45 protein-coding genes and 3 other annotated features (1 of these 48 only partly in view) are annotated in these 49,199 nt (G+C 45.2%); of the genes, 42 read left to right on the top strand and 3 right to left on the bottom strand.

Annotated elements, in window-relative coordinates:
• The first annotated feature begins 367 nt into the window (after positions 1–367).
• From dnaE to pyk, 7 genes are all read left to right on the top strand, one after another.
• Positions 368–3,604: a DNA polymerase III subunit alpha gene (gene dnaE / locus VP98_RS04410; protein ID WP_046174052.1), complete on the top strand. Its 3,237-nt coding sequence runs from the start codon at positions 368–370 to the stop codon at positions 3,602–3,604.
• A 95-nt stretch (positions 3,605–3,699) separates the two neighbouring features.
• Entirely contained in the window at positions 3,700–4,056 is a 357-nt protein-coding gene (locus VP98_RS04405) for a hypothetical protein (protein WP_046174051.1), read from the top strand.
• The gene (locus VP98_RS04400) at positions 4,057–4,590 is read left to right on the top strand and encodes a FadR/GntR family transcriptional regulator (protein WP_046174050.1); all 534 of its coding nucleotides are present in this window, start codon (positions 4,057–4,059) and stop codon (positions 4,588–4,590) included.
• Between the two features lie 27 nt (positions 4,591–4,617).
• Positions 4,618–5,478, top strand: a complete 861-nt coding sequence (accD, locus tag VP98_RS04395; protein ID WP_046174157.1) for an acetyl-CoA carboxylase, carboxyltransferase subunit beta — start codon at positions 4,618–4,620, stop codon at positions 5,476–5,478.
• The gene (accA, locus tag VP98_RS04390; RefSeq protein WP_046174049.1) at positions 5,475–6,446 is read left to right on the top strand and encodes an acetyl-CoA carboxylase carboxyl transferase subunit alpha; all 972 of its coding nucleotides are present in this window, start codon (positions 5,475–5,477) and stop codon (positions 6,444–6,446) included. The genes accD and accA overlap by 4 nt, the downstream gene beginning before the upstream one ends.
• A 159-nt stretch (positions 6,447–6,605) precedes the next feature.
• The gene (gene pfkA / locus VP98_RS04385; RefSeq protein ID WP_046174048.1) at positions 6,606–7,565 is read left to right on the top strand and encodes a 6-phosphofructokinase; all 960 of its coding nucleotides are present in this window, start codon (positions 6,606–6,608) and stop codon (positions 7,563–7,565) included.
• A 23-nt stretch (positions 7,566–7,588) separates the two neighbouring features.
• Positions 7,589–9,352 carry a pyruvate kinase gene (gene pyk, locus VP98_RS04380; RefSeq protein WP_046174047.1) on the top strand — a complete coding sequence of 588 codons (1,764 nt, stop codon included), beginning with the start codon at positions 7,589–7,591 and terminating at the stop codon, positions 9,350–9,352.
• On the opposite strand, the gene ytvI is transcribed toward pyk, so the two are convergent.
• On the bottom strand, positions 9,339–10,358 hold the full coding sequence (gene ytvI, locus VP98_RS04375) for a sporulation integral membrane protein YtvI (RefSeq protein WP_046174046.1): 1,020 nt from the start codon (positions 10,356–10,358) through the stop codon (positions 9,339–9,341). The genes pyk and ytvI overlap by 14 nt on opposite strands.
• An 83-nt stretch (positions 10,359–10,441) precedes the next feature.
• Between ytvI and VP98_RS04370 the strand changes: the two genes are divergently transcribed.
• The 22 genes from VP98_RS04370 (at position 10,442) to VP98_RS04260 (ending at position 32,976) form a co-directional block, all read left to right on the top strand.
• Complete coding sequence (locus VP98_RS04370; RefSeq protein ID WP_046174045.1) at positions 10,442–10,897, top strand: DUF441 domain-containing protein; 456 nt, start codon at positions 10,442–10,444, stop codon at positions 10,895–10,897.
• A 71-nt stretch (positions 10,898–10,968) separates the two neighbouring features.
• Positions 10,969–11,199: a hypothetical protein gene (locus tag VP98_RS04365; RefSeq protein ID WP_082087816.1), complete on the top strand. Its 231-nt coding sequence runs from the start codon at positions 10,969–10,971 to the stop codon at positions 11,197–11,199.
• A 302-nt stretch (positions 11,200–11,501) separates the two neighbouring features.
• Positions 11,502–12,620, top strand: coding sequence for a citrate synthase (gene citZ, locus VP98_RS04360; RefSeq protein WP_046174043.1), 1,119 nt, complete (start codon positions 11,502–11,504; stop codon positions 12,618–12,620).
• Between the two features lie 114 nt (positions 12,621–12,734).
• On the top strand, positions 12,735–14,003 hold the full coding sequence (gene icd / locus VP98_RS04355; protein ID WP_046174042.1) for an NADP-dependent isocitrate dehydrogenase: 1,269 nt from the start codon (positions 12,735–12,737) through the stop codon (positions 14,001–14,003).
• Positions 14,004–14,079: 76 nt separating this feature from the next.
• Positions 14,080–15,021, top strand: coding sequence for a malate dehydrogenase (mdh, locus tag VP98_RS04350; protein ID WP_046174041.1), 942 nt, complete (start codon positions 14,080–14,082; stop codon positions 15,019–15,021).
• Between the two features lie 130 nt (positions 15,022–15,151).
• Positions 15,152–15,865, top strand: coding sequence for a response regulator transcription factor (locus VP98_RS04345; protein WP_046174040.1), 714 nt, complete (start codon positions 15,152–15,154; stop codon positions 15,863–15,865).
• Entirely contained in the window at positions 15,862–17,637 is a 1,776-nt protein-coding gene (gene pnpS / locus VP98_RS04340) for a two-component system histidine kinase PnpS (RefSeq protein WP_046174039.1), read from the top strand. The genes VP98_RS04345 and pnpS overlap by 4 nt, the downstream gene beginning before the upstream one ends.
• Positions 17,638–17,861: 224 nt before the next feature.
• Positions 17,862–20,486, top strand: coding sequence for a DNA polymerase I (gene polA, locus VP98_RS04335; RefSeq protein WP_046174038.1), 2,625 nt, complete (start codon positions 17,862–17,864; stop codon positions 20,484–20,486).
• 12 nt (positions 20,487–20,498) lie between these two features.
• Complete coding sequence (mutM, locus tag VP98_RS04330) at positions 20,499–21,335, top strand: DNA-formamidopyrimidine glycosylase (RefSeq protein ID WP_046174037.1); 837 nt, start codon at positions 20,499–20,501, stop codon at positions 21,333–21,335.
• Entirely contained in the window at positions 21,332–21,928 is a 597-nt protein-coding gene (coaE, locus tag VP98_RS04325) for a dephospho-CoA kinase (RefSeq protein ID WP_046174036.1), read from the top strand. The genes mutM and coaE overlap by 4 nt, the downstream gene beginning before the upstream one ends.
• Before the next feature lie 149 nt (positions 21,929–22,077).
• Positions 22,078–23,106, top strand: a complete 1,029-nt coding sequence (locus VP98_RS04320) for a glyceraldehyde-3-phosphate dehydrogenase (RefSeq protein WP_046174156.1) — start codon at positions 22,078–22,080, stop codon at positions 23,104–23,106.
• 739 nt (positions 23,107–23,845) lie between these two features.
• Complete coding sequence (gene speD, locus VP98_RS04310; RefSeq protein WP_046174034.1) at positions 23,846–24,229, top strand: adenosylmethionine decarboxylase; 384 nt, start codon at positions 23,846–23,848, stop codon at positions 24,227–24,229.
• 175 nt (positions 24,230–24,404) lie between these two features.
• Positions 24,405–24,863, top strand: a complete 459-nt coding sequence (nrdR, locus tag VP98_RS04305; RefSeq protein WP_046174033.1) for a transcriptional regulator NrdR — start codon at positions 24,405–24,407, stop codon at positions 24,861–24,863.
• A gap of 64 nt (positions 24,864–24,927) precedes the next feature.
• Positions 24,928–26,331 carry a replication initiation and membrane attachment family protein gene (locus VP98_RS04300; RefSeq protein ID WP_046174032.1) on the top strand — a complete coding sequence of 468 codons (1,404 nt, stop codon included), beginning with the start codon at positions 24,928–24,930 and terminating at the stop codon, positions 26,329–26,331.
• Positions 26,318–27,253: a primosomal protein DnaI gene (gene dnaI / locus VP98_RS04295; protein ID WP_046174031.1), complete on the top strand. Its 936-nt coding sequence runs from the start codon at positions 26,318–26,320 to the stop codon at positions 27,251–27,253. Before VP98_RS04300 ends, dnaI begins: the two co-directional genes overlap by 14 nt.
• Before the next feature lie 56 nt (positions 27,254–27,309).
• Positions 27,310–27,534, top strand: a binding site (T-box leader).
• Positions 27,535–27,587: 53 nt separating this feature from the next.
• Positions 27,588–29,519 carry a threonine--tRNA ligase gene (gene thrS, locus VP98_RS04290; protein ID WP_407919198.1) on the top strand — a complete coding sequence of 644 codons (1,932 nt, stop codon included), beginning with the start codon at positions 27,588–27,590 and terminating at the stop codon, positions 29,517–29,519.
• A gap of 124 nt (positions 29,520–29,643) precedes the next feature.
• Positions 29,644–29,782: a sequence feature (ribosomal protein L20 leader region), on the top strand.
• Positions 29,783–29,832: 50 nt separating this feature from the next.
• Positions 29,833–30,351, top strand: coding sequence for a translation initiation factor IF-3 (gene infC, locus VP98_RS04285; protein WP_156151310.1), 519 nt, complete (start codon positions 29,833–29,835; stop codon positions 30,349–30,351).
• Between the two features lie 23 nt (positions 30,352–30,374).
• The gene (gene rpmI, locus VP98_RS04280) at positions 30,375–30,572 is read left to right on the top strand and encodes a 50S ribosomal protein L35 (protein ID WP_046174029.1); all 198 of its coding nucleotides are present in this window, start codon (positions 30,375–30,377) and stop codon (positions 30,570–30,572) included.
• Positions 30,573–30,609: 37 nt separating this feature from the next.
• On the top strand, positions 30,610–30,966 hold the full coding sequence (rplT, locus tag VP98_RS04275) for a 50S ribosomal protein L20 (protein WP_046174028.1): 357 nt from the start codon (positions 30,610–30,612) through the stop codon (positions 30,964–30,966).
• Positions 30,967–31,122: 156 nt separating this feature from the next.
• On the top strand, positions 31,123–31,392 hold the full coding sequence (locus VP98_RS04270) for a DUF1294 domain-containing protein (RefSeq protein ID WP_082087814.1): 270 nt from the start codon (positions 31,123–31,125) through the stop codon (positions 31,390–31,392).
• Entirely contained in the window at positions 31,389–31,874 is a 486-nt protein-coding gene (locus VP98_RS04265; protein WP_046174027.1) for a dUTP diphosphatase, read from the top strand. Before VP98_RS04270 ends, VP98_RS04265 begins: the two co-directional genes overlap by 4 nt.
• Positions 31,875–31,890: 16 nt before the next feature.
• Positions 31,891–32,976 (top strand): M42 family metallopeptidase, encoded by a 1,086-nt coding sequence (locus VP98_RS04260; RefSeq protein WP_046174026.1) that lies wholly within the window; start codon positions 31,891–31,893, stop codon positions 32,974–32,976.
• 39 nt (positions 32,977–33,015) lie between these two features.
• On the opposite strand, the gene sspI is transcribed toward VP98_RS04260, so the two are convergent.
• Complete coding sequence (sspI, locus tag VP98_RS04255; RefSeq protein WP_046174025.1) at positions 33,016–33,216, bottom strand: small acid-soluble spore protein SspI; 201 nt, start codon at positions 33,214–33,216, stop codon at positions 33,016–33,018.
• A gap of 92 nt (positions 33,217–33,308) precedes the next feature.
• Here sspI and VP98_RS04250 point away from each other — a divergent pair, with 92 nt between their 5' ends.
• The 5 genes from VP98_RS04250 (at position 33,309) to VP98_RS04225 (ending at position 39,059) form a co-directional block, all read left to right on the top strand.
• Positions 33,309–34,064 (top strand): TrmH family RNA methyltransferase, encoded by a 756-nt coding sequence (locus tag VP98_RS04250; RefSeq protein ID WP_156151298.1) that lies wholly within the window; start codon positions 33,309–33,311, stop codon positions 34,062–34,064.
• Positions 34,065–34,112: 48 nt separating this feature from the next.
• Positions 34,113–34,345: a binding site (T-box leader), on the top strand.
• A 42-nt stretch (positions 34,346–34,387) separates the two neighbouring features.
• Complete coding sequence (pheS, locus tag VP98_RS04240) at positions 34,388–35,422, top strand: phenylalanine--tRNA ligase subunit alpha (RefSeq protein WP_046174022.1); 1,035 nt, start codon at positions 34,388–34,390, stop codon at positions 35,420–35,422.
• A 14-nt stretch (positions 35,423–35,436) separates the two neighbouring features.
• On the top strand, positions 35,437–37,851 hold the full coding sequence (gene pheT / locus VP98_RS04235; protein WP_046174021.1) for a phenylalanine--tRNA ligase subunit beta: 2,415 nt from the start codon (positions 35,437–35,439) through the stop codon (positions 37,849–37,851).
• A 55-nt stretch (positions 37,852–37,906) separates the two neighbouring features.
• A complete protein-coding gene (locus tag VP98_RS04230; RefSeq protein WP_046174020.1) occupies positions 37,907–38,434 on the top strand; it encodes a PD-(D/E)XK nuclease family protein in 528 nt (175 codons plus the stop codon).
• Between the two features lie 31 nt (positions 38,435–38,465).
• Complete coding sequence (locus tag VP98_RS04225) at positions 38,466–39,059, top strand: hypothetical protein (RefSeq protein ID WP_046174019.1); 594 nt, start codon at positions 38,466–38,468, stop codon at positions 39,057–39,059.
• Positions 39,060–39,106: 47 nt separating this feature from the next.
• On the opposite strand, the gene rnhC is transcribed toward VP98_RS04225, so the two are convergent.
• Positions 39,107–40,033, bottom strand: coding sequence for a ribonuclease HIII (gene rnhC, locus VP98_RS04220; RefSeq protein ID WP_046174018.1), 927 nt, complete (start codon positions 40,031–40,033; stop codon positions 39,107–39,109).
• A gap of 91 nt (positions 40,034–40,124) precedes the next feature.
• On the opposite strand from rnhC, the gene zapA reads away from it, so the two are divergent.
• The 8 genes from zapA to VP98_RS04180 form a co-directional block, all read left to right on the top strand.
• Complete coding sequence (zapA, locus tag VP98_RS04215) at positions 40,125–40,403, top strand: cell division protein ZapA (RefSeq protein WP_046174017.1); 279 nt, start codon at positions 40,125–40,127, stop codon at positions 40,401–40,403.
• Positions 40,404–40,470: 67 nt separating this feature from the next.
• Positions 40,471–42,177 (top strand): DNA polymerase/3'-5' exonuclease PolX, encoded by a 1,707-nt coding sequence (gene polX / locus VP98_RS04210; protein ID WP_046174016.1) that lies wholly within the window; start codon positions 40,471–40,473, stop codon positions 42,175–42,177.
• A 24-nt stretch (positions 42,178–42,201) separates the two neighbouring features.
• A complete protein-coding gene (locus VP98_RS04205; protein WP_046174015.1) occupies positions 42,202–44,556 on the top strand; it encodes an endonuclease MutS2 in 2,355 nt (784 codons plus the stop codon).
• Between the two features lie 12 nt (positions 44,557–44,568).
• Positions 44,569–44,976 (top strand): DUF350 domain-containing protein, encoded by a 408-nt coding sequence (locus tag VP98_RS04200; protein ID WP_046174014.1) that lies wholly within the window; start codon positions 44,569–44,571, stop codon positions 44,974–44,976.
• 229 nt (positions 44,977–45,205) lie between these two features.
• Positions 45,206–46,885 carry an AMP-binding protein gene (locus VP98_RS04195; protein WP_046174013.1) on the top strand — a complete coding sequence of 560 codons (1,680 nt, stop codon included), beginning with the start codon at positions 45,206–45,208 and terminating at the stop codon, positions 46,883–46,885.
• Between the two features lie 98 nt (positions 46,886–46,983).
• Positions 46,984–47,568 carry a TetR/AcrR family transcriptional regulator gene (locus VP98_RS04190; protein WP_046174012.1) on the top strand — a complete coding sequence of 195 codons (585 nt, stop codon included), beginning with the start codon at positions 46,984–46,986 and terminating at the stop codon, positions 47,566–47,568.
• 27 nt (positions 47,569–47,595) lie between these two features.
• On the top strand, positions 47,596–48,369 hold the full coding sequence (locus VP98_RS04185; RefSeq protein WP_046174011.1) for an electron transfer flavoprotein subunit beta/FixA family protein: 774 nt from the start codon (positions 47,596–47,598) through the stop codon (positions 48,367–48,369).
• Between the two features lie 20 nt (positions 48,370–48,389).
• Positions 48,390–49,199: the 5' portion of an electron transfer flavoprotein subunit alpha/FixB family protein gene (locus VP98_RS04180; RefSeq protein WP_046174010.1), read on the top strand. The gene runs 171 nt beyond the window's last position; 810 of the gene's 981 nt are visible here — the first part of the coding sequence; its start codon is at positions 48,390–48,392; the stop codon falls past the right edge of the window.

The following is a 49,199-nucleotide window of genomic DNA, read 5'->3' as shown; positions in this document are numbered from 1 at the left end:
GGTAACAGCGGACTTAAGAACACTGGTTGCCGGCAGTAAGCTGGCATAAAAATAACAAGGCGGGCAGGAGCAGCGTATCTAGCATTTAAATATAGAAAGAACACGTTTGCTGGCAGCTTAAAAGGAGAATTTTTTCTTCTTTCAGAGTGCAGACAAAGTTAGAAAGCAGGCTGATTGAAAACGCTTGTCTTTCCAGGAACGCCGCCGGCTGGGAAGCGGAGTGACCTTTCGGGGGTCATGAGCATTCACGGCCGGCAAGTGACGCCGAAAGCGAGCATTTGTCAACAGCCTGAAAGGAGAATTTTTTCTCCTTTCTTTTTATATGAAGAAAAGAACATACATTCATTTGAATGAGAGGAGCGGGAAAATGGTCATTCATTTGGAAACGGAAACAGCATACAGCTTTCGGGGAGCCACGCTTACTCCAGAAAAAATTGCTGAACAAGCGCAGAGAATGGGCAGTACAGCAGTTGGCCTGGCCGACTGGAACAATCTTCATGCAGCCATTCCTTTTTATCTGGCCTGCAAAAAGCGGGCTATCAAGCCCCTGATGGGATTAAAAGCAGAAGTGGAAGCCCGGCAGGCGGAGGGGCAGGCTTTTCCGCTTCTTTTGTATGCAGAAAATAATACAGGCTTTTCCAATCTGATTAAAATTGCAAGTGCACTACAAACCAAAGCGAAAGACGGCCTCCCGCTCCGATGGCTTAACGGGTATGCAGAAGGGCTTATTGCTGTTCTGCCGGGGGCGGAGGGAGACCCTTCTGAAGAAGCAGCTGCTTATTTTAAAAAAGCGTTTCGCCACTTTTATATAGGGATTCGAGGAAGCAGGAAAGAGCGGTTTTTAATTGAAAATGCAAAAAAGCTGGACATTCCGCTTGTGGCGGTAAGCAATGTGCAGTACGCAGAGGCAGCCGGCGCTTTTGCTTCAGCCTGCCTGCAGGCGATCCGGGATAACCGGCTTATTGAACTGGAAGAAGAATTGCCGGAAGCTGTTCATGCATTCAAGTCTGCTGAAGAACTAAGAGATATATACAGGGAGATGCCGGAAGCAATCGAGAATACGAAAATTATTGCTGATCTCTGTCAGGTAGATATTGAATTTGGCAGCCGGCTTATTCCTTCATTTCCGCTTCCTGAAGGGGAAACCGCTGATGACCGTTTAAAAGTGCTTTGCATGGAGGGGCTCGCAGAAAAAAGCAGCATTTACACGGACCGGCTTTCCTATGAATTGTCGGTTATCAGCAAAATGAAGTTCAGCAATTACTTTTTAATCGTTCACGATTTTATGCAATTTGCGAAAAAGGAAGGGATATTAACCGGCCCGGGCCGGGGATCGGCCGCGGGATCACTTGTTGCCTTTGCATTGGGTATTACAGCCGTCGATCCAATTAAATACAATCTTTTATTTGAACGGTTTTTAAACCCCGAAAGAATTACGATGCCGGATATCGATATTGATTTTCCTGACCACCGGCGTGACGAAGTGATTCGTTATATTGTCAAGAAATATGGCGCTGTTCATGCAGCGCAAATTGTTACATTTGGTACGCTATCGGCCAAAGCGGTTATGAGAGATACAGCACGGGTTTTTGGCTTTAGTACGGAGGCATTAGCCCATTTGTCCAGGCTCATTCCGTCTGTGCCCGGAACAAAGCTGTCAAACGTCAACTTGAACAGCTGGCGCTCCGAGTCGCCGGTAAATGAGCGGATTTATCAAACCGCGCTTCATTTAGAAGGACTGCCGCGCCATACCTCAACACATGCCGCAGGGATCGTCATTGCAGAAAAGCCGCTGACAGACTATGTTCCAGTAATGGAAGGACACGACGGGGTATATTTAACACAATATCCGATGGAGCCGCTTGAAAAGCTGGGACTTTTAAAAATGGATCTGCTTGGCTTGCGTAATTTAACGACAATTGAGCGGATCTTGGCATCAATTAAAAGAAAAACTGGCCGGAAAATAGATTTGCTGGATCTTAAACTGGATGATCCGCGTGTTTTTCAATTGCTGGGCCGGGGGAAAACTTCAGGTATTTTTCAGTTTGAGTCGGAAGGAATGAGAAATGTACTCATAAAGCTCCAGCCCAATCGGTTTGAAGATATGGTTGCTGTTAATGCTTTATATCGCCCGGGCCCTATGGAGCAGATCCCGCTTTACATTGAACGCCGGCATGGGCGGAAGACGGCCCAGTACTCCCATCCCATTTTAAAGGACGTACTTGAGCCGACCTATGGCATTATTGTTTACCAGGAGCAAATTATTGAAATTGCCGTTCAATTGGCCGGCTTTTCACCGGGAGAAGCCGATTTGCTTCGCCGTGCTGTAAGCAAAAAAAACAAAGAGCTGCTGGAAGAAAAAAGACAGCACTTTGTAAAGGGTGCCCAAAAAATGAAGATTGACGAAAAAACAGCTGTATCTGTGTATGATTTGATTGTCCGTTTTGCTGATTATGGATTTAACAGGAGTCATGCGGTTGCCTACAGTATGATTGCATACTGGCTGGCCTGGCTTAAAGTACATTATCCAGCACATTTTTTGGCTGCTCTTCTTCAGTCACAGACAGGAAATGAAGAAAAACTAAGGCAATACGCTGCCGAAGCAGCTGAGTATAATCTCCGCTTCCTCGCGCCATCTGTGAATTCAAGCGGATATTCTTTTCAAGCGGAGGCAGACGGTATTCGATTTGGCCTTGTACCGATAAAGGGGGCAGGCCAGTCAGCGGCAAACGCCATTATTGAAGAAAGAAAAAAAGGACCTTTTCGTAATTTATTTGATTTTTGCGAGCGAGTGCCGGCCGCTATTATAAATCGCAAGGTTATTGAAGCATTAGTTTACGCAGGAGCAATGGATGAGTTTGGCCAGGATCGTGCAACACTCCTGGCGAGTATTGATGCCGCTTTAGAAAATGCGGAGCTCGCTCAGCTTGATGAAGGAAGCTCTTATCAGCCAAAATATACACAAGCACCGAAGCTGGAAAGCGATATAAAACTTGAGAAAGAAAGAGAAACACTTGGCATATATATATCAGATCATCCAGTAGCAGCTTATCGCCTGATGCTTAATCAAGCAGGAGCAATTCCGCTGTTGGAGCTGAAAAAAAGCAGAAGTGTTACTGTTGCCGGCATGATCGGAAATATTCGCGAAATTCGGACCAAAAAAGGGGAAAAGATGGCATTTGCAACTCTTATAGATGAAACAGGAGAGAGAGAAGCCGTTTTTTTCCCAGACACGTACCGGAAGTACAGTTCCTTTATCCAAAAAGGAAAAGTTGTGCTGGCTGCTGGATCAGCAGAGGAACGAAACAATACACTGCAAATCATTATTCAAGCGCTGCAGCCGGTTAAAGACGGGCTGCATGAAGTGCTGGAAGAAAAACAAACCCTTTATATTCGCCTCGAAGAAGGAAGAAAAGAAAGCAGGCTGGCGGAATGGGTAGCCGATGAACTGCAGCGCTATCCGGGCCGGGCTCCAGTAGTTCTTTATTATGAACGAACAAAAGAAACAGTAAGGCTGGGGGCTAAATACCGGGTCTCCCCGACAGATAAACTGGTAGAAGCATTAAAGAAAGAATGCGGAGCCAGGAATGTGGTACTTAGATAATTTGCCTGACCTTTACAATTTCTTTAGGATCGTTTAAAGTATTATAGGGAATTGTGTGGTCAGACCACCTAAGAGCAACCAGGGAGGGTGTCAGGATGTCAAAGTGGGTAGAAACTCTCCAGATGCGTAACGAAAATCACCAAAAATTATCTGCTGAAATAAAGATAACTGTGAAGAACAAACGAGATTTATATCCTTCCTGTCCGCCAGACAGAGGATTGCCATATGAAAAAATGGGCCATAGAGGTTCTAAAGCGCCGTCTTCAGCCTCCGGAAGAAGTCCTGTATTCCTGAAAATTCCTGCGGGTGCTTCTCCCGTTTGTTTCAATGCAGTGTATTTTAAAAAAAATACTGGAACAGGAATACGAGTAAAGCCGTATTTTAAAGGTATAAATTCTGAAATTGTGTGCAAAAAAACAATGCAGCGGCCGCTAATGGCTGAAGGTGAATAAATGACAGGCTCTACACGCCCTCCTTCAAAATTTCTGGCCGCTATTGCACAAATTCAGGAAATGATTAAAACAGACCGTCTTCAATCTGGAGATAAAATTCCTTCGGAACGCGAACTATCAGACAGGCTTTCCATCGGGCGTTCGTCTGTACGTGAAGCATTGCGAGCATTAGAACTGCTCGGCCTGATTGAAACACGCCGGGGAGAAGGCACTTATTTGCGTGACTTTAACAATCATCAGCTTGTTCCGCTTATTGGTGCATTTATTTTTGATGGTGATCCAAGCAAGGAGGATGTCCGTGATGTTAAAGCAATATTGGAATTGGGCTGCCTTGCCATTTTATCAAGAAAATCTGGCGCTGATTTTACTCGGCCAGAAAGCTCTTTTGAGCAGCAAATAGAAGCAGCCGATAATAAGCTTCTTCGGAATATATGGAAAATTATCGCGGATTACGCTGGAAGTGAACCGGATAATGAGCGCTTGAAAGAGCTGCTGGCCGCAGCTAAACAAATCCAGTATTTAAAACACCAGTAAAGGGGTGGAACTGTGGCAATTAAAAATATGTTTACAAAACAAAAACCGAAAAAGATAAAGTATGCAACCATTCCATCGGAAGCAGCGAAGCAAGATGTTCCTGAAGGAATTATGCAAAAATGCCCGAAATGTAAAAAAATCATGTATACAAAGGAATTAGAAAAAAATCTTCATGTTTGTTTGGGATGTGGATACCACTATCCACTGAAAGCCCATGAACGTATTAAAATTCTTCTTGATGAAGGGTCCTTCCGTGAATTAGATGCGGGCCTTTCAACAGCTAATCCACTGGAATTCCCGGGTTACGAAGAAAAGATAGAAGCTGACCGCAAGAAAACAGGGTTAAACGAGGCAATTGTGACAGGCGTCGGAACCATTGACGGCTATCCGTCTGCTTTTGCTTTTATGGATTCATCTTTTCGAATGGGCAGTATGGGATCGGTTGTCGGCGAAAAAATTACCCGGGCTGTTGAAGAAGCAATTCGCCTCCAGATTCCGTTTATTATTTTCACGGCTTCTGGGGGTGCACGCATGCAGGAGGGTGTTTTATCTCTTATGCAGATGGCCAAGACGGGTGCTGCATTTAAACGGATGAGTGACCGCGGCGGGCTGATTATTTCCGTCATGACACATCCTACAACAGGCGGGGTATCCGCAAGCTTTGCCTCTTTGGGAGATTTTAATTTTGCGGAACCAGGAGCATTGATTGGGTTTGCCGGGCGGCGGATTATCGAGCAGACAATTCGTGAAAAGCTGCCTGAGGATTTTCAAACGGCCGAGTTTTTGCTTCAGTGCGGCCAGCTTGATGCCGTTTTGCACAGAAGTGAAATGAAAGAAAAACTTTCATTTTTGCTCGATATTCATCAAACGGGCGGTGGAGAAAGATGACAGGATTAGAATTTGAAAAACCGGTTCGGGATTTGCAGGAAAAAATTGCGGAGCTGAAAAGTTTTACTTCTACATCGGATTTGGATTTATCGGATGAAATTGAGAAGCTGGAACTTCGATTGAAAAAATTGGAAGATGATATTTACAATAGCATGACGCCCTGGGACCGTGTGCAGATGGCGCGTCATCCGAACCGGCCGACAACTCTGGATTACATCCCTTGCTTATTTGAGAACTTTTTTGAGCTCCATGGAGACCGTGCATACGGCGACGATGCAGCGATTGTTGCCGGAATAGCAAAGTATCATGGACAGCCGGTGACGGTCATCGGCCACCAGCGTGGACGTGACACAAAAGAAAATATTCAGCGGACATTCGGGATGCCCCATCCGGAAGGGTATCGAAAAGCGTTACGCCTTATGAAGCAGGCGGAAAAGTTTAACCGCCCGATTGTTTGCTTAATTGATACAAAAGGGGCGTATCCTGGAAAAGCAGCCGAAGAACGCGGACAAAGCGAGGCGATCGCCCGCAATATTTTTGAAATGGCCGGCCTGTCCGTCCCGATTATCTGCATTGTAATCGGCGAAGGCGGAAGCGGTGGAGCACTGGCACTTGGTGTCGGTGACCGGTTATTCATGCTTGAAAACTCTACATATTCTGTTATTTCACCGGAAGGGGCAGCGGCCCTTTTATGGAAAGACGCTGGTCTTGCGAAACGAGCAGCCGAAACAATGAAAATCACAGCTCCTGACTTACGCTCGCTCGGAATTGTAGATGAAATCATCCCGGAAGTACGGGGCGGAGCGCACCGTGATGCGAAAAAGCAGGCTGAATTAATTGATGCGGTGCTGCAGCCGGCGATGAAAGAGCTGCAGAAAACAGAGCACGCGGCTCTTGTTGACCAGCGGTATGAAAAATACAAACGCATTGGCGGCTATGCGGAACAAACAACCGGCCTGAAAGATTAACTTTCAGAGCCGGTTGTTTTATTCATTTGCGAGGTTTTTTTAATGTTAACGCTTACTTTTCGGGTAAAGATTGTGAACGGCAAACCGTTCTGTTATCTTAAAAGGAGGCAGGCATATGAGTAATGTGGCTCACAAATTTTTTTTAGAGGTGACAGGATAATGAAACGAATTGGTGTATTAACAAGCGGTGGAGACGCGCCCGGAATGAATGCGGCTGTACGGGCCGTTGTCCGGAAGGCCATTTATCATGATATGGAAGTTTTTGGCGTTTACCAGGGCTACCATGGCTTGATTAATGGACATATAAAGCAGCTGGACCGCGGTTCTGTGGGTGATATTATCCACCGGGGAGGCACGATTCTTCGTTCTGCACGCTGCTTGGAATTTAAAACACTTGAAGGACAAAAGCAGGGCATTGAGCAAATGGAGAAGTTCGGCATCGAAGGACTTGTTGTTATCGGCGGGGATGGTTCGTATATGGGAGCAAAAGCATTGACTGAGCATGGCTTCCCTTGTGTCGGTGTGCCGGGTACAATTGATAATGATATTCCGGGAACTGAATTCACTATTGGCTTTGACACGGCACTCAACACTGTCATTGATGCCATCGACAAAATTCGTGATACAGCCAGCTCACATGAACGTACATTTATTGTTGAAGTGATGGGCCGCCATGCAGGAGATCTTGCGCTGTGGTCAGGGCTTGCAGGTGGTGCGGAAACCATCCTTATTCCAGAAGCACCATACGATATGAACAAAATCGCTTCCAAGCTGAAGCGCAGCCAGGAACGTGGAAAAAAACATAGTATTATTGTTGTAGCAGAAGGTGTCATGACAGGCAGTAAATTTGGTGCTATTATTGAAGAGTTGACAGGCTTCGACACACGCGTTTCCGTTTTGGGCCATATGCAGCGCGGCGGAACACCTAGCGCTTCCGACCGGGTGCTGGCAAGCCGTCTCGGTGCTTACGCAGTTGAATTGCTTCTGCAGGGAAAAGGCGGCCGCGCTGTTGGAATCGAGCAAAACCAAATCGTTGATTATGACATTATCGAAGCGCTGTCAAAACCACATAAAGTCGATCAGCGTATGTACGAATTATCGCAGGAATTGTCGATTTAATTAAGAAATTGGAGGAACTATTGATGCAAAAAACGAAAATTGTCTGTACAATTGGGCCGGCAAGTGAAAACCTTGAAACACTTCAAGCGTTAATGAAAGCCGGAATGAACGTTGCGCGTTTAAACTTTTCTCATGGAAGCCATGAAGAACACGGGGCACGCATTCAAAATATCCGCCAGGCAGCAAAAAACATGGGGAAAACGGTTGCTATCCTGCTCGATACAAAAGGTCCGGAAATTCGCACACATAATATGGAAAACGGAGCAATTGAGCTTGAGAATGGAAAAGACGCTGTTATTTCAATGACAGAAGTGCTTGGAACACCGGAGAAGTTTTCGATCACGTATTCTGGCTTAATTGATGATGTGAAACCAGGTTCAAGCATTTTACTAGATGACGGCTTGATTGGTCTTCTTGTTACGGGCATTGACCGGGAAAAAGGCGAAATTGGAGTTCGTATTTTAAACAGCGGTACACTTAAAAACAAAAAAGGCGTAAACGTCCCGGGCGTTTCTGTCAAGCTGCCGGGAATTACGGAAAAAGATGCTGATGATATCCGTTTTGGCATTGAGCAGGATGTAGACTTTATTGCTGCGTCTTTTGTGCGCCGTACATCTGACGTGCTGGATATTCGCGAGCTTTTAGAAAAACATGATGCAACACATATCCAGATTATTCCGAAAATCGAGAACCAGGAAGGTGTCGATAACATCGATGAAATTCTTGAAGTATCGGATGGATTAATGGTTGCACGCGGTGACCTGGGCGTAGAAATACCAGCGGAAGAAGTACCGATCGTCCAAAAGCAATTGATTAAAAAATGTAATCTGCTGGGCAAGCCGGTTATCACAGCAACACAAATGCTTGATTCTATGCAGCGCAACCCCCGCCCGACTCGTGCAGAAGCAAGCGATGTAGCCAATGCGATCTTTGATGGAACGGACGCTATTATGCTTTCAGGTGAAACAGCCGCTGGTTCTTATCCTTTAGAAGCGGTTCAAACGATGCATAATATTGCTGTTCGTGCTGAATCAGTCCTGCAAATGAAGGATATCCCGCCGCGCCGCCGCAATCACACTGGACGGATGACGATGACTGACGCAATTGGGCAGTCTGTTGCGAAAACAGTAGAGGCTCTGGAAGTAAAAGCGATTATTGCACCTACTTCAAGCGGCCACACAGCCCGGATGATCTCCCGTTACCGTCCAAAGGCATCTATTTATGCAGTAACAGACAGTGAACGTGTAACAAGAAGCCTTTCACTTGTTTGGGGCGTATTCCCGCTTATGGGCCTTAGTGTGTCTTCTACAGACGAAATGCTGGATAATGCGGTTGTCCATTGTTTAGAAGAAGGCGTAATCAGCCATGGCGAACTGGTTGTCATTACAGCAGGTGTACCTGTTGGGGAGTCCGGCACAACAAACTTAATGAAAATCCATGTTGTTGGCGATATCCTGGTAAAAGCACAGGGAATTGGCCGCCACTCTGCGTATGGAAAGGTTGTAAAAGCTAAAACAGCTGACGAAGCACTTGAGAAAGTAAAACCAGGTGATATCCTTGTTACATACGGAACAGATCGTGATATGATGCCTGCCATTGAGAAGTGCAGTGCTGTGATTACAGAAGAAGGCGGATTAACGAGCCATGCAGCAGTTGTCGGTATCAATCTCGGTATTCCGGTCATTGTTGACGTAGAAGGAGCGCTAACCCTGCTGTCAGAAGGCCAGGAAATCACAGTTGATGCAGCGCGCGGCATTATTTACAATGGCCATGCTAATGTTTTGTAAACCATAAACGCGCGCGGTACATGGAAGAACAGGCAAGCAAAAACAGCGGTCCGGTTATCAAACCGAAAACGCCTGCCAGATGATATCCGGCAAATGCAGCAAATAAAACTGCAAGAGGATGCAATCCGGCGGAATCAGAAACGAGCTTTGGCTCCAGCAGCTGCCGCATAATCGTCAGGATAGCGTAAAGCACAGCGGCAAAAACGCCGGTGCTTGTCTGGCCGGTGAGAAAGCAGAACAGGATCCATGGCACAAAAAGCAGGCTGGACCCAACAATAGGAAGAAATTCAAGCACTGCCGTTAAAAAAGCAAGCTCCAGGACGTGTGGAATACGCAGCAGAAAAAAGCCGATGCAGGCGGCAGCAAAAGTTATAATGAAAAGCTGGAGCTGCGCATAACCGTATGCATAAAGAGACGCTGAAAAATCATTTGCTGCGGCAGCTATTTTTTTACGGAGAGGCTCAGGCAGGAACGAAATAAAAAAAGAGCCGTCTTTTGCAATGAAAAATGCGGTAAATAGTACAATGAGAAGTTCAACTGCTGTTCCTGAAACAGCCAGAAAGTAAGAGGTGCCGGTAAGCAGCCATTTTCCTGCATACTGTTCCACCGTATTGCCGGCAGCTGTTTCAAGGGTGTGTATAGTTTGTAATAAAAGTTCTTTTTGGTCCTCTGATAAAAAAGCGGTCACGCTGTGAACAAACTGTTCTAAATGAGCTGTGGCGACTGGAATATAGTGAGGAATCACATAATGGATATGCGATGCTGTACGAGCACTGATCCAGCCGAATAATAGAAGGCCGGCTGAAAATAAGCATAAAACCCAGAAAAGAGAAGCGAGCACGGCAGCGTTTCTTGAGACAGCCGCTTTTTTTTGAAGGAAGTGGGCTGGTTTATGTAAGACAGCGGCAAAAAATGCCCCGGCTAAAAATGGTTTGAAAATCGGCAGCAGCCAATAAATAGAAAGCAAGGCCGCACTAACGAGAACATAATGAACAAACAATCGCATGGTACATGCCTCCGTTTCTCTTCTACTCGTATGAAGGAAGGAGCATGTCCATGCGTATTTTTTTTAGAGGTGGATAGGGATATATGCAGGCATATTTATTTTTACTTTTATTAATCGCCATCAGCTTGATTGCAAAAAATCAATCACTGCTTATTGCATCTGCATTTTTGCTCGCCTTAAAAGCGGTGGGCCTTGATATGAAATGGTTTGATATGATGCAAAAAAACGGAATCAACTGGGGTGTAACCGTAATTACTGTAGCAGTTCTTGTACCGATTGCTACTGGCGCAATCGGCTTTAAAGAACTTGGAGCGGCGTTAAAATCGCCGTATGCCTGGATTGCATTAGCGGCAGGAATTCTTGTAGCGCTAATTGCCAAAAACGGTATTGTACTCCTGGCTGAAGATCCCCATATTACAACAGCACTTGTACTGGGAACTGTATTGGCCGTAGCGCTTTTTAAAGGAGTTCCCGTCGGTCCGCTAATCGGCGCAGGAATAGCTTACTATGCCATGAAGTTATTTTCATCATTTCATTGAGGAAATCCGAAACTTTTCCGCTGGCTCATCCGTAAGTATAGAGCATAAGAAGAAAAAAGGAGATGAACCTGTTGTTTAAAAATCCGGGGATTGCCGCCGTTTTAAGTGTATTTTGGACAGGAGTCGGCCAGATTTACAACGGCCAGATTGTAAAAGGGCTTATTTTAATTGTTGTGCAAATGATCAATGCGGCGTTAATGTGGGTATTGATCGGCTTTGTGACATATCCGCTTGTATGGATCTGGGGGATTTACGATGCATATAAAACGGCAGACAGGATGAATAAAAGGTCTGATTTTTAAAATGAAATATACTATAATACCATAAAATCCAGGCATGTTATGTCTGGATTTTCGATATTTTCTAAAAAAATTTCGAACTATTTGGCACCTTTTGATTCACAAAACCGCCCATATTGTTTATAATAAGCAATGTAAGCGCACACTATTTTGGGCATTTCAGCTTTTTTTAATATTGAAATGTGCTGTGCAATTTTACATAAACTTTTTTATTTTTAAAATGGTACTGAGCAGTTGCTCAGAATGCATGAAGATAAATAAAAAAGTGGGTAATGGGGAAATAAACAGGCGAAGGAGAGATAATTATGACTACTGCACGCGGACTCGAAGGAGTAGTTGCCACGACGTCATCTGTGAGCTCAATTATTGATGACACACTTACATACGCAGGGTATAACATTGACGACTTGACCGAAAATGCGAGTTTTGAAGAAGTGATCTATTTACTTTGGCACCGCAGCCTTCCAACACAGGCACAGCTGGACGAACTGAAATCCCAGCTGTCAGAAAACTATGACATTCCTCAAGAAATTTTGGATCATTTCAAAATGTATCCGATTGACAAAGTTCATCCAATGGCAGCACTTCGTTCCTCTGTTTCATTACTAGGCCTTTATGATGAAGAATCAGACATTATGACAGACGAAGCCAATTATCGTAAAGCCATTCGTATTCAAGCGAAAATCCCAGCACTTGTGACGGCATTTGCCCGTATCCGCAGAGGGCAGGAGCCGATCGCACCGAAAAAGGAATATGGTATTGCTGAAAACTTCTTGTATATGCTTTCCGGAAATGAACCAACGGCAGTGGAAATTGAAGCATTTGATAAAGCGCTTGTTCTTCATGCAGACCATGAGCTGAATGCATCTACGTTTACAGCTCGTGTTTGTGTAGCTACATTATCAGATATTTACTCTGGCGTAACAGCAGCTCTTGGTGCTCTTAAAGGGCCGCTTCATGGCGGCGCAAACGAACAAGTTATGAAAATGCTTACAGAGATCGGCTCAGCTGACAATGTTGAACCGTATATTTTAGAGAAACTCAATAACAAAGAAAAAATTATGGGCTTCGGCCACCGTGTTTACCGTCAAGGCGACCCGCGGGCAAAGCATCTTCGTGAAATGTCTAAGCGCCTGACGGAGCAGAACGGCCAGCCAGAGCTTTACAATATGTCAATCGAAATTGAAGGTCTTGTAACCGGCAGCAAAAACCTGCCGCCAAACGTTGACTTTTATTCAGCGTCTGTTTATCACAGCCTGGGCATTGAGCATGATTTGTTCACTCCTATTTTTGCTGTGAGCCGTGCATCCGGCTGGATTGCGCACATTCTTGAGCAATATGCCAACAACAGACTGATTCGTCCGCGTGCGGAATATACAGGTCCAAATATGCAAAAGTATATACCAATCAGCGAACGAGGCTGATTGAGAAAGCATTTGCAAAAAAATAAATATCTAGTGTAAGATGGAAGATGGCAGAACAGGTTAGGAGATAGCATTCTCCTAACCTTTGAACATGGAATTGGAGGGAATTGCAAGATGACTCAAGGTGAAAAAATTTCAATGCAGGACGGCGTACTAAACGTACCAAACAACCCAATTGTTCCTTTTATCGAGGGCGATGGAATCGGACCGGATATTTGGGCAGCAGCTTCACGTGTATTGGATGCAGCAGTTGAAAAAGCATACAATGGCGAAAAGAAAATCGTCTGGAAGGAAGTTCTTGCCGGCGAAAAAGCCTTCAACCAAACAGGTGAATGGCTTCCAAAGGAAACACTTGAGCAGATTGATGAATATTTAATCGCTATTAAAGGCCCGCTTACAACGCCGGTCGGAGGCGGAATCCGTTCTTTGAACGTGGCACTTCGCCAGGAATTGGACCTTTTCACATGCCTTCGTCCAGTTCGTTACTTTGATGGCGTACCTTCTCCTGTAAAGCGTCCGGAAGATACAGATATGGTTATTTTCCGTGAAAACACAGAAGATATTTACGCAGGTATCGAGTATGCAGAGGGTTCAGATGAAGTGAAAAAAGTCATCGAATTCCTGAAAAATGAAATGGGTGTTAACAAAATCCGTTTCCCTGAAACATCCGGGATCGGGATCAAGCCTGTATCAAAAGAAGGAACGGAGCGTCTTGTGCGTGCGGCAATCAATTATGCTCTTAAAGAAGGCCGTAAATCTTTAACGCTTGTCCATAAAGGCAACATTATGAAATTTACAGAAGGTGCTTTTAAAAACTGGGGCTACGAGCTTGCTGAAAAAGAATTCGGCGATAAAGTCTTCACGTGGGCTCAATACGATAAAATCAAAGAAGCAGAAGGCACAGATGCAGCAAACAAAGCTCAATCTGATGCAGAAGCACAAGGCAAGCTAATTGTTAAAGACTCTATTGCGGACATTTTCCTGCAGCAAATCCTGACTCGCCCAAAAGAATTCGATGTAGTAGCGACTATGAACTTGAATGGTGACTATATTTCTGACGCGCTTGCTGCTCAAGTAGGCGGAATTGGAATCGCTCCAGGTGCCAATATCAACTATGAAACTGGCCATGCGATTTTCGAAGCAACACACGGTACTGCGCCGAAATATGCAGGTCTTGACAAAGTAAATCCTTCGTCTGTTTTATTGTCAGGTGTTTTGCTTCTTGAGCACCTTGGCTGGACAGAAGCAGCAAATTCAATCACAAAATCAGTGGAAAAAACAATTTCTTCGAAAGTCGTTACATATGACTTTGCCCGCTTAATGGATGGCGCTACAGAAGTGAAATGCTCTGAATTTGCAGATGAATTAATTAAAAACCTATAAAAATTGATGCTCCCCATTTTGGGGAGCATTCATTTCATACAGACTGATTCGAAAATAGTGAAGGAGGAGTTTTATTATGACAGCATACAAGCGTAAAAAAGTTTCTGTAATCGGCGGCGGATTTACCGGGGCAACTACTGCCTTCCTTCTTGCTCAAAAAGAATTGGCAGATGTTGTGCTGGTCGATATTCCACAGGCGGAAGGCCCGACCAAAGGCAAAGCGCTGGACATGCTGGAAGCAAGCCCTGTTCAAGGATTCGACGCGAACATTACGGGTACTTCTGATTATGCAGATACAGCGGGCTCTGATATCGTCATCATTACAGCAGGGATTGCCCGCAAACCCGGCATGAGCCGTGATGACCTTGTTCAGACAAACCAAAAAGTAATGAAATCTGTCACTGCTGAAATTGTAAAACATGCTCCGGATTGTACGATCATCGTTTTGACAAATCCAGTTGATGCGATGACATTCACCGTTTTGAAAGAATCAGGATTTCCAAAAAATCGGGTTATTGGCCAATCGGGTGTCCTTGATACAGCCCGTTTCCGCACATTTGTGGCACAGGAATTGGAAATTTCCGTTAAAGATATAACCGGTTTTGTTCTTGGCGGCCATGGAGACGATATGGTACCGCTTGTCCGTTACTCGTATGCTGGAGGAATTCCGCTGGAAACATTAATTCCAAAAGACCGCTTGGAATCCATTGTTGAGCGTACCCGAAAAGGCGGCGGTGAAATTGTTCAACTGCTCGGTAATGGTTCCGCTTACTACGCACCGGCTGCTTCACTTGTTGAAATGACAGAAGCAATTTTAAAAGATCAGCGCCGCATCCTGCCAGCCATTGCCTATCTTGAAGGTGAATATGGCTACAATGATTTATATCTGGGTGTTCCAACCATTCTGGGTGGTAATGGAATTGAAAAAATCATTGAACTTGAGCTGACAGCAGATGAGAAAGCGGGTCTTGATAAATCAGCTGAAGCTGTACGCAATGTCATGTCGGTTCTTGTATAAACATACACACCAAGTTGCCTGCCATTCTTTGGCGGGCTCTTTTTTATTCATGTAATATGCAGAGCGGCTCTTTCTCAAGGATAATGATTCCGTTATAATAGAGATACATATTGAACTCAGGAGGATCTTAATGAAGAAAATTCTAGTCGTTGACGATGAGCCGTCAATCGTCACTTTGATTAAATACAATTTAGAGCAAGCCGGATTTGAAGTGGAAACCGCCTATGATGGGGAAGAGGCACTCCATCAAGCGGAAGAAGTGAACCCAGATTTAATCATTTTAGATTGGATGCTGCCGAAGTTTGACGGAATGGAAGTGTGCAAAGATTTGCGCCAGCGCAGGGTATCCGTTCCCATTTTAATGCTGACAGCAAAGGATGAAGAGTTTGATAAAGTACTAGGGCTTGAGCTTGGTGCGGATGATTACATGACCAAGCCTTTTAGTCCGAGAGAATTGATTGCCCGTGTAAAAGCTATTCTGCGCCGTGTACAGCTTCCGCCAGCCGAACCGGCGGTTGAAGAAGAAGATGGTGAACTGATCAGAGTAGCAGATTTAAAGTTATACCCTGAAAAATATGAAGCATATTATAAAGGAAATCTTCTTGATTTAACACCAAAAGAGTTTGAGCTGCTGCTGTTTTTAGCCGAAAACAAAACAAGAGTGCTCACACGCGACCAGCTGCTTGCAGCCGTTTGGAAATATGATTTCGTGGGTGATACCCGCATAGTTGATGTCCATATCAGCCATCTTCGAGAAAAAATGGAAGAGAATACAAAAAAGCCACAGTATATTAAAACAATTCGCGGACTGGGCTACAAATTAGAAGAACCAAAAGAAGCATGATTAATTTTCGCACAAAGCTGATTTTATCGCTGATTACATCTATTACTGTTGTGCTTGCTGTTCTTGGTATTTGGCTGGGCCAGATGTTTAAGTCTTACTATTTATCAACGGTTAACGACCGCCTTGAAAGAGAAACCTCCCTGCTTGCCAGTGCCATAGAAGACTGGGGAGGAATTAAAGCGTTTGATCCGGTCCTGCTCGGAGAGTGGAGCAGCCAAATGGATACCCGCTTGAGTGTAGCGGATGCCGGAGGAAATATTCTTTATGACAGCGGCGGCTCGGATAAGCACCAGACAGCGATCCACCATGATATTGTACAGCGCATCTCTAGCACATTAAATGAAGAAAATTATAAAGCCTCCTTGCTGCGCAAGATGGATGCCCAGTATCACTGGGCTCCTATTGTAAATGAATCAGGTGAGCAGGAAGGCTACGTTGTAGTCAGCATGCGTATCGATGCACTTGATGAAATATACGGGCAGATCTGGCTTATTCTTTTGGCTTCACTCGGGCTTTCTCTTATCTTAATTGTGTTAATTGGTACGAAAATAACGGGACGTTATGTAAAGCCGATTGAGTCCGCAACTGCTGTTGCTATTGAACTGGCCAAGGGCAATTACCGTGCACGCACTTATGAAACTCCGCCGGACGAAGTGGGTATGCTGAATACGTCGATTAATATTTTAGCGCGGAATTTACAGGAAATGATGCAGGCACAGGAAGTTCATCAGAACCGCCTGACTACATTGATCGAAAATATTGAAAGTGGCTTGCTGCTGATTGATGACCGTGGCTATATTGTAATGGCGAATCGATCGTTTAAAAAAATGTACAATGCCGGCCGTATTATTAAAAAGCGTTACTATGAAGTAATTATGCAGGATGATGTAATTAAAATTGTAGAAGATGTATTTATGACGGAAAAAAATGTCCGGCGCCAGATTAAGATGGTGTTTGATCTGGAAGAAAAAGATATTGAAGTATCCGGTGCTCCTATTATTGGCACGAACGATGAGTGGAAGGGAATTCTTGTTGTTTTTCATGATATAACCGAAATCAAGCATTTAGAGCAAATGCGCAAGGATTTTGTGGCGAATGTCTCCCACGAATTAAAAACACCGATCACATCCATTAAAGGCTTTTCGGAAACTCTTTTGGATGGTGCATTGAACGATCCAGATGCAGCAAAAATGTTTTTAGAGATTATCTGGAAAGAAAGCGGCCGGATGGAGACGCTTGTTGCTGATCTTTTGGATCTTTCAAAAATCGAGCAAAAGGGACTGGCTCTTAATATTACCAGGGTGTCTTTGAATAAACTGGTGAAAGAAATGGCTGCAACGCTTGAAAGCCGGCTTGAAGCGAAACAAATTGCACTGGAGGTTAATCTGCCGGATCATTTAACAATTCAGGGAGATGAATACCGGCTTAAGCAGGTGTTTCTTAATTTAATTACCAATGCTATTTTGTATACCCCGAAGGGCGGCCGGATATTTATAGAAGGAAATGAATCAGGCGGCACGGTGAATGTGAAAGTGTCAGATACAGGAATTGGCATTGAAAAATCAGAGCTGCCGCGTATTTTTGAACGGTTTTACCGGGTGGATAAAGCGCGGAGCCGGGACTCAGGCGGAACGGGTCTTGGGCTTGCCATTGTCAAACATATTATGGAAGCACACCAGGGGAAAATTACCGTTGAAAGCAAAATGAATGAGGGAACTTCCTTTACTGTTTCTTTCCATAAAGACCTGGCAGTTGATTTTACAAAAGATTAATGAATCGTTTACATTGTTTTTATATTTAGCTGTTATAGTATATGTATCAACCCCCTTTATCCAGCTTTTATTTGGCAGAGGTTCTTTGTTGATAAGCCTCTGCCGCTTTTTTGGAACCGGGTTGAGCCAAGCCGTTGTTTTCTTTTTTTCTTCCTTACATGGTAGAATAAAAAAGAAAACAACGGCTTTTTTATGCATTCAATCAGGAGTGCAAAGGAGGATTTATGGATAAAAAACTGGTGTTAATTGACGGAAACAGCATTGCCTACCGCGCTTTTTTTGCGCTGCCGCTTTTAAGCAACTCAAAAGGCATCCATACAAATGCAGTATACGGCTTTGCGATGATGCTGAATAAAATGCTGCAGGACGAACAGCCGACTCATATTCTTGTTGCATTTGATGCGGGAAAAACGACTTTTCGCCATGAAACATTTCAAGAATATAAAGGGACGCGGCAAAAAACGCCGCCTGAGCTGTCAGAGCAGTTTTCATATGTGCGCGAACTGTTAAAAGCGTATGGAATTCCTTATTTTGAACTGGAGAATTATGAAGCGGATGACATTATCGGTACATTGTCGCTTCAAGCAGAAAATGAGGAGTTTGCTGTTAAAGTATATTCAGGTGATAAAGATTTAACACAGCTTGCAACGGGTCAAACAACTGTATGTATCACCCGAAAAGGAATCACAGATATAGAAGAATATACACCGGATCATATTTTGGATAAATACGGACTAACGCCGCTTCAAATTATTGATATGAAAGGCCTGATGGGAGATGCGTCCGACAATATTCCAGGCGTGCCGGGCATCGGCGAGAAAACAGCGATTAAGCTGTTGAAGCAGTATGATTCTGTTGAACACCTTCTCGAATCAGTTGAGCAGGTAAGCGGCGCGAAGCTGAAAGAAAAGTTGATTGAGCATAAAAATAAAGCGCTTATGAGCAAGCAGCTGGCGACCATACTGCGGACTGTGCCGCTTGAGCTTACAATGGACCGACTGGTTTACAATGGGCCAAACGAAGATGAATTATATGATTTGTATCGAGATTTGGAATTTAAAACGTTAATGGAAGGTCTTCAGCGAACGTCGGATCCTGATGAAATAGCGGATATTTTGTTTTCTATTGTTGAAAAGCCGGAGCAGGCTCATTTTGAACAGGCCGATGCGGTGTATGTGGAAATGCTGGATGTAAACTATCATAAAGCACCAATCACCGGAATTGCTGTTTCTGGAGAGGGAAAAACGATTTTTATGCGCGGAGAAACGGCAGCTGCTTCGGAAGAATTTAAAAAATGGGCGGAAAATTCCTCGATACGAAAAACCGTTTTTGATGCCAAGAGGACAATCATTGCTCTGCGGCGTCATGGAATTGAGCTGGCGGGAGTGGATTTTGATGTCTTTCTTGCTTCTTATTTAATTAATCCATCCGAATCACCGGAAGATTTTGCAGCTGTGGCTAAACTGCATGGAGAAACGGGAATTGCCCCTGACGAAACGGTTTACGGAAAAGGAGCAAAAAAAGCACTCCCGCAGGAAGAAGTGTATGCAAAACATATTAGTGCCAAAGCGGAAGCATTAAGCCGCCTGGATGATACATGCCGGCGCGAGCTGACAGAAAACAGCCAGAATGAATTGTTCGATGAACTGGAATTGCCGCTGGCGCTTATATTAGCAGATATGGAGTCCGAGGGAGTCCGGATTGATACAGCCCGCTTACATGAAATGGGCAGCGAATTAAAAAAGCGGCTTGCTGAAATGGAGCAAACCATCCACGGGCTGGCTGGAACAGAATTTAACATTAATTCGCCTAAACAATTAGGAGTTATTTTGTTTGAAAAACTGGGGCTGCCGCCGCTCAAAAAAACAAAAACAGGATATTCAACTTCAGCGGATGTACTTGAAAAGCTGGCTTCCTCTCATGAAATTGTAAGGTATATTTTAGATTACCGGCAGATTGGCAAACTGCAGTCTACGTACATTGAAGGACTGCTGAAAGTCGCAGACCCGGATACCCGCAAAGTTCACACGCGATTTAATCAGGCGCTTACGCAGACGGGGCGGCTCAGCTCGACGGATCCCAATCTGCAAAATATTCCAATCCGGCTTGAAGAGGGACGGAAAATCCGGCAGGCATTCGTTCCTGAGAAATCCGATTCGGTTATGTTTGCGGCAGATTACTCACAAATTGAACTGCGTGTGCTGGCCCATATAAGCCGGGATGAAAAGCTGATTGAAGCCTTTAAGCAGGGGCTCGATATTCACACGGCGACTGCTATGGAAGTATTCCACGTTGATGAGGACGGAGTGACCTCTAACATGCGGCGCCAGGCTAAAGCCGTTAACTTCGGAATTGTTTATGGAATTAGTGATTACGGCTTGTCACAAAGCCTGGGAATTACTCGGAAAGAAGCGGCGGAGTTTATTGACCGTTACTTAAACACATATCCAGGTGTTAAAGAGTACATGGATACGATCGTTCGTGATGCAAAAGAAAAAGGGTATGTGACAACACTGTTAAACCGCCGGCGCTATATTCCTGAAATTACAAGCCGCAATTTCAATTTGCGTTCTTTTGGCGAACGTACAGCAATGAACACGCCAATTCAGGGAAGTGCAGCGGATATTATTAAAAAAGCGATGATCGATGTGGCGGACCGACTTGAACGAGAACAGCTGGCCTCTAAGCTATTGCTTCAAGTGCATGATGAACTGATTTTTGATGTGCCAAAAGAAGAAATTGATCAAATGGAACGCATTGTCCCGGACGTTATGGAGCATGCTTTTGAGCTGGATGTACCGCTTAAAGTGGAGTATTCGTTTGGTCCGACATGGTACGATGCCAAGTAAGGAGAGAAACATATGCCGGAACTACCGGAAGTAGAGACCGTCCGCCGCACCTTATCAGAACTTGCGGCGGGCAAAACCATTGCCGGCGTTGACGTACGCTGGCCCAGGATGGTCAAGCAGCCAGAACCTGAAGCATTTCAGGATGCACTAATTGGTGAAACGATCCAGTCAATCGACCGGAGAGGGAAATTTTTGATTTTTCAGCTGGACCATTATGCACTTATTTCACATTTGCGAATGGAAGGAAAGTTTACAGTTAACCAGTCGTCTGAATCGGAAGAGCCGCATACCCATGTGGTTTTCACTTTTACAGACGGCAGTGAGCTTCGTTACCGGGATGTGCGCAAATTTGGGACCATGCATTTAACGCCTAAAGGAACAGAACACGGGCTTCCTTCCTTGAAAGCGCTTGGCCCTGAACCGTTTGACGAACAATTTACAGCAGATTACTTATATAATAAGCTGCAAAAAACATCAAGGCAGGTAAAAACAGCTCTTCTTGATCAAATTATCGTTACCGGTCTTGGCAATATATACGTTGATGAAGTGTTATTCCGGTCACATGTGCATCCACACCGTGTCAGCAGCACGATTACGCCGGATGAAGCCGAACAAATTCGTTTGCATACTGTTAATGTACTGGCCGAAGCTGTTGAGCGGGGCGGAAGTACGATTCGCACATATCTTAACAGCCAGGGGCAAAAAGGAACCTTCCAGGAAGTGTTAAATGTATATGGGCGCGCGGGAGAAGCATGTGTTGAATGCGGAGCCGAAATCGTCAAAACGAAAACAGGAGGGCGCGGCACACATATTTGCCTGCACTGCCAGCCGCTGGAGGATCCGTTATGATTATTGGACTGACCGGCGGGATTGCAAGCGGGAAAAGTACAGTCAGCCAATTATTAAAAAACAAAGGATTTACAGTTATTGATGCGGATATTGCCTCACGTGCGGTTGTGATGCCAGGCCAGCCGGTCCTTGAGCAAATTGTACAGCTGTTCGGCAATGAAATGCTGTTCCAGGATGGAACATTAAACCGGAAAAAGCTTGGAGAGGTTATTTTTGGGGATGAGTTCAAACGAAAGCAGTTAAACGAGATTATCCATCCGGCTGTCCGGACATGGATGCTTTCTGAAAAGGATAAGGCGATAGCAGCAGGCTGCAGAACCATTATATTTGACATTCCCCTTTTATTTGAAAGCAAGCTGGCCTGGATGGCAGAACGAACACTGCTCATTTACGTTACACCTGAAATCCAGCTTGAACGGCTGATGAATCGAAATGGGTATACAGAAAAGGAAGCAATGGACCGCATTGAGTCCCAGATGCCTATTAATGAAAAAAAGAAGCTTGCTGACGATATGATAGATAATAGCGGCACGATTGATAAAACGAAAGAACAGCTCGATCACTGGCTGGCCCAATTAAGACTTAGCCCTTAATTGGGTCTTTTTTTGTCCCTTTTTGAACGGATCGTGAATTTTATTAAACTGGGTCATTTTTTGTTTCTTTTTTTTCTTAATGTGTTATACTAAATTATGATGAAAAGGTATAAAGTATAACATTATTGAGTGGGAGGCCTTCAATTATGATGAAGTCGAAAGTAGCTATTAATGGATTTGGCCGTATTGGACGAATGGTGTTCCGCAGAGCAATCTTAGATGACAGCCTGGACATTGCGGCGGTGAATGCCAGTTACCCTGCTGAAACGCTTGCTCATTTGCTCAAATATGATACGAATCATGGAAAGTTTGATGCAGACATTCAAGTTGAAGAAAAAGCCCTTATCATCAATGGAAAACGCGTCCAGCTTTTTTCCAGCCGCGATCCGCTGGAGCTGCCGTGGGATTCACTAGGCATTGATATTGTAATTGAAGCGACCGGCAAATTTAATGCGCGTGAAAAAGCAGCACTTCATTTACAGGCTGGAGCAAAAAAAGTAGTGCTTACTGCTCCTGGTAAAAACGAAGATGTTACCGTCGTCATGGGTGTAAATGAGCAGGATCTTCACATTGAAAAGCATGATATTATTTCAAATGCTTCCTGTACAACGAACTGTCTCGCTCCGGTTGCCAAAGTTCTTGATGAAAACTTTGGAATCCGAAATGGACTGATGACTACAGTTCACGCTTACACAAATGATCAAAAAAATATCGATAATCCTCACAAAGACCTGCGCCGTGCACGTGCCTGCGCCCAGTCAATTATTCCAACCTCAACAGGCGCCGCAAAAGCACTTTCGCTTGTTTTGCCGCAGCTTAAAGGGAAGGTGCATGGCATGGCGATCCGGGTGCCTACATCAAATGTATCGCTTGTTGATCTTGTTGTAGATGTCGAACGGCCGGTAACAGCGGAAGAAGTGAATAATGCATTCAGAGAAGCAGCGGACGGGCAGCTGAAAGGAATTTTAGATTTCACAGAAGAACCTCTTGTCTCGGTAGACTTCAATACGAATCCTTACTCCTCCACGGTTGATGGACTGACAACGATTGTAATAGGCGAAAACAAAGTAAAAGTGCTTGCCTGGTATGATAATGAGTGGGGCTACTCCTGCCGGGTAGTAGATCTTGTGAACTATGTAGCAGAGAAGATGAAAAAAGCTGTTTCGATTTCTGCTTAACTTTTCAATCAGTCTGCTTTCAGGCTGCTGACAAACGCCCGCTTTCAATCAGCCTGGCTTCAGCTTATAGGCAATGTCATTTACTTCATAATTGAACAAAGAATTTTACCTATTGTTTCTCAAAAAAAGCGTCTGAAAACAGAACTTAGCCCGAGTGAGTGAAGCGGCATTCGCGGGGACGCGTATTCCATGGGGCAGGCGCTGAGCTCGTCTCCGCCTGCCGGCTCCACCGATCTCAGCTGCCCGCTGGTCCCATAGGAGTCTACGCCCCGCGCCTGCCGCCTTTTATGGGGAGGAAAAACAACAGGATTTGTTTCTCTTCTTTCCTGAAAAGGAACGGGGGGAGGGCTGCCGGCGGAGACTCCCGCAGGACGAGCGGACAAGCTGAAACAGACGGCGCGAATGATGGCTGGTTCAGCGTTCGCCCCGGCTGTTAGCGCAGCCGCCAGCCCGCTATGTTGTTTTTCAAAAGAATTCTTACAGGGCAGTAAACAGCCGATGGAAAAAGCTTCATTCAACTTATATAGTTTATCGACAGTCTGAAGCTCCGGCATTTGCCGGAGCTTCTGCGTTTAAAAAAATAAAAGAAACTTGTTGCAAAATGTTGCGGCAGGTCGTATACTCATCTTTGTGAAATAAATGCTTAAAGGGTTAGGACCTCTTCGGACTAACTTTCCCCCGTGGCAGTGATCACTTTTACAATTGATTCAAAAACTACTTTGTAAAAGGGGGAACGATCATGGAAACAATGGGTCGTCACGTCATTTCAGAATTATGGGGCTGCAATTTTGACAAATTAAACGATATGGAAGTCATCGAGAGAACATTTGTCGACGCCGCTCTTAAATCAGGTGCGGAAATTCGCGAAGTCGCGTTCCACAAGTTTGCTCCTCAGGGAGTCAGTGGAGTCGTCATTATCTCCGAGTCTCACTTAACGATTCACAGCTTCCCGGAACATGGATATGCCAGCATTGATGTTTATACATGCGGTGACCTGGATCCGAATATTGCTGCGAACTATATTGCAGATGCACTTGAGGCTGAAACGCGCGAAACAATCGAGATGCCGCGTGGTATGGGTCCTGTGCGCTCGCAAGTTAAAGAAACTGCAAAGGTTATGTAAACAAAACGAGGTGTATGAACTTTCATACGCCTCTTTTCTATTTTCAGAATGAATTTTTTTTAGTATGATAAAACATAAGAAAAAACCTGTGCCAGGAAGGTGAAAATGTACGGTGTCAGGATGCTGCATTTTACATCTAATCCATATTTAAAATAAAATCGGAGTTGATTTAATCATGATTTGCCCTGACTGCCGTTTTAACGGGACGAAAGTAGTCGATTCGCGTCCGGCAGATGACGGGCATTCCATCCGGCGGCGCCGCGAGTGCGAAAAGTGCGGGTACCGGTTTACGACGTTTGAACGTGTAGAGCATACGCCGCTTATTGTCGTGAAAAAAGAAGGAATGCGCGAAGAATTCAACCGTGAAAAAATGCTCCGCGGACTAATAAAAGCTTGCGAGAAACGGCCGGTTCCGCTTGGAACTCTTGAGAAAGTGGCAGCGGATATCGAACAGGAGCTGCGGGCAAGAGGTGTATCAGAAGTGCAATCAGATGAGGTGGGAGAAATGGTGATGGATCGTCTTGCGGAAATTGACGAAGTCGCTTACGTCCGCTTTGCATCTGTTTATCGGCAATTTAAAGATATTAACGTGTTTTTAGATGAACTGAAAGATCTTATTAACAAAGAAAAATAAAATCCCGGGAGATTTTGCTCCGGGCTTTTTTCTTCTTATTCAGAGAAGTATCGAGGTGAACATCATGAATCGGCACTGGAACGAAATGCAGCCCGCCGATGCCTACAGCGTATCAGTGTCCGGCTGTATAGACGGTCTTGAACAAAAAGTAATTACGCTTTTGTATCAACCGCTGATTGGTGCACAGGCACTCAGCTTATATATGACAATGTATGCAGAAGTGGAGGACGGCAGGCTGTCATCAGGCGGCGCCCCGCATTATCATTTAATGAATACACTTGGCTGCAGCCCGCAGCAAATATACGAAGACCGGTTAAAGCTTGAAGGAATCGGGCTGCTAAAGACGTACGTAAAAAAAACAGGTGAAAGCAGAGAGTTCCTGTATGAACTTCTGCCGCCGCTTGCCCCGGACCAGTTTTTTACAGATGGCTTATTAAATGTTTTTTTATACCGGAAAATTGGAAAGCCTCACTTTTTAAAGCTGAAGCGCATGTTTTGCGATCGTGAGCCGAAGTCCCCTGATTTTCATGAGGTGACGCATGCTTTCCCGGATGTGTTTTCGACAGGTTATATGGACGCTCAGGAAGCGGAGCTGGACAGCGCCCCAGAGCCGGGAAGCCGCATAGCGTCAAAGGGGGTTAAAACCGGACCGGTTTTGAATGGGTCTTTTGATTTTTCTGCTCTTGAGCGTGCCTTAAAGGATGCTCTTATTCCTGCCTCTTCTCTGACTCCCTTTATAAAAGAAACGGTTAAAAAGCTGTCGTTTTTATATGGGATTCCGCCGCTTGATATGAAAAATCTTGTTTTGTCTTCTTTAAACGAGCAGGATGAAATCGATGTCGATGAACTGCGGAAATCCGCCCGCAATGCCTATCAGTTTGAGTCGGGCGGGCGCCTGCCAGACATGACACCGCGTATAAAAAGCCCGGAGAATGCACCAGCAGAGAAGCCAAAAACGAAAGAAGAAAAGCTGATTCTTCATTGTGAATCAGTTACGCCTTATCAAATGATTGTCGATATTTCAGATAAAGCTCCTTCTTCGGTTGACATGAAACTAATTGAACAGGTTATGCTTCAATATGATTTTACGCCTGGAGTAATGAATGCGCTCATTCAATATGTTATGCTGAAATCGAATATGAAGCTTTCTAAAAGCTTTATGGATAAAATCGCAGCGCAGTGGGCACGGAAAAAAATAAAAACAGCTAAAGAAGGCATTGAGCTTGCGAAAAGTGAACAAAATCAGGCGAGTGAGCGGGCAGCCAATAAAACAAAAGCAAACCAGAGAACTGCTGCAAGGCCTACCCGGGTAGAAAAAATGCCGGATTGGGTTCAAGAAAAAGATAACAAGCCTAAGCGCTCTCAAGAGGAAGAGGAAGAACTTGAAAGAGAAAGACGCGAACTTGAAGAGCGTATTAAAAACAGGCAGCAGAGAAGGGAGGCGATGAAAGCAGATGGAAAGAATTAATGAGAGTTTAAAAAAAGTGGCAAATTCACTTGATTTTCAATCACGCTTTGAAGGAATGCGAAATGAAATTTTAAGTGATCCTTCTATTCGAAATTTCCTTGAGAAAAACAAAAACGACTTATCAGAGGAGATTATTCAAAGGAATCTGGTGAGGCTGTACGAATACAAAACACAAAGCAAAGCATGTGACAAATGCCCGAGCCTTTCTGAGTGCGTTAATATAGTAAAGGGCTTTGAACCGGAACTTTTATGGCGCCGCGGCAGAGTGGAGATTGACTATCACCGCTGTTCACGAAAAATAATGGATGACCAGAAAAAAGAGAACGAAAAGTTAATTAAAAGCCTTTATGTGCCCAAAAATATACTGGATGCAAAGTTCAGCAATTTAGATTTAAAAGACCGCGACAGGGTGAAAGCAATAAAAGCAGCGGAAGCTTTTGTAGATGATTATATGAAAAACCCGCAAACAAAAGGGCTGTTCATTTACGGAGCTTTTGGGGTAGGAAAATCCTATTTGTTAGGGGCAATCGCAAACGAATTAGCTGTAGAAAGCAATACATCCTCGCTTATCATGTATTTTCCCGAGTTTGTGAGGGAAATGAAGCAATCTTTAAGTGATCAATCGTTAGACAGCAAATTAGAAAAGGTGAAAACTGCTCCGATACTTATGATTGACGATATTGGAGCTGAATCGATGTCCAGCTGGGTGCGTGATGATATTCTTGGCACGATTCTCCAGTTCAGGATGCTTGAAAACCTGCCGACTCTGTTTACTTCAAATTTCAACTTAAAAGAATTAGAACATCATCTTACTTACTCGCAGCGCGGGGAGCAGGAAGGACTGAAAGCCAAGCGGATCATGGAACGCATTAAATATCTGTCTCTTCCGGTTGAGATGGCCGGAACAAACCGCCGGTATTAAAAACTGCGCTCCTGGCTCTTGATTTTAAAGGAGAGGGAGACTATAATAACGTCATATGAAAAGCTATGACAGGAACATACTTCATTTGGGACGTCTACAGAGAGGGGAAGCATTCGGCTGCAACTTTCCCGTCGGGAACAAATGGATGTACCACCCTCGAGCTCTGCTTCTGAACACAAACGTAAGTAAGGAGCGGCGGCACCAGACCGTTATCTGACTGCAATTGAGCCGGGAATTTCCCGGAAAGTTGGGTGGAACCGCGATTAAACCTCGCCCCTTCGTTACGGAGGAGCGGGGTTTTTTGTCGTTTTATGAAGAAAAGGAGGAAATAAATATGTCAATCCAATTAACATTTCCGGATGGAGCCGTAAAGGAATTTCCAGCCGGCACAACAATGGAGGATGTAGCACAATCGATCAGCCCGGGGCTTCGCAAAAAAGCACTGGCAGGCAAAGTAAATGGTGAACCGATCGATTTAAAGACGCCAATTGAGCAGGATGGCTCCATTGAAATTATTACACCGGACCATGCAGATGCACTGGAGGTTTTGCGGCACAGCACAGCGCACTTAATGGCTCAGGCAATCAAGCGCATTTACGGTGCGGACAAGGTAAAACTTGGTGTCGGTCCGGTAATTGAAGGCGGTTTTTACTACGATATCGATTTAGACGAGTCCATCACGCCGGAAGATCTGCCGAAGATTGAAAAAGAAATGAAAAAAATCATCAATGAAAACTTTCCGGTTATCCGTAAAGAAGTTTCCCGTGCGGAAGCAGAACAGTTTTTTAAAGAAATTGATGATGAGTATAAACTTGAGCTTCTTGAAGCAATTCCCGAGGATGAAACGGTTACTCTGTATGAGCAGGGTGATTTTACCGATCTCTGCCGCGGCGTCCACGTGCCGTCAACAGGCAAGCTGAAGGAATTTAAGCTGCTAAACATTGCCGGTGCCTACTGGCGCGGCAACTCTGATAATAAAATGCTTCAGCGTATTTATGGTACAGCTTTCTTTAAAAAAGAAGAGCTTGAGCATCATTTGAAAATGCTTGAAGAAGCAAAAGAGCGGGATCACCGGAAAATTGGAAAAGAACTCGATTTATTTACCAACTCTCAAAAAGTCGGCCAGGGACTTCCGTTATGGCTTCCGAAAGGCGCAACCATCCGCCGTATTATCGAACGCTACATAGTCGATAAAGAAGCAAGCCTTGGCTATGAGCATGTGTATACACCGGTGCTCGGAAGCAAAGAGCTGTATCAAACAAGCGGCCACTGGGGGCACTATCAGGAAGGCATGTTCCCGCCAATGGAAATGGATAACGAAACTCTTGTTCTCCGCCCGATGAACTGCCCGCACCATATGATGGTTTATAAAAATGACATTCACAGCTACCGTGAACTGCCAATCCGGATTGCAGAGCTCGGCACGATGCACCGCTACGAAATGTCCGGGGCGCTTGCCGGCCTTCAGCGTGTTCGCGGCATGACATTGAACGACGCGCACATCTTCGTTCGTCCGGACCAGATTAAAGAAGAATTAAAGCGTGTGATGGAACTGATCCTTGCAGTATACAAAGATTTTGGTTTAAATGACTATTCGTTCCGCCTGTCTTACCGTGATCCGGAAAACACAGAAAAGTATTACGATGATGACGAAATGTGGGAAAAAGCACAGTCTATGCTGAAAGAAGCGATGGATGATTTTGGAGTGGAATACACAGAAGCAGAAGATGAAGCGGCGTTTTACGGACCGAAGCTTGATGTGCAGGTGAAAACAGCCCTTGGCAAAGAAGAAACACTATCCACTGTGCAGCTTGACTTCCTGCTGCCGGAACGGTTTGATTTAACGTATGTTGGCGAAGACGGCAAGCAGCACCGTCCGGTTGTTATTCACCGTGGCGTTGTATCGACAATGGAGCGTTTTGTCGCATTCTTGATTGAAGAATATAAAGGTGCATTCCCGACATGGCTTGCACCGGTTCAGGTTCAAATTATTCCGGTTTCCAATGAAGTTCATTATGATTATGCGCGGAAGCTGCAGGATGAGCTGAAAGCAGCCGGCATTCGTGTGCAAATGGACAGCCGTGAAGAAAAGCTAGGCTACAAAATCCGTGAGTCCCAAATGAAAAAAATACCGTATATGCTTGTTGTAGGAGACAAAGAGCTTGAAAGCGGAACAGTCAATGTCCGCAAATACGGTGAACAGCAGTCGGAAACGATGTCGTTCGACAATTTCCGCGATCATGTTCAAAAAGAAGGCAAACGTTAAGAAAAAAACTGTTGTGTTTTTTAGAAAGCAATGGTATTATTTAAAACGTTGGTTCTTTCAGTTTGTTTACTAGACAATTGAGAGAAGATATGATATAGTTACTTAGGTGAATGAAACACACAATAAAAGAAAGCAGAAGCACCCGCTTCTCACCTCGTCTGGCAATAAAGCCGGCAGGTTGACATGGTAAACGGCAAAGCTGGTATATTCAGCTTTTTACTGGCGGGGCATCTACTTTAGATGCTCCGTCTTTTTCATGCTATAGCGCGCTTTTCTTTTAAACAGTGTTTTTAAAATGACCCGGAGGTGGCTTATTATTAGCAAAGATATGAATTTAAATGAAGGCATCCGTGCCCGTGAAGTACGCTTGATTGACCAGAACGGCGATCAGCTTGGCATTAAACAAAAACGCGAAGCACTTGAAATTGCTGCCCGCGTTAATCTTGATCTTGTGCTTGTTGCTCCAAATGCAAAACCGCCTGTAGCCCGCATTATGGACTACGGAAAGTTTAAATTTGAACAGCAGAAGAAAGAGAAGGAAGCCCGCAAAAACCAGAAAATCATCCAATTGAAAGAAGTGCGCTTTAGCCCAACCATTGATGAGCATGATTTCAATACAAAGCTTCGCAATGCAGTGAAGTTTTTGGAAAAGGGTGACAAAGTAAAAGCATCGATCCGCTTTAAAGGACGTGCGATTACCCATAAAGAAATCGGCCAGCGTGTTCTTGACCGCTTTGCAGAAGCGTGCAAAGACGTTGCGACTGTTGAGTCTAAGCCGAAAATGGACGGCCGTAGTATGTTCCTTATTATGGCGCCGAAAAACGAAAAGTAAACCAGTTTGAGGAGGAAGACGAAATGCCAAAAATGAAAACTCACCGTGGTTCTGCCAAACGTTTCAAGAAAACAGGTTCAGGTAAACTGAAACGTTCACACGGATACACTAGCCACTTGTTCGCAAACAAATCAACAAAACAAAAACGCAAATTGCGCAAAGGCGCTCTTGTTTCGAAAGGCGATTTCAAACGCATTCGCCATATGCTTGACAATCTGTAAGAAAATTAAACGTAACATCATTTAGGAGGGAAATAGTATGCCACGCGTAAAAGGCGGTACTGTAACACGCAAACGTCGTAAAAAAGTTCTTAAGTTAGCAAAAGGTTATTTCGGTTCGAAACATCGTTTATATAAAGTTGCCAACCAGCAAGTAATGAAATCCCTGCAATATGCATACCGGGATCGTCGTCAAAAGAAACGTGATTTCCGTAAATTGTGGATCACTCGTATCAACGCTGCTGCTCGTGTAAACGGTCTTTCTTACAGCCGTTTAATGCATGGCTTGAAACTTGCCGGCATCGAAGTAAACCGCAAAATGCTTGCTGATCTTGCAATCAGCGATGAAAAAGCATTTGCACAGCTTGCAGACGCTGCAAAAAAACAACTGGGCTAATCGCCTGAAAACCGTTCTGATTCATCAGGGCGGTTTTTTTGTTGAAAAAAAAGCATAAGGAGGGTGCAAATGCGGCTGATCCCTGCGGCAGCTGTGCGATCTGTAAATTATGCGCCGCCTTTAAAAGTCTGGTAAAATATATAAGGAGGTGCCGCGGTGTCAATCATCTTTTTTTATTTTATAGCAATCAATTTTACTACATATGTTGTGATGGGGAATGATAAGAAAAAAGCGCGGGAAAACCGATATCGGACAAGTGAGCGGACACTCTGGCTGCTGGCGCTTGCGGGCGGCGCCCCGGGAGGCTATACCGCCATGCAGGCGTACCGCCACAAAACGAGGCATTCGTCATTTAAATACGGGATGCCAGTGCTTGCCGTAATCGATCTTGTCGTTTTGGCAATGATAGGGGGAACAGCGATTTGAATATTGAAAAATTGTACGAGATGCAGCGCGGGCTCGACCAATACATAGAAAAAGGGCATAATTTAAAAGGGGCTGATTTGTTCAGCCAGAAAGTGCTGGCATTGCTTGTAGAAGTTGGCGAGCTGGCGAATGAAACACGCTGCTTTAAATTCTGGAGCAAAAGGGGCCCTTCAGAAAGAAGAATCATTCTGGAAGAGTTTGTGGATGGCGTGCATTTTATCCTGTCTCTCGGTATTTTAACCCGCTTAACAGAAACAGTGCCGGCAGTTGAAGGCTATGCAGCAACAGAAACGGAACAATTTTTGCGGGTAATGGAAGCTGTGCATGTATTTCAGCAGAAAAAAACAAAAGAGTCTTACCAGTCACTGATGAACCGGTATTTTACACTTGGCGATATGCTTGGATTTTCAGCCGAAGAGGTGGAACAGGCGTATATAGCTAAAAATGAAGTAAACTATCAGCGCCAGCAGTCAGGCTATTAAGAAAGGGGAATAAACCATGAAGAAACTCGATGAAACATTAACAATGCTGAAGGAATTAACGGATGCAAAAGGTATCGCGGGCAATGAACGTGAAGCACGCGAGGTTATGCGGAAATACATCGAGCCGCTTGCGGAAGAAGTTACAACAGACGGGCTTGGAAGCTTAATTGCGAAAAGGACAGGCGATGCAAACGGGCCAAAAATTATGGTGGCAGGCCACCTGGATGAAGTTGGCTTTATGGTGACCCGCATTGATGACAAAGGCTTTATCCGCTTTCAAACAGTGGGCGGCTGGTGGAGCCAGGTTATGCTTGCCCAGCGGGTGACCATTGTGACCCGCAAAGGCGATGTAACGGGTGTAATCGGCTCAAAGCCGCCGCACATTTTGCCGGCGGAAGCACGTAAAAAGCCGGTGGATATTAAAGACATGTTTATTGATATCGGTGCGTCAAGCCGTGAGGAAGCAGCGGAATGGGGGGTCCGTCCGGGCGATATGGTCGTGCCGTATTTTGAATTTACCGTGATGAATAATGAAAAAATGCTGCTTGCGAAAGCATGGGACAACCGGATCGGCTGCGCCATTGCCATTGACGTGATGAAATATGTACAGGGGAAACAGCATGCAAACGTCCTATATGGCGTTGGAACCGTACAGGAAGAAGTCGGCCTGCGCGGGGCGAAAACATCCGCTCATCAGATACAGCCGGATATTGCTTTTGGGGTAGACGTAGGAATTGCGGGTGACACGCCGGGTGTAACGGAAAAAGAAGCGATGGGCAAAATGGGGAAAGGGCCGCAAATTATTTTATACGACGCATCAATGGTTTCGCATAAAGGGCTGCGTGATTTTGTAACCGATGTTGCTGATGAGCTGAATATTCCATACCAGTTTGATGCAATGGCAGGCGGCGGTACAGATTCCGGTGAAATCCACAAAACGGGCAACGGTGTGCCGACGCTGTCTGTCACAATCGCAACTCGCTACATCCATTCCCATGCAGCGATGCTTCATCGTGATGATTATGAAAATGCAGTGAAGCTGCTTGGAGAAGTGATTCTCCGCCTCGACCGCGATACGGTTAACACGATTACATTCGATTAAAAAGAAAGCCGCTCACATTACAGTGAGCGGCTTTGTGTGTTACTGAAGAGCGGATGCCATGCGCTCTAATACAACTTTCTGCTCTTCTGCTGTGCTTTTTTTCCAGAAAAGTTCAAGCATCACGCCAAGGCCCGGCAGCGTTTTTTCTTCGCCTTTTGAAATTGCGTCTTGAATAACAGCCGATAATTCATTTGGATTTTGCCCGTTTAAATTTTGAATAACAGCGCCTCGTAAATTCATGTGTATCCCTCCTTGTTTTGATTATTTTTACCACTGCAGCACCCATTATACAGAGAAATGCTATAATGAATTACGGCGAAAGGAGAATAAAATTGACTTACATTCAATCCGTGAATAACACACATATAAAACAGCTGAATAAACTATGGACAAAAAAAGAACGCGATAAAACTGGTCTTTATATGCTGGAAGGATTTCATCTTGTTGAGGAAGCACTGCGTTACAAAGAGCAAGTGGAGGAAGTGCTTTTATCAGAAGAAGCAGCCGTACCGGCATCATGGAATATGGATGGTTTGAACGTTACGATGATTTCGGCAGATGTAGCGCAAAAGCTTTCTGACACGGAAAACGGCCAGGGTGTTTTTGCGGTATGCCGGAAACAGGAGGCCGCAGAGCTCCCGGCAGGAAAAGCATTTCTGCTGCTGGATGCCGTGCAGGATCCCGGCAATATCGGCACTATGATCCGGACAGCCGATGCAGCCGGAATTGACGGAGTGCTGCTCAGCCGCGGGTCTGCTGACCTGTATAATCCAAAGGTGCTTCGTTCGGCACAGGGAAGTCATTTTCATCTGCCTGTTTTAAGCGTAGATTTAACGGAAGCGGTTGAGAAACTGCAAAAGCGGGGGATTCCGGTTTATGGAACGGCCCTGGAAGGAGCAGCTGATTACAGAGAAGAACAGGCGGGGCCGTTTGCCCTGCTCGTTGGCAACGAGGGCAGCGGCGTACGCCCGGAGCTTCTTGAGAAAACAACAAAAAACGTTTATATTCCGATTTTCGGCCGGAGCGAATCGCTGAATGTGGCGGTTGCAGCAGGAATTCTTCTGTATCATTTTCGGGAAAATAATTGAATTTCAAAAACGGGTTGTCTATAATGAATAAGTATAAATTTGATACTTAAAAAGGCAATGACGGAGAAAAGTACGCCGACTTTCTTTTTCCAGGAAGAAAATGCCCGGACTGAAAGCATTTTTAAAAGGAAACGGCCGAAGTTCACCTCCCGAGCCGGTGCTTGGACCACGAATGTGTAAAGGCATACCGGTTTTATACCGTTATCTGAATGAAGTGAACGTGTGTATTTTTTGCGCGTTAAAAAGGGTGGTACCGCGATATCAGAAGCCTCGTCCCTTTCCGGGAACGGGGCTTTTTTTGTTGCCAAAAAGGAGGAAAAAACGTGGAAGAACAGTTAAAAGGACTGCAGGAAGAAGCGGTTATGAAAGCAGCGGCCGCACAGGATTTAAAAGAATTAAATGACATCCGTGTAGCGTATCTTGGCAAAAAAGGGCCGGTTACGGAAGTGTTGAAAGGCATGGGCAAGCTTTCTGCAGAAGAACGCCCGAAAATGGGAGCGCTTGTGAATGTCGTGCGTGAAGCAATCACAAAAGCGATTGAAACAAAGCAGGCATCGCTGGAGTCAGAAGCGATTCAAAAGCAGCTGGCGGAAGAAGCGATCGATGTAACACTGCCGGGACGGCCGGTAAAAGCTGGCGGCCCGCACCCGCTGACACGCATCACAGAGGAAATTGAAGACTTGTTTATTGGAATGGGCTACACAGTGGCGGAAGGGCCGGAAGTAGAGCAGGATTACTATAACTTCGAAGCGCTCAATCTGCCTAAAGGGCATCCCGCACGTGATATGCAGGATACCTTCTATATTACACCGGAATTGCTGCTGCGCACGCATACCTCTCCCGTACAGGTGCGGACGATGCTGAAGCATGCAGGCAAAGGGCCGGTGAAAATTATCTGTCCGGGCAAGGTGTACCGCCGCGACAGCGATGATGCCACACATTCCCACCAGTTCAATCAGATTGAGGGGCTTGTGGTCGGCGAAAATATCCGGATGAGTGATTTAAAAGGCACACTGGATGTGTTTGCGAAAAAGATGTTTGGCGAAGATCGTGAAATCCGCCTTCGTCCGAGCTTTTTCCCATTTACAGAGCCGTCTGTGGAAGTGGATGTCAGCTGCATGTGCGGCGGAAAAGGCTGCTCGATCTGCAAGGGGACCGGCTGGATTGAAGTGCTGGGTGCCGGAATGGTGCATCCAAATGTGCTCGAAATGGCTGGATTTGATTCAAGCGTTTATTCCGGCTTTGCTTTTGGAATGGGACAGGAGCGTATTGCGATGCTGAAATACGGTATTGATGATATCCGCCATTTTTACACAAACGATCTTCGCTTTTTACAGCAATTTTCTGTACACGAATAAGGAGGAATTGACACATGTTTGTTTCATATAAATGGCTGTCAGAGTATGTTGACATTGCCGATCAAACGCCGGAAGAGCTGGCGGAAAAAATTACGCGCGCTGGTATTGAAGTAGAAGGTGTAGAGCTGCCAGCTTCCGAAATGAAAGGGATTGTTGTCGGGTATGTAAAAACACGCGAACAGCATCCAAATGCTGATAAATTAAGTAAATGCCTTGTTGATATAGGAGAAGAAGAACCGGTGCAGATTATTTGCGGCGCCAAAAATGTGGATGCCGGCCAGTATGTTGCTGTAGCGAAAACAGGCGCGGTGCTGCCGGGCAATTTTAAAATTAAGCGCGCAAAGCTCCGCGGCGAAGAGTCAAACGGCATGATCTGCTCGTTATCCGAACTCGGCATTGAAAGCCGCTTAAACCCAAAAGAGTATGCAGAAGGCATTTTTAATTTCCCAACAGACGTAACACCGGGAGAAGACGCGCTTGCTGCCTTAAACCGCGATGACGCGATTTTGGAATTATCTCTGACACCAAATCGTTCAGACGCGCTCAGCATGATCGGAGTGGCTTATGAGGTTGCTGCTATTTTAGGCCGTGACGTAACACTTCCCGAGCCAAGCCCGGCTGAAGCAGATGAACAGGCAGCAAACGCGGTCAGCATCCGAATTGATGCGCCTGAAGACAATCCTGTTTACGTCGCCCGTGTAGTGAAAAATGTGAAGATCGGCCCGTCGCCGCTCTGGATGCAGACACTCTTGATGAATGCCGGCATCCGCCCGCATAACAATGTTGTCGATATTACCAACTATGTTTTAATGGAGTACGGCCAGCCGCTTCACGCGTTTGACCTTGATCGTGTCCAAACAGGAGAAATTGTTGTGCGCCGTGCCGAACAGGGCGAAAAATTTACTACGCTGGATGACGCAGAGCGCACTTTATCGGCCGATCAGCTGGTTATTACAAATGGCCAGGAGCCGATTGCCCTTGCCGGTGTAATGGGCGGAGCCAATTCTGAAGTGCATGAAGGCACTGTCAACGTTTTGATTGAATCGGCTTATTTCGATGGGCAAACAGTCCGAACGGCTTCGAAAGCACATGGGCTTCGTTCAGAAGCAAGCGCCCGTTTTGAAAAAGGCGTTGATCCGTCGCGCATTGAGGCAGCGTGCGACCGTGCTGCGGAACTAATGGCCGATTTAGCTGATGGAAGGGTTCTTTCCGGACGTGTGACGGCTGGTGAATACAATCCTGAACCAAAACGGGTATCCATTACTCTTGACCGTTTAAATATGCGCCTCGGCACTGATCTGCAAATGGGTGATGTACAGGATATTTTCAGCCGCCTGAAATTTAAAACAGAAGTAAACGGAGATGAAATTACAGTAACCGTACCTACACGCCGCGGTGATATTACGATTCCGGAGGATTTAACGGAAGAGGTGGCACGCCTTTACGGCTACGATCATATTCCGCTTACGCTGCCGGAAGGTGAATCACTGCCGGGAGGGTTATCACCGTACCAGCATGGCCGCCGCATCGTGCGCCGCTATCTGGAGGGCGCCGGGTTTACTCAGGCAGTGACGTATTCGTTAACCTCTGAAAAGCGGGCAGTGCAGTTTGCACTTGAAGTGCGCCAGCCGGTTGCTCTTGCCATGCCGATGAGTGAAGAGCGCGCCTACCTGCGTGAAAGCCTGCTTCCGCATTTAGTAGAAGCCGCTGCGTATAACAGCGCCCGGCAAACGAGCTCTGTCGCTTTATATGAAACAGGCTCGATCTACTTGAATGAAGGAGAAAATGTGCAGCCGAAAGAAGAAGAGCGGGTTTCCGGAATTGTTACGGGTCTCTGGCAGGAACATTTGTGGCAGGGAGAAAAGAAAGCTGCTGACTTTTTCGCTGTAAAAGGTGTGATTGAAGGGCTTGCTGCACGGCTTGGCTTAATGGAGCGCCTGTCCTTCCAAAAAGCAGCACCGGAAGGATTTCATCCGGGACGGACAGCATCTGTTTTGCTGGATGGGCAGCCGGTTGGTGTGATCGGGCAGCTTCATCCTGCACTGGCAAAAGAAGCGGACTTAAAAGAAGCTTATTTATTTGAATTGAAGCTGGATGCTTTGTTACATGCGGAACGGAAAAATCTCGGTTACACGCCGATTCCGCGCTTTCCGTCTATCAGCCGTGATATTGCCCTCGTAGTGGACAGTACGGCTGAAGCTGCTTTGCTTGAAGGAATTATTAAAGAAGCAGGCGGACCGCTTCTAATGAAGGTGCATCTGTTTGATGTTTACGAAGGAGATAAAATGGAAGAGGGCAAAAAATCAGTGGCTTTTGCACTCACATACATGAACCCCGAAAAAACGTTGACAGATGAAGAAGTGACGGCTGTACATGAGAAAGTACTTGCTGCACTAAAAGAAAAAGCAGATGCAGATCTGCGTGCATAAGAATGAAACGGGGCAGTCCAACATCGTTTGGACTGCTTTTTTAAGGAGAGAAATGATGAATATTTTTAAGGTGCTTTCTTCTAATGATGGTTCGATCAATGAGCCAAATGTCAGTTCCTTTCTTGCTTATTTGCTGGACCCGAATGAAAATCACGGCCTCGGGTCCAAATTAGTTGAACGGTTTTTAGAGCCGATTGTTATGAGCAGCCCTCAATTTTACAAAGAGTTGATTTATGAAGGGAGAATTCGGGATTTATCGAGTCAATCTTTTTTTGAAGTAAGGGTGCAGGCTGAACTCACTGTAATCAGTTATGAGGACCGCTTCAAAAAGAAAACGCGTGATATTGATATAGTGATTGAATTGTTTAACAGGCAGTCTGCAGATAAAGTACCCCTATTCGCTTTTTGTATTGAAAATAAAATTAAAGATGGCGCCATTGTAAAAGGCGGAAAGCAATTATTTGAAGAAGCGGCAGGCTTCCAAAATTATTACACTTCTGAAGGAGCGCAGGCGCCTTTGCCTTCTCTTTCGTTCATTTATTTAACTCCCCCAAAAAAGCAGGGCTGCCGTTTGCGAATTTGAAGAATTTCTTCATGATGCCAGAGAAGCAGGAATGAATCTTCCGTGCGTACATTTAACATGGCAGGACAGCGGCGAAGAACAGCTCTCATCCATTGCCGGAATGCTGGCTGAGTATGTAAAGCAGGAGGCATCCGGGCAGACGGAGCCTATATATGAATACGTGAAACATACCATTAAAGCTTTTTTAGCTTTTATACAATCAGGCTTTCAATCCTATCAGCAGGAAAAAAAGCTTCAGCAGGAGAAAAATGATTACCTGAAACCAATAATTGAATACATACGGGATTTTTACTATTTTATGGAAGGTGGAGTGGATATTGAACATGAAGCATTAAAAAAATGGGTCGCCGGAAGAGTAAAAGAAGTTTCAGGGGCAGAAGTAAAAAAAGGGAATTTTGACGGTGCGTATATTGTAAATGAAAAAAATAGAAGGCATTATGGCATAAGCAGCCCGTATCGAACAGAAAAAAATCTTTTTTATTATCCCGACGAACAAAATAAAAAAATCATTCGAAAACTAGATGCCCGGCAGATACCGGAAAATATACCCGTTTACTGGAATGATAAAGAAAGTCCGAATGGAATTGGCGAAGCGCTTTTAAAAGGAGATATGCTGCCCGAATAAAAGAAAAAAAGCGCAATGAGAAGCGGCCGCTCATTACGCTTTTTTCTTTACATTCCCCCGCGTACAATCCGCTTCGCTTTTTCCGTATTGGCAAAATGGAGCTTTGTAAAGTGGCGCAGCACACTTTCATTGTATGTTTGAATAAGGCGGGCCGCGGCTTTGTCTACCATCGGGCCGGCACCTTTCGGGATAGCAAAACCGGCTTTTTCAGACAGTGTATCCATTTCTTTTAAAAATACATAACGCGCTAAAATAGAAGCCGCTGCAACCGACAAATGCACGCTTTCTCCTTTTGTACTAAAAAAGACATTTTCTTCTATAATCCGCTTCTGGCCTTTTAAGTGCCGGTAATAAACTGTTTTTTCAGCAAACTGATCGACAAGCACGGCTTCAGGCTTTTGCGGCTGCATCTTGTCAAGAAGCTTGCCGAGCGCCTGATTATGCAAAATGGCTTTTATCTTTCCCTGCGACATACCGCTTTCCTGCAGATCATTGTACTTTTCGTTTCGTAAAATAAGCAGGCTGTACGGAATCGCTTTTAACAGCTTTTTAGCAATAAGGATAGTTTCCGGATCCTTCATATCTTTAGAATCACGGACGCCGAGTGCCTGAAGCTCGGCAATCTGGCTTTTTTCAACATAAGCGGCGACCACTGTAATCGGTCCGAAATAATCACCGGTGCCGACTTCATCGCTTCCTGCCACAGACATGCCGGAAAATCCCTCTGGCAAATGAACGCCCGGCAAGGAGATTTTTTTTGTTTTTGGCTCCGCCGTCTGTCCGTCCCATTTTTCTGCTTCCTGCCGGGCGTTTTTGCCTTGAAACAGCACTTTTCCCGAACGGTAGCCAGTAACAGAGCATCCATCGACTTTAGCAGCAAACACAGCTCCGGCGGGGAGAGTGGCCGGGACACCGTAATGATCCTTCATTTTTTGTAATGTTTTGTTGCTGACAACAAGCACAGTATGACTCAAATCGACACCCTCCAAACTTTCTTCCTTTTCACGGTAAATGACTCGTGGTATGATATATAACAGAATTGCAACAGAAATGGGGGCCTTGCATTTGTCGAATGGACAAAAGACTCGCCTAACAGTTGACATTTACGGATATCAGTATACGATTGTAGGAACTGAATCAGAATACCATATTCGCCGCGTGACGGAAATGGTAGATGACAAAATGCGTGAAATCGGCAGCCGCAATGCTTCGCTCGATACGCAGAAAATTGCGGTGCTGACGGCTGTTAATATGGTGAATGATTATTTGAAGATGGAAGAAGAGCTGGAACAGATGAAAATGGAATTGAGCCACATGAAACAACGAAGCGCCGTTAACGGCTGAAAAACTTCTCTCCTATTTGGTAGAGAAGTTTTTTTCTGCTACTATTAAAGAAAAGCAGGTGACCGACATGGTAAATAAAAAAGACGTTATTCGATTGCTTGAAAAAATTGCAGTATATATGGAGTTAAAAGGAGACAACCCATTTAAAATATCCGCATTCCGAAAAGCAGCCGCAGCACTTGAGCAGGATGACCGCAGTCTTTCGGAAATTGACGATGTAACGAAATTATCCGGAATCGGCAAAGGAACGGCTGCCGTTATTACTGAATACATGGAAACGGGAGAATCCACCGTGCTGACGGAGCTGTCTGGTGAAGTGCCGGAAGGGCTTGTGGCTTTATTAGGGCTGCCCGGCCTTGGAGGAAAGAAAATCGCCAAGCTCTATAAAGAGCTGGGTATTACGAATATGCTCGAACTTAAAGAAGCATGCGAAGCGCACCGTGTGCAGGCACTTGCCGGGTTCGGCGCAAAAACCGAAGAAAAAATTCTTCTGGCGGTTGAAAAAGCCGGCACACAGCCTGACCGCCTGCCAATCATGTATGTCCTTCCGATTGCAGAGCAGATTGAAGCATATTTGGCCGGCTTTGAGGAAATAAGCCGCTTTTCACGGGCAGGCAGTTTGCGCCGCCTTCGTGAAACAGTAAAGGATCTTGATTTTATTGTCGCAACCGAAGCGCCGGAAAAAGTAAAAGAGCATCTTCTGGGAATGCCGGGTATAAAAGAAGTGATTGCGGCCGGTCCGACAAAAGTGTCGGTGATCATTGAAGGAGAATTTGATTTATCGATTGATTTCCGCATCGTGCAGCCTGAGCAGTTTGCCAGCGCTCTTCATCATTTTACCGGCTCAAAGGACCATAACGTAAAAATACGCCAGATTGCCAAGGAACGGGATGAAAAAGTAAGCGAATATGGAATTGAGCAGCCGGATGGAAGCGTAAAAACATTTGAAAGTGAGGAATCACTTTATCATCATTTGGGGCTGCCGTTTTTCCCGCCGGAAATCAGGGAAGACGGGACAGAAACCGATAAATACAGAGATGGCACCCTTGTTCAGCTTTCCGATATAAAAGGCGATCTTCATATGCACACAGCCTGGTCGGACGGCGCGTTTTCTATCGAAGAAATGATCGAAGCGTGCCGTGCGCGCGGATACCAATATATGGCTATCACAGATCATTCTCAATACTTAAAAGTGGCAAACGGGCTATCCGCAGAGCGGCTTCTGCGGCAAAATGAAGAAATAAAAGAATGGAATGAGAAATTCAGCGATATCGAAGTGTTATCGGGCATTGAAATGGACATTTTGCCGGACGGCACACTCGATTATGAGGATGATGTATTAAAACAGCTTGATTTTGTTATAGCTTCTATTCATTCCAGCTTTTCTCAATCTCAAGAAAAAATTATGGAGCGTCTGAAAACCGCCCTGCATAATCCGTATGTAAAGCTGATTGCCCATCCGACCGGTCGTATTATCGGCCGCAGGGACGGCTATCCGGTCAATATGGAAGAGCTTATCAAATTAGCAGCAGAAACAAATACAGCGCTGGAGCTGAATGCAAACCCGCATCGGCTTGATTTATCTGCCCCGTATTTAAAGCAGGCGCAGGAAGCGGGCGTAAAAATTATGATTAATACAGATGCCCATGCCATCGAACACCTTGAATTTATGGAAACAGGCGCAAGCGCGGGCAGAAAAGGGTGGCTGCGGCCGGAAACGGTTATCAACACGTGGCCAAAAGCTGAGTTTATGTCATTTATCCGCAGCTTGTAACGCCTTTAAAGGAGTCGAATTTATTTGAATAAAAAAGTGCTCGCAACACTTGAATTTGATAAAATCATTGCAAAATTGGCCGGGTATGCTTCTTCTGAAGCCGGCCGGGCGTTCGCCGAGCAATTAAAGCCTTCCCAAAATGCTGAAGAAGTGCAGCGCTGGCTTGATGAAACAGAGGAAGCGGCAGCCATTATCCGAATTAAAGGAAATGTACCGCTTGCCGGGATTTATGATATCCGCCCCCATGCAAAGCGGGCACAAATTGGCGGGGTTCTGAGCGGCGTCGAGCTGATGAGAATTGCCAGTACGATTGCGGCGAGCCGCCATATCCGGAAATTTATTGAAGATGTCCGCTCGGAAGGGCAGGTAACCCTGCGCATTTTACCGGAAAAAACAGCGGTTATTCCTGTCCTGACGGATCTTGAGCATAGAATTAAACATACAGTGGATGAAAACGGGCGGGTACTCGATTCGGCAAGCGATACACTGCGCCATATCCGCCATGGGATGCGGTCGGCTGAATCAAGAATCCGCTCAAAGCTGGAAAGCTTAACGCGCGGGCAAAATGCACAAAAAATGCTGTCCGATGCGATTGTGACGATTCGAAACGACCGGTATGTTATTCCGGTGAAGCAGGAGTACCGGTCACATTACGGCGGCATCGTTCATGACCAGTCCTCATCCGGACAGACACTGTTTGTGGAACCAGCCTCCGTTGTGAATTTAAATAACGAGCTTCGTGAGCTGACAGTAAAAGAGCAATATGAAGTTGAAAAGATTCTGCGTGAACTGTCAGAGGAAACAGCGGAACATGCGCCGGGCTTGTTTACGATGACGAAAATGCTGTCTGAAATTGATTTTATTTTTACAAAAGGCAAATTCGCGCGCTCCATGAATGCAACAAAGCCATTGTTGAATCAAGAAGGCTATATCCATTACATTCAAGCGCGGCATCCGCTGCTGCCGGCAGACGAAGCGGTAGCGAGTGATATTGAAATCGGAAAAGAGTACACAGCCATTGTGATTACAGGTCCAAATACCGGCGGGAAAACGGTCACCTTAAAAACGACCGGGCTTTCTGTTCTTATGGCTCAATCAGGCTTGTTTATTCCAGCGGAGGACGGATCAGAAACAGCGGTATTCCAGTCTGTGTTCGCTGACATCGGTGACGAGCAGTCAATTGAGCAGAATTTAAGTACATTCTCCTCTCATATGGTGAATATTGCGGGTATGTTAAAGGAAATCGACCATGAAAGCCTGGTTTTATTCGACGAGCTTGGTTCCGGAACCGATCCGCAGGAGGGCTCAGCGCTCGCAATTTCGATTTTAGACGAAGTGATCGCCAGGGGAGCACGCATTATTGCAACCACCCATTATCCGGAATTAAAAGCTTATGGCTATAATCGAGAGAATGTTATCAACGCAAGCGTGGAATTTGATGTAGAAACACTCAGCCCGACATACCGGCTGCTGATCGGCATTCCGGGCCGAAGCAATGCGTTTGAAATTTCTAAACGGATCGGCCTTGATACGGCAATTATCGAGAAGTCGCGGAATATGCTTAGCGCGGATTCACATGAAGTGGATAATATGATTGCGGCTCTTGATGCCAGCCGCCGCAAAGCGGAACAGCATGAAAAAGAAACACGTGATTATTTACGGGATACGGAGAAACTTCACCGGGATTTACAAAAAGAAGTGATCGCCTATCACGAGCAAAAAGAAAAAATGGAAGAAAAAGCCCGGGCTGAAGCCGCTCAAATTGTAGAAAAAGCGCGTGCAGAAGCAGAGGAAGTCATGAAGGAGCTTCGGGCGCTGCGGCTCGCAGGAAGCGCCAATGTTAAAGAGCATGAACTGATTGAGGCTAGAAAGAGACTTGAAGGGGCAGTGCCGGAGCAGAAAGTGAAAAAACCGGCTATTGAACCGGCAAAGCGGGAATGGAAGCCCGGTGATGAAGTAAAAGTAATCAGCTTCGGACAAAAAGGCACGATCATTGAAAAAGCGGCTGGCGATGATTGGGTCGTTCAAATGGGAATTATTAAAATGAAAGTCGCTGAATCCGATATGCAATTTATTAAGTCAGAGAAGAAAAAAGAGCCAAAGCCAATTGCAACGATCCGCGGCAAGGATTTTCATGTATCTTCTGAACTTGACCTGCGCGGTGAACGGTATGAAGACGCACTGAAGAGAGTAGAAAAGTATTTGGATGATGCACTGTTGGCCGGGTATCACCAGGTTTCTATCATCCACGGAAAAGGTACAGGCGCCCTCATGAAAGGAGTGCGCGGTTATTTAACAAAACACCGGATGGTTAAAAATATTCGATTTGGCGGATCTGGCGAAGGGGGCCTTGGGGTCACGATTGCCGAACTGAAGTAAGGGGGCGGAGCCATGACGGGTTTTTGGGAAAATCAATATGTGCAGATGGCCGGCTATTACAGCGTTGCAACCATTTGCATTATCATCTGCCTGGCTGTATTCGAACTAGTAACATCTTATCGGAATTGGGAAGAAATTAAAAAAGGAAACATGGCAGTTGCGATGGCAACAGGCGGCAAAATATTCGGCATTGCCAACGTGTTTCGCCATTCCATTTTGCACAATGATTCGGTTTTGACAATGGCCGGCTGGGGGATTTTTGGTTTTATTCTGCTGTTAGCCGGTTATTTTATGTTTGAGTTTTTGACGCCAAGTTTTAATGTTGACAAAGAAATCGAGCGGGACAATCGTGCCGTTGGCTTTATTTCATTCGTAATTTCTGCAGGGCTGTCCTATATGATCGGCGCGGCCCTTTTGTAAAGAAAAGAGGAAAAGGAATGGAAACACTAGCAAAAGTTCTTATTGGTTTTTGTGCGGTTTTTTTAATAGTTGGCATCATCTTCATGGCAGTGAATGGCTGATCCTTTCTTAAGCAGTTCTTTTATCCTGTTTTTCGCAGGGAGAGCTGCTTTTTCTTTTCTTGAAAAATGAATAGTTATTCATTATACTGGAGATAGCACGAATTCTTCTCACAAAGGGGTGGATGAAGATGTCTGAAAAACCGTGGCTTGCCCATTATCCGAAAGAAATTCCAAAAGCGCTCGTGTATCCCGATCAGCCGCTTCCGCTGTTTTTAACCGGAGCTGCTGACGAGTATGCGGACAAAACAGCCATTCATTTTCTGGGCAAAGAGCTGTCTTATAGGGAACTGCACGAATCTGCACTTAAATTAGCGGCGTATTTAAAAAAAATTGGTATTCGCGAACGGGACCGTGTCGCAATTATGCTGCCGAATACACCTCAGGCAGTCATCAGTTTTTACGGTGTTTTATATGCTGGAGCCACCGTTGTTCAATTTAACCCGCTTTATAAGGAACGGGAAATTGAGTATCAGCTGAAAGACTGCGGCGCAAAAACAATCATTGTCCTCGATCTTCTTTACCCGCGTATTCAAAAAGTGGTTCGCCGTACAGATGTGAAAAATATTATTGTAACCGCTATCAAAGATTATTTGCCATTTCCAAAAAGCATCATCTACCCATTTATTCAAAAAAAGCAAACCGGCCTCATCGTCCAAATTGAAAACCGGAGCTGTAACCATTTTTTTATGAAAATTATGGAGGAGCCGGCTGTACAAGAAAAAGCCGTTCAGATAGATATGGAAAATGATCCGGCAGTGCTGCAGTATACAGGAGGCACCACAGGCTTTCCGAAAGGCGTTATCCTTACACATAAAAACCTTGTAGCAAATGCGTCGATGTGCGGTGCCTGGATGTACAAATACAGTCCTGGTGAAGAAGCCATTCTTGGCGTTATTCCTTTTTTCCATGTATACGGCATGACTACTGTAATGATTTTAGGTGTTATGCAGGGGTATAAAATGGTACTTTTGCCCAAATTCGATTCTAAAACAACGTTAAAAACCATTCAAAAACAAAAGCCAACCATTTTTCCTGGTGCACCAACTATTTATATCGGCCTTTTAAATGACCCGGACCTGCATAAGCACGATCTGTCTTCTATCGATGCCTGTATCAGCGGCTCCGCACCGCTTCCAGCCGAAGTTCAGCAAAAGTTTGAAGAAGTAACTGGCGGAAAACTGGTTGAAGGATATGGGTTAACTGAAACCTCTCCTGTCACACACGCTAATTTTATTTGGGGTCATCGCGTAAAAGGAAGTGTCGGCGTTCCATGGCCGGATACAGAAGCAGTTATTTTATCTATGCAGACGGGCCGGCCGGTTGAAAAAGCGGGGGAAAAAGGAGAAATTGCTATCAAAGGCCCGCAGGTAATGAAGGGATACTGGAACCGGCCGCAGGAAACCGAGCAGTCATTTAAAGATGGATGGTTTTTAACAGGTGATATTGGCTATATGGATGAGCAGGGATTTTTTTATATCGTAGACCGCAAAAAAGACATCATCATTGCAGGCGGTTTTAATATTTATCCACGTGAAGTCGAAGAAGTATTGTATGAGCATGAAGCGATTCAGGAAGCTGTTGTGGTCGGAGTGCCGGACCCCTATCGCGGTGAAACCGTAAAAGCATTTATAGTTCTCAAAGAAGGCCGGCATATTACAGAACAGGAGCTTGACGACTACTGCCGGCAGCATTTAGCCGCCTTTAAAGTACCGCGCATTTACGAGTTCCGCAAAGAGCTTCCAAAAACCGCTGTCGGCAAAATTCTTCGCCGTGTGCTCATAGAGGAAGAAAAACAAGGAACTGAATAAACAGCCTGTCCTCTTGACGAAATCGAAAAAGAAGGATAAGATTAATCCGTGAATGAATAGTCATTCATTACCGATTTTACAGGAAGGCGGCTTGTTTCGTGAAAAAAAACAAACCTAAATATCATCAAATCATCGATGCCGCTGTTGTTGCAATTGCTGAAAACGGCTATCACCAGACACAAGTCTCAAAAATAGCCCGGCAGGCCGGTGTGGCCGATGGAACGATCTACTTATATTTTAAAAATAAAGAAGATATCCTTATCTCATTATTTCAGGAAAAAATGGGAACGTTCGTTACAAGAACAGCGGAAAGCATTGAAGCAAAACAAACGGCAGCTGAGCAGCTGGAATCACTTGTTCAAAATCACTTCACCCTTTTAACTGAAGATCCGCACCTCGCTGTTGTGACACAGCTTGAACTTCGGCAGTCAAACAAGGAGCTTCGGCTTAAAATTAATGAAGTGCTGAAGGACTATTTGCTGCTGATTGACCAAATTTTAAAAACGGGGATTGAAAGCGGGGAATTCAACCAGGGCCTGAATGTTCGGCTTGCCCGGCAAATGATTTTTGGCACACTGGATGAAATGGTTACAACCTGGGTTATGAATGACCAGAAATATAATCTGGCAGCATCGTCGCAAGAGGTGACAAATATGCTGCTGAGGGGATTTTCCAGCAAGTAAACATCGAACAAAGGGGGAGAAAGCCAGATGAACTTAATCGTTTTAATGAAAAGAACGTTTGATACGGAGGAGAAAATCACCATTTCGGACGGCCGCATTCAAGAGGACGGAGCCGAGTTTATTATTAATCCCTACGACGAATATGCCATAGAAGAAGCGATTCAGCTTCGTGATAAGCATGGCGGCGAAGTAACAGTTATTACCGTTGGAAATGATGACGCTGAAAAGCAGCTGCGGACCGCATTGGCGATGGGAGCAGACAAAGCGGTCTTAATTAATTCAGAAGAAGATATTGAGGAAGGAGACCAGTATACGACTTCAAAAATACTGGTGGGATATTTGAAAGATAAAGAAGCCGACATCATTTTGGCAGGCAATGTTGCTATCGACGGAGGAAGCGGCCAGGTCGGACCGAGGGTTGCAGAGGGCCTTGGCATCGCATGTGTAACAACTATCACTAATATTGAAGTAAATGGACAGAATGTGCTGATTACACGGGACGTAGAAGGGGACCAGGAAAAAATCAGCACATCATTACCGCTTCTTGTCACATGCCAGCAGGGATTGAATGAACCGCGGTATCCTTCATTGCCGGGTATTATGAAAGCAAAGAAAAAACCGCTGGAAGAGCTGGAGCTGGATGATTTAGACCTGGATGAAGAGGAGGCAGCACCAAAAACAAAAACAACTGACAGATTTATGCCTCCCGAAAAAGCAGCGGGCCGAATTCTGAAAGGAGACACAGCTGATCAAGTAAAAGAGCTGGCCGCACTGCTCCGTTCTGAAGCGAAAGTCATTTGATTATTAAGGAGGGGATTTTTATGCCAAAAAAAATAATGGTGCTTGGAGAAACGCGTGGTGGGCAGCTTCGCAATGTATCGTTTGAGGCAATTGCGGCAGGAAAAACAGCGGCACAGAGCGGTGAAGTCGTCGGCGTGCTGATTGGCGATTCTGTTCAGCCGCTGGCCCAGGAAATGATTCGATACGGAGCAGACCGGGGAATCGTAGTCGAAGATAAAAATCTCAGCCACTATACATCAGATGGCTTTACACAGGCATTTATGGCGGTTTTAGACCAGGAACAGCCGGACGGAATTCTTTTCGGCCATACAGCACTGGGAAAAGATTTATCACCAAAATTGGCTGCTAAATTAAATGCCGGCTTAATATCTGATGCGACGGATATTTCAGAAGAGGACGGACAAATCGTCTTTACACGCCCGATTTACTCGGGTAAAGCCTTTGAAAAAGTAATGATAGACGAAGGCCTGCTGTTTGCGACAATCCGGCCGAATAACATTGCACCGCTCAAAAGAGATGAAGGGCGTTCCGGAGATGTCTCTTCTGTATCCGCTTCGATAAAAGACTTGCGGACGGCCGTTGAAGAAATAGTTCGTAAATCAGCAGATGGCGTTGATTTGGCAGAAGCCAAAATTGTGATTGCCGGCGGCCGCGGGGTCAAGAGCAAAGAAGGATTTCAGCCGCTTAAAGAACTGGCAGAAGTGCTTGGCGGCGCAGTAGGTGCTTCACGCGGAGCCTGTGATGCCGATTATTGTGATTATTCTCTGCAAATCGGCCAGACCGGCAAAGTGGTTACGCCTGATTTGTATATTGCCTGCGGTATTTCCGGA

The sequence above is a fragment of the Domibacillus indicus genome (assembly GCF_000970685.1).
Classification (GTDB): domain Bacteria; phylum Bacillota; class Bacilli; order Bacillales; family Domibacillaceae; genus Domibacillus; species Domibacillus indicus.
This window is presented reverse-complemented; position numbering and strand designations above follow the sequence as displayed.

Bases quoted from the DNA above. Each gene is read 5' to 3' on its own strand.
- dnaI (WP_046174031.1), top strand. From the start codon at position 26,318: ATGGAAAGAATTAATGAGAGTTTAAAAAAAGTGGCAAATTCACTTGAT.
- VP98_RS04185 (WP_046174011.1), top strand. From the start codon at position 47,596: ATGAACTTAATCGTTTTAATGAAAAGAACGTTTGATACGGAGGAGAAA.
- VP98_RS04400 (WP_046174050.1), top strand. From the start codon at position 4,057: ATGACAGGCTCTACACGCCCTCCTTCAAAATTTCTGGCCGCTATTGCA.
- VP98_RS04260 (WP_046174026.1), top strand. From the start codon at position 31,891: ATGAAGAAACTCGATGAAACATTAACAATGCTGAAGGAATTAACGGAT.
- polA (WP_046174038.1), top strand. From the start codon at position 17,862: ATGGATAAAAAACTGGTGTTAATTGACGGAAACAGCATTGCCTACCGC.
- thrS (WP_407919198.1), top strand. From the start codon at position 27,588: ATGTCAATCCAATTAACATTTCCGGATGGAGCCGTAAAGGAATTTCCA.
- mutM (WP_046174037.1), top strand. From the start codon at position 20,499: ATGCCGGAACTACCGGAAGTAGAGACCGTCCGCCGCACCTTATCAGAA.
- dnaE (WP_046174052.1), top strand. From the start codon at position 368: ATGGTCATTCATTTGGAAACGGAAACAGCATACAGCTTTCGGGGAGCC.
- VP98_RS04200 (WP_046174014.1), top strand. From the start codon at position 44,569: ATGACGGGTTTTTGGGAAAATCAATATGTGCAGATGGCCGGCTATTAC.
- ytvI (WP_046174046.1), bottom strand. From the start codon at position 10,358: ATGCGATTGTTTGTTCATTATGTTCTCGTTAGTGCGGCCTTGCTTTCT.
- pyk (WP_046174047.1), top strand. From the start codon at position 7,589: ATGCAAAAAACGAAAATTGTCTGTACAATTGGGCCGGCAAGTGAAAAC.
- accA (WP_046174049.1), top strand. From the start codon at position 5,475: ATGACAGGATTAGAATTTGAAAAACCGGTTCGGGATTTGCAGGAAAAA.
- pfkA (WP_046174048.1), top strand. From the start codon at position 6,606: ATGAAACGAATTGGTGTATTAACAAGCGGTGGAGACGCGCCCGGAATG.
- VP98_RS04370 (WP_046174045.1), top strand. From the start codon at position 10,442: ATGCAGGCATATTTATTTTTACTTTTATTAATCGCCATCAGCTTGATT.
- rpmI (WP_046174029.1), top strand. From the start codon at position 30,375: ATGCCAAAAATGAAAACTCACCGTGGTTCTGCCAAACGTTTCAAGAAA.
- VP98_RS04225 (WP_046174019.1), top strand. From the start codon at position 38,466: ATGAATCTTCCGTGCGTACATTTAACATGGCAGGACAGCGGCGAAGAA.
- icd (WP_046174042.1), top strand. From the start codon at position 12,735: ATGACTCAAGGTGAAAAAATTTCAATGCAGGACGGCGTACTAAACGTA.
- speD (WP_046174034.1), top strand. From the start codon at position 23,846: ATGGAAACAATGGGTCGTCACGTCATTTCAGAATTATGGGGCTGCAAT.
- VP98_RS04230 (WP_046174020.1), top strand. From the start codon at position 37,907: ATGAATATTTTTAAGGTGCTTTCTTCTAATGATGGTTCGATCAATGAG.
- pnpS (WP_046174039.1), top strand. From the start codon at position 15,862: ATGATTAATTTTCGCACAAAGCTGATTTTATCGCTGATTACATCTATT.
- mdh (WP_046174041.1), top strand. From the start codon at position 14,080: ATGACAGCATACAAGCGTAAAAAAGTTTCTGTAATCGGCGGCGGATTT.
- VP98_RS04320 (WP_046174156.1), top strand. From the start codon at position 22,078: ATGAAGTCGAAAGTAGCTATTAATGGATTTGGCCGTATTGGACGAATG.
- VP98_RS04345 (WP_046174040.1), top strand. From the start codon at position 15,152: ATGAAGAAAATTCTAGTCGTTGACGATGAGCCGTCAATCGTCACTTTG.
- accD (WP_046174157.1), top strand. From the start codon at position 4,618: ATGTTTACAAAACAAAAACCGAAAAAGATAAAGTATGCAACCATTCCA.
- nrdR (WP_046174033.1), top strand. From the start codon at position 24,405: ATGATTTGCCCTGACTGCCGTTTTAACGGGACGAAAGTAGTCGATTCG.
- pheT (WP_046174021.1), top strand. From the start codon at position 35,437: ATGTTTGTTTCATATAAATGGCTGTCAGAGTATGTTGACATTGCCGAT.
- sspI (WP_046174025.1), bottom strand. From the start codon at position 33,216: ATGAATTTACGAGGCGCTGTTATTCAAAATTTAAACGGGCAAAATCCA.
- rplT (WP_046174028.1), top strand. From the start codon at position 30,610: ATGCCACGCGTAAAAGGCGGTACTGTAACACGCAAACGTCGTAAAAAA.
- citZ (WP_046174043.1), top strand. From the start codon at position 11,502: ATGACTACTGCACGCGGACTCGAAGGAGTAGTTGCCACGACGTCATCT.
- coaE (WP_046174036.1), top strand. From the start codon at position 21,332: ATGATTATTGGACTGACCGGCGGGATTGCAAGCGGGAAAAGTACAGTC.
- VP98_RS04300 (WP_046174032.1), top strand. From the start codon at position 24,928: ATGAATCGGCACTGGAACGAAATGCAGCCCGCCGATGCCTACAGCGTA.
- VP98_RS04195 (WP_046174013.1), top strand. From the start codon at position 45,206: ATGTCTGAAAAACCGTGGCTTGCCCATTATCCGAAAGAAATTCCAAAA.
- VP98_RS04405 (WP_046174051.1), top strand. From the start codon at position 3,700: ATGTCAAAGTGGGTAGAAACTCTCCAGATGCGTAACGAAAATCACCAA.
- polX (WP_046174016.1), top strand. From the start codon at position 40,471: ATGGTAAATAAAAAAGACGTTATTCGATTGCTTGAAAAAATTGCAGTA.